The organism is Sphingomicrobium aestuariivivum, from assembly GCF_024721585.1.
Lineage (GTDB): Bacteria > Pseudomonadota > Alphaproteobacteria > Sphingomonadales > Sphingomonadaceae > Sphingomicrobium > Sphingomicrobium aestuariivivum.
The window spans coordinates 2,127,452-2,182,444 of sequence record NZ_CP102629.1; the positions used below are offsets into that span (position 1 = coordinate 2,127,452).

Sequence of the window (54,993 nt, forward strand, 5' to 3'; positions counted from 1 at the left end):
GCAGTGCGGGCTAGCTGAAATCGTTATGCCTGCGTCACCACCCCATTTCTCCTGCGAGCCCCGCTATGTCGGCGCGGACAATGAGGAAACGCGTCTCGAGCTGCTCGAAAGCTTCGATATCGACAGTCTTGAGGAGGATGGCGAACTCAACGCGGTGCGCCAGTTCGCCGCGGCGCTGTGCGAGACGCCGATCGCGTTGGTGACGGTGGTCGAGAGCGACCGGCAGCGCTTTCTTTCGCGTCAGGGGCTGCCGGTAGCCGAGACGCCGCGCGACGTCAGTTTTTGCCAGCATGCAATGGTTGAAGGCGCGATCTTCGAGATTCCCGATGCGCGGCTCGACGAGCGCTTCGTCAACAATGCGCTTGTAACCGGCGAGCCGTTCATCCGCTTCTATGCGGGCGCGCCATTGGTGAGCGTCGAGGGCGCACCACTCGGGGCGCTATGCGTAATCTCGTCGGAGCCGCGCGAGGGCTTGAGCCCGCTCCAGCGCGAGGGGTTGTCGGTGCTGGCGGCGGCCGTCATGCGCCGTCTCGAAGCGCGGCGGCGCGAACTCGAGACAAGCAAGGGGCGTGAAGAGGCCAAACGGCTGCTCGCGGCGAGCCAGCAGCAGTTCGACAATCTTGCCGATGCACTGCCGCAGATGGCCTGGTCGACCGACGGGGCGGGCAAGACCGACTATTTTAACGCGCGCTGGTACGAGTTTACCGGCGCGGCGCCCGGCGCCCACTATGGCGATGCGTGGATCGAGGCGCTTCATCCCGACGACCGGGACGAGGCGGTCAAGGTGTGGGCGAGCGCGGTGGAGAAAGGCGAACCGTACGAGACCGAATATCGGTTGCTTCGGCACGATGGCGAATATCGCTGGACACTGGCGCGCGGCCTGCCGGTTCGGGACGAAAGCGGGAAGGTCATCCGCTGGTTCGGGACCAACACGGACATTCACGAGAACCGGCAACTTGTCGAAAGCCATGCATTGCTGACGCGCGAGCTCAGCCACCGCATCAAGAATATCTTTTCGGTGGTTACCGGCCTCGTCAGTTTCGCGTCGCGCCGGCATCCCGAGATCCGCGACGTCGCGACCTCGATCGGGGACCGGATCAATGCGCTCGGGCGCGCTCACAATTATGTGCGTCCCCTGTCGACCAAGCCGGCCGAACAGGCGAGCCTGCGGGACGTCCTCAACGATCTTTTCGCGCCCTATGAGGATAGCGAAAACGAACGGGTGAAGGTCATCGGCGGCGGCTTCGAACTGCGCGAACAGGCGGTCACCCCGATCGCGCTGGTCTTCCATGAACTAGCAACCAATGCGGTTAAATATGGCGCGCTCTCCGTCGAGGACGGCCAAGTGGACCTTGTCATCGAGGAGGCTGGCGACGACGTCATGATGTGTTGGCGCGAGCGCGGAGGTCCGGTCGCCGAAGCCCCGGAACATAAGGGGTTCGGCAGCGACCTCCTGGTGACGGGGGTGGAGCGGCAGTTGCGGGGTGTCGTGGAGCGTCATTGGAAGGCCGAGGGGCTGGAGATCGATATCCGCATTCCTCGAGAACGTTTAACCAATTAGGCAAAAAGTGTTTGACATCGTCACGCTGTTCAGGTACCCATAAGGAACAGTCGACGAATCGGCCCCGCGGGGCCAGGGGGCGCCACCAAGGCGGCCTTTTCCGTTGATGCCCGAGGCGGGAGAGCGACCGGTGACGTGCGGACACTTTCCTGTCGTCTCGCTAACAAAGGGAGCGCTGGGGGAGCGTCTGATCGATCTCCTCTCCGAAATCGCCTGAAGCACTGCGGGCCTTGCTCGCGGCGCTGCCCGGCGAGGACTTGCAGGCTGTGGTGGATCGGCTCGATGATCGCGCCGTCATCGTCCTCGACGAGTGGTTCCGGTTCTGGGCGCGCGGGGCGCAGATGGCGCCAGAAGGTCAATGGCGAAACTGGCTCCTGCTGGCCGGACGCGGCTTTGGCAAGACGCGAGCCGGGGCCCAGTGGGTGCACGAACAGGCGTCGTGCCGGGCCGCTCGTCGCGTTGCGCTAGTCGGTGCGACCATCGAGCAAGCCCGCTCGGTCATGGTGGAAGGACGCAGCGGCCTCCTCGACGTCGCACGACTTGAAGGCATAAAGGTCAAGTGGGAGCCCGGTCGCGGCCGGCTCGTCTGGCCCAACGGAAGCGAGGCGCATCTTTTCTCGGGCGAGAATCCCGAAGCCCTGCGCGGGCCCGAACATCATCGGGCATGGGCCGACGAACTGGCAAAATGGCGTCATGTCGAGGCGAGCTGGGACAATCTGCAAATGGGTTTGCGGGCTGGCGCCGATCCGCAGCTCCTGATCACGACGACGCCGCGTCCGGTGAGACTGCTGGAGCGATTGCTGAATGATCCGGACACGGTCGTCACGAGGGGGAAGACCAAGGACAATCTGACCCTGCCGACCGCGTTCATCGAGCAGATGGCGCGAAGCTATGGCGATGGTCGCCTCGCGCGGCAGGAGCTGGACGGCGAGTTGCTCGGCGAGGTCGAAGGCACGCTCTTTCCGCGAGATTTGCTCGAACGGCAGCGCTGCGCGCCGGCGCCCGAATATGAGCGTATCGTCGTCGGGGTCGACCCCCCGGCGACATCGAGAGGCGATGCCTGCGGCATCGTCGTGGCGGGACGCGTTGGCATGAAAATGCACGTGCTCGCGGACATGAGCGTGGAAAAGCCAAGCCCCGAACAATGGGCACGGCGAGTGGCCGCTGCAGTGGAACTGCATGAAGCCGACCGCGTGATCGTGGAGGGCAACCAGGGCGGCGAGATGGTCGAAAGCGTGCTCCGCGCGGCAGTGGCCGACCTGCCATTGTCGCGCGTCCACGCGCGGCGCTCCAAGGGGGCGAGGGCCGAACCGGTGGCAGCGTTGTTCGAGGCCGGCCGCGCATATCTGGCGGGCACGTTCGCCGCGCTTGAAGACGAAATGACACGAATGACCTTGGACGGCGTGGTGGGCGCGATGCGTTCGCCCGATCGCGCCGATGCGATGGTGTGGGCGCTGTGGGCGCTCATGGAGGGCGGGGGTGGACGCGCCACTGTGCGCACGCTCTGACAGAAAGGGATCAGCATGAAATGGCTCGACAAGTGGCTCGGCGCGAAAAGCGCGCCGGGCGGAGGGACCGTGCTGCCAATCCGCGACATCGGACCGCTCCTGGGCGGCATGCGCACGGCGGCGCCGACGGCCTATGCCGACCAGCTCTGCGAAGTGTTCGAACGCAACCCCGTGGGGCACCGTGCGGTCCGGCTGGTGGCGGGGGCGGTCGGCTCGCTCGCCATCGATACGTCGGGCGAGGGTGCCGAGTTGGCGGCACCGCTGCTGCGCCGCAACGGGCTGCTCGAGACGGTCGCGCTGCATCTCCTCCTGCACGGCAATGCCTATGTGCGGCTGGCGGCCGACCCCGAGGGCATTCCGACGAGCTTGCATTGCCTGCGGCCCGAGCGGGTGGCGACGCTGACCGACCGGGAGGGCTGGCCGACCGGCTATGCCTATCGCGGACGGGAAGTCGTGCGCTATCCGGCGCGTGATGCGATGGAACGCCTTTCGGTGGTCCACATCCGGGCATTCCACCCGGGTAAGGATATCGAGGGTCAAGGTTGCCTCGAGGCCGCCATCGGGCCCGCGATGGTGCACAATGCCGCGAGCCGGTGGAACAAGGCGCTGCTCGACAATGCGGCGCGGCCTTCGGGCGCGTTGGTCCATGATCCCGGCGACGGGACGGCGCTGACAGACAAGCAGTTCGACCGGCTCAAGGCCGAGCTGGCGGAGCAATATGAGGGCAGCGGCAATGCCGGGCGGCCCCTCCTGCTGGATGGCGGGCTGCGGTGGCAGGCATTCAGCCTGTCGCCCGCCGACATGGACTTCATCAAGCTAAAGGAAGCGGCGGCGCGCGATATCGCGCTGGCCTTTGGCGTGCCCCCAGTCCTGCTCGGCCTTCCGGGCGATGCCACCTTTGCGAATGGCCGCGAGGCGGGACGGGCGCTCTATCGCCAGACGGTGCTGCCGCTCGCGCGCAAGATCCTCCGGGCGCTCGAGACGCAGCTGGCCGACTGGATCGAGCCGGTGCGCTTCGAGATCGACGAGGACCAGCTGTCCGAACTCTCCGAGGACCGGTCGCGGTTGTGGAGCGCGGTCAATGCGGCCGACTTCCTCAGCAGGAGCGAAAAGCGGGCCATGCTCGGCTTCCCCGACGGGGAGCTGGCCCAGTGAGCGAAGGAAGGATGCTGGGCGCGTTGATCGCGCAAGGCGAGGCGGGCGGCATCGACCGTATCACGCTGGAAGCGCTGGTCGAGGAGGCCAGTGCTCGCGGTGCACATCAAGCCATGTCGCGGCTCGGGCTCGAGGACCGTTCGGCGCGGCGAGACATGGACGATCTTCGCGAATTGCTTGCAGCCTGGCGAAGCGCCAAGCGCAGCGCGCTCAAGGCGCTGGTCGGCTGGGTGGTACGTCTCGGGCTCGCGATCCTGTGCGCTGGCATCGCCTTCCAGGCGGGGCTGCTGGCGATGGACATGGCCGCGTGACGCGCTTCGCGGGCTATGCGGCCATCTTCGACCGGCCCGATGACGGTGGCGACGTGATCGAGCGGGGGGCGTTCAGCCGCTCGCTGTCGGAACGATCGGCTACAGACATCCCGCTCCTGCTCCAGCATCGCAGCGACACGATCGCGGGGCGGATCGAACGGATCGAGGAAGACGAGAAGGGGCTACGCGTAATCGCGCGGCTGGGAACCGACCGTACCGGCAAGGCCGTGGGTTCGCTCGTCCGCAAGGGAAAATTGAAGGGCCTGAGTTTCGGTTACCGCGTGCGGCGGGCCGGGAGGAAGGGCGCGTATCGAAGGCTCGATGAAGTGGATCTCGTCGAAGTCAGCCTGGTGGCGCGTCCCATGCAGCCGGTCGCCCGGGTGCATGCAATCGAGGAGTGAGGAATGACGATGGAAACCAAGATGGCCGGCGCGTCCGGTGATGACCTGCTCGAGGCGAGCTTCGAGAATGACGGCAGCGAGCTGGCTGCGATGAAGGCCGATCTGGCGATGCTCAAGCGAAAGCTCGACAACCAGGCGATGCGCGACGGGCAGCCGATGCTCGACGGCGTGAAGTCGGCGGGCAGCAGCCGCCGTTTCGCCGACAGCTACCTGCGCCGCGGCGACATCGCGGGGCTCGAGGCGAAGTCGCTGGAATCGAACGATGCCCTCGGTGGCTATGCCATCCCGCAGGAGATCGACAGCGTGATCGACAGCACGCTGACGGCGGCCTCGCCGATCCGCCAGATCGCCAATGTCGTGAAGGTCGGCAGCGCCGGCTATCGAAAGCTCGTGGCCTCGGGCGGCACGCCCTCGGGCTGGGCCAGCTTCGAGGGCGCGCGCGCCGAGACCTCGACGCCGACCTTCCACGAAATCGTCCCCGCGACCGGCGAACTGTTCGCCAATCCGGCGGCGACCCAGCAGATGCTCGACGATGCGGCGTTCGACGTGGAAGCCTGGCTGGCGGGCGAGATCGCGACCGAATTCGCCCGCGCGGAAGGCGCGGCCTTCGTCAACGGCACGGGCACGAACCAGCCGCTCGGCTTCCTGTCCTCGCCGGTGTCGGCGAGTGGCGATGACGTCCGCGCCATGGGCACGCTCCAGACGGTCGGCACCGGCAGTGCGGGTGCCTTCCCGGCGAGCGATCCGGCCGATGTCCTGCTCGACCTCGTGCAGTCGCTCAAGCAACCCTATCGGCAGGGTGCCGTCTTCGTCATGAATTCGGCCACCGCGGCGGCCATCCGCAAGTTCAAGACCGCGGATGGCGCCTATATCTGGCAGCCGGGCCTTGCGGCAGGCACGCCTGCGAGCCTGCTCGGCTATCCGGTGGTCGAGGCCGAGGACATGCCCGACATGGCCAGCGGCAGCCTGTCGGTCGCCTTCGGCAACTTCAAGGCGGGCTATACCATCGCCGATCGCGGCGAGACCGTGGTGCTGCGCGATCCCTACACCAACAAACCGTTCGTCCATTTTTATGCGACGCGCCGGATCGGCGGCCAGGTGACCAATTCGGAAAGCATCAAGCTTCTCGAATTCGCCTGATCGCTGATGGGGGTGGGCCGGCAAGTCCCCGGCCGGCCCGCCCTTTTCACCTTGAGCAGCTAAGAAGGGAGGTCCGAGATGGCAGGATCGATCGTGTTTTCTGACCTCGTCCGTGAGACGAGTTCGACGACCGGAGGCGACAATTTCGTGCTCGACGGCGCCGCTGCGGGCTTCCGCCGGTTCATCGACAGCGTCGCGACGGGCGCGCAATTCCATTATTCGGCGGTTGGTGTCGACAAGCCGCAGGAGGTCGAGGTCGGCCTTGGTACGCTGGAGGCCGATGGCAGTATTGCACGAACGGTCGCAACAGGATCGCTGACCAATTTCACACCCGGTACCAAGACGATCGCACTGGTCGCGGGGGCAAGCTGGTTTGCCGAAGCGGACGCGGGGTTGGTCTCGATTGGCGCCGCGACCGATCGGCTCGACCTGCTCGAGCCGTCACAGCTGGCACAGGATCTGGCGATTGACGCGCTGGTTGCCGAACAGGCGGCGCAGGACGGCGCGATCGCAGGCAAGGCGGATATCGGCCACGGGCACGCCGTCGGCGAAGTCGATGGGCTCGAGGACGAGCTCGCGCGGCTAGTCGCCCGGGGAGACAAGATTTTCCGGCCCGAGGAATATGGTGCGATGCCTGGGGGCGATCCGGCTGCCAACCGGCTCGCAATCGCTCAGGCATTGACCGCAGCCGCGACGGCTGCCGGCGGAGGGACGCTGCTTCTCGGTGACCTTTACGAGGTCGATGTCGGAAATTCGCAGCAGAGCCTGTTTCGGGCGAGTAGTCCGTCACGGCTGCGCATCATCGGCCGCCATCCCGGCTGCGGCATCCGCCTCGTCGACGATGCGGGACCCTATCCCTCCATCTTCGAATTTGACGGATCGGCCGCTACGGTCGAATTCCATGGGTTCACGATCGACGAGAATGGCGCGGCAAACCTGTCTGCGGACCCTTTGCCGGGCAGTGCGACGAGCGCCTGCAGCGCGATCCGTATAAATACGGTGGCGACGGACGGCGTGCGGATCAGCGGCATGCAGTTCCTCGACTGTCCGGGCATCAATACGCTGACGATCAACTATAGCGAGACGACACGCGACTGCCTGGTCGATGGAAACTATTTCCGCTTCACGGCCGCTGGCGGGCAAGGGGGCTATGACAATAGCGCCATCTATATCAACGGACGCAGTTATGCGGTTCGCGACAATCGCTTCCGTGGGCCGCCCACGCCGGAGGGCGGACGCTGCGCGATCGAGGCGCACGGCTATGACATGATCGTGGCCAACAATCTGGTCGAAGGATATCGAACCGGTGTGAACCTCGTGTCAACGAACACGATCGATCCGGTCGCCACGAATTCGATCGTTTCGGCCAATATCGTCAGGGGCGCGGAAACAGGCGTCCAATTGTGGGCGATCTCGGGACATGCGCTCGAGAATTTCACGATCAGCGGGAATATCCTCGATATCGACCCGGGATTCGATCCTTCGAGTATCAACCGGTCGGGCGGGGTCGTCATTGCCGGTGGCGCCGGGCTCGACGGGACGATCGGGCCGGGGATGATCCACGGCAATTTCATCATCCACCGCCAGTTCGTCGGCAACGGGGTCAACCCGGACAATGACAGTGCCGGGATCTGCCTCGATCATTCCGCCGGCGACCTGGTCGACCTGATCGTGAGTGATAACGTGATCCGTGACGCACCGAATAACGGGATCAGCGTGTTTACGCGGTCGGGCACGAGCCGCCGGCTGCACGTGAGCCGAAATCGTATCATCGATGCGGGTCACAATGTCGCCAACGGTTTGCGCTTCTCGCTACTCTGGCGCGGGCTGGCGGAGCAATCGATGCTGGTCGGCAATGATGTGATCGACACCGCGACGACCGGTGCCAATGGCGCCTATGGCATTTACACCTATTTCGTGGCCGCGGGGTCGAGCCTGATCGAGCGCGACAATGTGACTTCCGGAAGCGGTGGTGACAATTTGTACAATCGCTCGAGCGCCAATTGCTCGGAACGACGTCACGCCGAGATGCAGTGGCCGTCACCACGTCTTGCCTTTGGTGGCGGCGCGCGAAGCTTCTCTGTGGATCTGACGACGCCTGTCAGCACGAGCTTCTCGAACGATGACAGCGCCCAACCGACAACAGCGCGAGAAAGCGAAATCAAGGTTCGTTTCAAGAACGTGTCAGGCGGCGCGGTCGACATCGTTCCGGCCGCGGCCTTCAAGCTTTCCGCGCCCTTCCAGAATCCAGTCGATGGCGAAACGGCGACCTATTGCTTTGTCTCTCCCGACGGCGGGGCGACCTGGCTCGAGACAGGGCGCTCGGTCGTGATGCATGGCTAGCTTGAAGGACGAGTCATGAGCATCGCAGCCCCTTGCATCGCCGAAGCTGCTCTGTCGCAGCAGGCAGGACTGACGGCACCCATATCGAAGCGACCGCCGAAGAAGCGGCAGAAGAGTGCCTATTCCGATCGACAGCTGCGCCCCGAAGCGCGCTGAACCACCAAGCCTAGCGGAGAAAATACATGACGCTGGTCCTGAAGGATCCCGGCGCCCAGCTCGACTATCTGGTCGACTGGGGCGCGGACTATCTTGCCGATGACACGGTCGCCGGAAGCGTGTGGGACGTCTCGCCCCGGGAGGAAGACGGCGTCGTGGTCACGGCCTCCACCTTCGATGACACTAGCGCCACGGTCACCGTCGCGGGCGGCAAGGAAGGGCATCGCTATCGCCTCAGCAATCGGGTGAGCACCACCAGCGGGCGCACCGACGAACGGTCGATCCTCCTGCGGGTGGAGCAACGATGATGGCCGTGAAGACCGAAGCGGGGCCGATGGTCGTGGCGCTCGGCGAGGCGCAAGCTTTTGTGCGCGTCGAAACCGGCGAGGAAGAGGCACTGCTGGCGGGTCTTGTGCGGACGGCAACATCGATCTGCGAACAATTTCTCGGCACTTGGCTTATGCGACGCTCGTTCGAAACGATCCTGTCGGCCGGGACGGGATGGCAGACACTGCCGATGCGGCCGGTAGCCTCCATCGACGATGTCGCAGCGCTTCGATCGGATGGTTCGAGCATGCCGCTCGCTGCCGGTGAATATGAGGTCGACCTTGACGTCGCGGGACGCGGGTTGATCCGCTGCCTCGCGGTCGCGAGCCAGCGGGTGGTTGTTTCAGGCACTGCGGGGGCAGCGATGTCCCCGAACGAGGTTCCAGAGCCTGTTCGCCAGGGGGTCCTGAGGCTGGTTGCCCACCTGTTTGCCCATCGCGACGGGGACGCTCGCCCGCCGGCGGCGGTCACGGCGCTGTGGCGGCCCTATCGGGAGGTGCGGCTGTGAGCCACGCGCCTGAATTTGCGGGACGCTTGCGCGAGCGGATCGTAATCCACGCACCGGTGACGGCGCGCGAGGCGACCGGTGTCAGGCTGTCCGGATGGCAGGAGGTGGCGCGCTGTCTGGCCGCAATCCGGCCGAAGGGCACGGGTGCCGAAGCCGAAGGCATGGCGCTGTCGCGCATGGGGCGCTTCGAGGTGCTGATCCGCTGGCGCGAAGGAATTGCAGTCGGGCAGCGCGTCAGCTGGCGCGGCAGGTACCTCCAGATCCGCGCGATCTCGGAGGATGCGCGCAAGCCCGATCGGCTCGACCTTACCTGCGAGGAAACGAGATCATGAAGGATTGGAGCCGGGTGGTGATCGCCCGCGGACGGCGGCTCGCCGAAATCGAGGCCTTGCGCATCGCGGCCGCGATCGAGCGGGCGGCGCCCGACCTCGCCATCGAACATAAGGGCGGTGACGTCATCGCGCGGGGTCGCGGTCTTTTTCGCCGCATGATGCACGCGCCTGCGCTCCGGATCGCGCGGAGGTGGGGGCGATGAGCGCTGGCAGTGCCTTACAGGCCGCGATCGTGTCGGCGCTGGAGGCGATCGAGCAGTTGCAGGGGATCTATGACGGCCCGCCAGCGAGGGCCGCCTATCCCTATGCCGCCATCGATGCGCGCACCGAGGCCGACTGGGGCCACAAGAGTGGTGTGGGACGCGAGGTCTTCGCAAGCGTGACCCTGTGGGACGACGAGCCAGCCCGCCTCGAAGCCGTGGGGGAGCTGGTCGAACCGGCACTCGCCGCAATCGATCACGTGGAAGGCTGGCAGCTCGTCACACTCGTGCCCGTGAAGCGCCGGGTGGCCCGCGATGTCGCCGGTCCCTGGGCTATGATCATGGATTTCAGGGCGCGCCTCCTGGCGAGCCAATAAGGGAGAAAAAGGCATGGCGGCAGAAAAAGGCAACCAGTTCCTCTTGAAGATCGGTGATGGCGGCATTCCGGTGACCTACGCCACGGTCGCCGGACTGAAGACGACCAACCTGACGATCAATGGCGATGCGGTTGCCATCACCAACAAGGACAGCGGCGGCTGGCGCGAATTGCTGTCGGGCGCGGGGGTGCGATCGGTGGCGGTCACCGCGAGCGGTATTTTTACCGGATCCTCGGCGGAGGCCCGGCTTCGGTCTCTCGCACTAGACGGCAGCATCGATGATTATGAGCTGAGCTTCGAAAGCGGTGAGAAGATGCAAGGCCGCTTTCTGATCGCCCGGCTCGACTATTCCGGCGATTACAATGGCGAGCGGACCTATTCGGTCTCGCTCGAAAGCTCCGGACCGATTTCCAGCCTGTGAGCCGGACAGCGAATGCCGCGCGGGGGGAGGCCTCTTTCCGCGTCGGGGACGCGACGCTCCTGCTACGCCCGAGCTTTGCCGCACTGGTCGCGGCGGAAGGGGAATTGGGCCCCTTGTTCGAACTGGCGGACCGGGCAGCCGAGGGGCGGATCTCGCTGTCGGAAATCGTCATACTATTCGACCATCTGAGCAGCGGGGGGCGTCCGTCTTCGGTCGACCGCGCGGCCATTGGCGAGGCGCTGGTGACCTCGGGCCTGGCCGCGGCCATGCCGCCGCTCCGAGCGGTGCTGGTGCAGCTGCTCCAAGGGCGATGAGCCAGTTCGCGGGGCGGGCGGGCGCGCTCTACGCGCTTGCTGCACAAATCCTGCACTGGCCGCCGGACGTTTTCTGGAACGCGACCCCCGAAGAGTTGGCGTCGGCGCTCGGTGTGGGCGCGGACACGCGGGGTATGGACGGCAGCTTGATCGCCGGGCTTCGCGACATGATCAACAAGGAGGAGGGCGACGATGGCCGAAGAGCTTGATGAGCTCGTTGTCCGCGTGCGCGCCGACACGGGCGCCGTGAAGCGCGAACTGGATGCGGTACGGCGCGATGTGGAAGGACCGTTCGCCTCGGGGCTCGATATGCTCGGCGGGCGGCTCGAGACCGTGCTGCTACGCGCGGTTCGCAAGGGCAAGTTCGGATTTGAGGATCTGAAGGCAGCAGCGATGTCGGCGATGAATTCTATTGCCGCGGCCAGCCTTCGGGCACTGCTTCCTGGTGGGAAGGCAGGCGGCCTCAACCTCGGCTCGATGCTGGGGGCGCTTCTCGGACTGCCGGGGCGGGCGACCGGGGGACCGGTGTCGGCCAACACTCCCTATCTTGTGGGTGAACGTGGGCCCGAGATGTTCGTGCCCGAAGGGGCAGGGCGGATCGTTCCCGGCGCGGCGACGGCAGGTCCGCTATCGGTCGCGATCAATCTCAACGCCCCGCGCGAACAGACCGCGCCTCTGGTTATGGGTAGTAGCAAGCGCCAGCTTGCCTCCGCACTCCGGCGAGCGGTGCGATCCGCATGATCAGGCACTGGTTTACGAGGCAGGGCGAGCATCTCGAACAGATGCCGCTGAAGCGGTTCGACCCAGATCACTGGACCGTGGATTTCCCGCTGGGGACCGCGGCTTGCCTGACCCGCGGGAGCGACGCGCATTCACTGGTCGTGGCAGCGGAATTCCTGCGGCGCGGCGACCTTGTCGGCCTGATCTGGAGTAGCGCCGACACTGTTTCGCACCCGGCTCATGCGCGCGAGACGAACCGTGACTACAGCGGAACCAAGCTTTCTTTCCGCTGGCAGAGCATGGGCCTCATCCCGTTGGACCAGCCTGATGGTCCGACCTTGACGGTCGAAGGCCGTGACGCGGCCGGGGTGGAGCGGAGCTGGTTCGTGCGGCTCTGGAACTATGCCGATGGCGATCCCGACGATGCGGTGGTCTCGCTCGATTTCGATGCGCTGTACGCAGGCTGGGCGGCGGACGAGAAGGTCGCGGTCAGCGACGTGGAGCGCCTTTTCATCAGCCTCGCACCGCCGGATTATTCGGCTCAGGACCAAGGCATCCGTCTGGTGCCCGCGGCGGCCGAAGTGCGACTGGAGGATATCGAATGTCGGGGCGCGGGAAGCGTGATCGACGTGGGCGCGTCATGGCAGCCGGCGCAGCCGTTCAATGCCTGCACCGCCTATGACGACCTTTATCACCTCCCGCCGTCGCGTGTCGCGGAGGCGATCGACAGGCTCGGCTATGGTGTGCTGGTGACCCATTATGTGGGCATGAGCCATTATATGGCGCTGGCCGGTGACGGACTCCTCGACAGTTCGCGCGGGATGGTCGGGCCGGCGCTGCGCTGGCATGCGGAGTTCGCGCGGGAACTGAAGGCGCGAGGGCGAACCCCGATCTGGTCGCTGAGCTATGAAATTCTCGACCGGTTCTGTCCCGAAAGCTGGAAACAGCGGCGGGCCGATGGTGGGCCCGCCCTGACGGCCTGGTCTCCGCCTTCGACCCTCGTCTCGCCTGCCAATGCTGATGCAATCGATTATCTCGGCGGGATCTTTGACGAACTCGTCGACCTGTCCGCGGCGGAAGGGCTGCCGCCGAAGGTACAGATCGGCGAGCCGTGGTGGTGGGTTGATGCCGACGGTCACCCCTGCCTTTACGATGCGGCTGCCGCGGCCGCCTACGGGGCCGAAATGCCGGTCATCGGGTCGGTCGGGGGAGTGCTTTCGACGGATGAAAAGGCGCTGCTCGACTGGGCGGGAGCTAAGCTCTCGGCCTCGACCGCGACGCTGGTAGCGCGCGCAAAAGCGAGACAGGCGGACACCGAAACGCATCTCCTCGTCTATCTGCCTTCCATCCTAGACCCGGGAGCGCCGGAAGCGCGGAGGGCGAACCTGCCGACCGGCTGGGCGTCGCCGGCATTCGATGTCTTGCAGTTGGAGGATTACGACTGGGTCACGCAGCCGGCACCGGCCGCGAGGCGGGTTTCAGCGCTGCGGGAAGTGGAAGCGCGGCTCCAATATGCGGTCGCATCGCAGCATTATCTCTCGGGCTTCGTTCTCGACGGCGCCAATGCGGCCGTCGAGTGGCCGCGGATCGTGACAGCGGCGGACGAGGCGCTCTCGCGCGGGACATCCGAGGTTTTTGTCTGGGCGCTGCCCCAAGTAATGCGCGACGGGATCACGATCTTCACCGTCGAGGAGAATGATATGCAGGATGTAGCGGACGTGGATTTCCCGATCTCGCTTGGTGCGGACGCGAGCGTCCGACCGAACTTCTCGACACAGGTCATCATTGGCGCCTCGGGGCATGAGCAACGCAATGTGGACTGGCAGCAGTCGCGCAACGAATATGACGCCGGGCCCGGGGTTCGGGGCGAGGAGGAACTGCAAACGCTTCTGGCCTTTTTTCGCGCCCGACGAGGGCAGGCGGAGGGTTTTCGCCTGCGCGATCCGTTCGATCATCGGTCAGGGAGTGGCGATCCGTCGGCACTCGACCAGTCGCTCGGCACGGGCGATGGCATGCGCACGCAATTTGCGCTGCAGAAGTCCTACGAGGGCGGGGAGGTCCGGCGAATTACGCGCCCCGTCGCGGGCACGGTGCGCGTCGCGCTGGACGGTGTCGAGCAAGCCTGGAATTGGACCCTCGCGAACGGAGGAATGGTGGAGTTTGACGCCGCGCCTGACGCTGGGGTCGAGGTCACCGCCGGGTTCCTGTTCGACGTTCCGGTTCGCTTTGCAAGCGACCAGTTGGAGATCAACCGCGCGACTTTTCTTGCAGGCGAGGCACCCAGCGTGCCGCTCATCGAGGTTCGCGAGGGCTGAAATGTCGATGCTGGATGCTGCGGTAACCAACCTCGCCATCTGCTGGTGTGTCGAGCGGAGCGATGGCGCAGGGCTCGGACTGACCGGCCATGACGCCATGCTGGTGCATGACGGACGACGCTTCGAGCCGGGCGGGGCAATCCTTCCGCACAGGGTGCGGCGATCAAATACCAAAGGGGCTGGGAGCGAAGATGTGGGCGGTGCCGTGAGCAACGCGGCCTTGTCGCGCGCCGACCTTTCGGCAGGGCGATGGGACGGCGCGTGCGTCGAACTCTTCACGCTCGACTGGGCCTCGCCTTCGGGGAAACTGACATTGGTGCAGGGCGCGATGGGGGCGGTCGAATGTGTCGGGCAAGAATTTGAAGCAAACCTCTCAACGACGTTCGCGAAACTCGAAGCGCCTGCGGGTCCACAGACCAGCCCGCTTTGTCGGGCGGCCCTGGGCGACCGAAAATGCCGTGTGAATCTTGCAGGGCGCAAGGTGGCGGCCGTTGTCGTGGATGCGCAGGATGTGGAGGTGACAGTCGACCGTGGCCAGCTGGAGGGCTTTGCATTCGGTCAGTTGCGCTGGCTTGACGGACCCAATCGCGGGCTCCGCTCGGCCATTCTCTCCGCCGCCGATGACAGGCTAGTGCTGCGAGAGCTGCCCGCGGTATCTCCGGTCGCAGGCGAGAGGGTCGAATTGGTCGAGGGTTGCGACAAGACCTTCGCGACCTGCAGTTCGCGGTTCTCGAATGCTGTGAATTTCAGGGGCGAACCGCATCTCCCCGGGGCCGACATCCTGAGCCGATATCCGGGCGCATGATCGATCCGGTGGCGCGGGCGCGCAGCGCGCTCGGCACGCCCTTCAAGTTGCAGGGGAGGGAGCCGGGTTCGGGGCTCGATTGTCTCGGCCTCGTCATCCACGCCTTCCGCCTGGACGGCGGCATCTTTCCGCAAGCTTATGGCTGGCGGCAGGCGGACGCCTGTGACTTTCTTGCTGCTGCGGCTCGGGACTTCTTCGTGATCGATGCGGTTTTCGCCAATTCCGGCGACGTCCTTCGTTTCAGCCAGGGGCTGCACCGGCATCATCTTGCCATCGCCACTTGCAACGGCGTGATCCATGCGGATGCACGTCACCGCCGCGTCATCGAGCGAAATGGTGATCCGGGGCTACCGCTCGTCGCCGTCCATCGCTTCCGCCCTCCGTTCCGAAGGAGCCTTTAATGGCAACGCTGGTTTTCAGCAGTGTAGGGCAGGCGGTCGCCGGCCCGCTAGGAAGTGCTATCGGTGCGCTGGTCGGACAACATATCGACCAGCGCCTGTTCGGCTCGGGAGCGAGCGAGGGGCCGAGACTGGGCGAACTGTCGGTGCAAGGCTCCCGTTATGGCGCCGTCGTGCCAGCCGTCTATGGCCGTATGCGGGTTGCGGGTACGATCATCTGGGCGACAGATCTTGTCGAATCCCAAGCCGTCACCGGCACCAAGGGGCAACCCCAACGCACGATCTACAGCTATTCTGCCAATTTCGCGGTAGCGCTGTCGTCGCGGCCCGGTGGGCGGGTCGGTCGTATCTGGGCCGATGGCAATCTCCTGCGTGGGGCCGACGGCCATTTGAAGGTTCCGGGCGAATTGCGCGTCCACGCAGCAGGGGAGTCGCAGGAGGTCGATCCGCTACTCGGTGCGCTCGAAACAGCCGTGCCAGCCTATCGGGACCTGATGATCGCCGTCTTCGAAGGCCTCGAGCTCGCCGATTTCGGAAACCGGATCCCGATGCTCACGTTCGAAATTGTCGCGGACGAGGCGCTCGATGCTGGCAAGGTCCTCGACGAAGCCAGCAACGGTTTGATCGCTGTACCGGATGTCTTGCCGATCGACGGATATGCGGTGCACGGTCAAAGTCTTGGAACAGCGCTCGCGCCACTGATCGAGCTTGCCGCGCTCGATCTTGTCGATGCCGGAAGTCGGCTCGAGACGGGTGAAGGCGTGCCGCGCATGCTGGATTTCGGTGATCTGGCATCCGGTAATGGAAAGCCTGGAGAGCTGCCCACGGACACGCTTTCCTCGGCGACGGACCTCCCGTTGGTCCTGCATCTCGATCACTTTGACCCCGACAGGGATTATCAGGTGTCGCGCAGCCAGGCGCGTGCGGGAAGCGGGGGGCGAGCGCTGAAGCTGGCGATGCCGGTTACATTGAGTGCCCTGCGGGCGCGCCTCCTTGCGGAAGACGTCCTATTGCGAACGTGGCGGGAGCGACGTTCCTTGCGGGTCGATCTGCCGATGCGTTACCTCGACCTGCAACCGGGAGACCTGATCGGACTCCCCGATCAAGACGGATATTGGCGGGTCGTCGATGTCGTTCTCGAGCGGCTCGTGGTGCGTGTCAGCGCGGTTGCGCATGTAGGGAAGGCCAAGGCCATCGAGCTACCAACCGACGGTGGACGGCACTTGCCTTCACGGGATTTGACCGCAGCGCCCACTGAGGCTGTGCTGGTCGAATTGCCGGACCTCGAGGGCGATGCACGGACGGCTGTCGTCGTGGCGACCGCGAATAGCAGCAGCGGCTGGCGTGCGGTGCCGCTCGAGGTGGCTGTGGGGTCCGGCGACTTGGTGATCTCAAGCGCGGCACGGGAAGGCGTGATCGGTCAGGTCAGCAACGTCATTGGCGCTGCACCCCGGGATCTCGTGGACATGGTCAATGTGATCGAGGTCGACCTCGTCGATGCCGATCACGACCTCCTTTCGATCACGCGTGACCGTATGTTGCAGGGTGGAAACCTTGCGATGGTCGGGGACGAGGTCATCCAGTTCGAGCGGGTCGAGGCGATCGCGCCGGGGCGTATACGCCTGAGTTCATTGCTACGCGGGCGCTTTGCCAGCGACGATGCGATCGATGGCCATCAGGCTGGCGAAGCTTTCGTGCTGCTGGATCGCGAAAGGCTGGCGCGCATCGACCTCGTCCCGGAGCAGCAGGGGACGCTTGTTTCGGTACGGCCTGCGGGGCTTGCCGATGAAGACGCGGCAGAAGTCTCGATCGGCTTTGCAGCGCGCGCCGCTCGACCCCCGTCGCCGACGCACCTGACGGGGCAGCGGGTCGGCGGCGGGCTCGAACTGAACTGGGTTCGCCGGAGCCGTCGCGGCTACGCTTGGCTCGATCATGTCGATGTCCCGCTCGGCGAAACCGCGGAGCGTTATCACATCGAGCTTTCTGGCACTGCTGGCGCCGTGACGCTGACCTCAGACCGGAGCGACATCAGTGTCGCCTCCGAGGCGCTGGCACCACTCGGCACGGGCCAAATCACGGTCGCATGCAGGATGCTGGGCGACACGGGCATGTCCACCGCCACCACGATAACCATCGATTGAGGATCGCAACCATGACCCAAACCGACCGTCTCGAACTCCCGACGCTTTCGACCGGGCAAGCCCAGAAGGAAATCACGCATAACGAGGCGCTGGTGCTGCTGGACATGCTGGTGCAGCCGGTGGTCGAGGGCGCGCCGTTGGAATCGCCGCCGGCTGCGGCCCAGGCGGGGGAATGCTACCTTGTCGCGGAAGCCCCCTCGGGTGAATTTGACGGGCAGGACGGCGCGATGGCCATCCTCACGGGAAGCGGCTGGCGCTTTGTGGCGGCCCGCGAAGGTTTTCGCTGCCTGCGACGCGATGGCGTGGGCGCTTTCGAATATCGCAGCGGTCAGTGGGTCGAGACCGGCGGTAGCTTGGCGTCGCCGGCGGCTGCGATCGAGGCGCCGGCTGGAGGTTCGGTCGTCGATGTGGAAGCGCGGTTCGCGATCGACGCCATTCTGTCCGTCCTGCGCGAACACAAGGTTATTGAAGAATGAATAATTCCTCTCGATCTATCAGTGACTTGATCGTGGCAAGGGGCGCGGGTGGTGCAGAATCGCAACAGTATGCCAAACGCTCGCTTGCACTCCCCTCGGTGGAGACCTAAAGTTCAGGGAGCGTTTTACCAAAAAATGCATATCTGAAAGGGGACTTCATATGCGGAAGCTAGCCATTTCGATGGTTCTCGCTTCTTCGATGCTGGCAACGCCTGCGCTTGCGCGCGACAAGGCGTGGTACGTCGGTATCGAAGGCGGGGTGATGAAGGTCGAAGACACCATGATCGACCTTGGCATCACCGATACGGATGCCGGCGCCACGCTCTTCATCGATAACGGTGTCGAGAACGACTACGGCACCGGTTTTGATGTCGATTTCGTTGCCGGCTATGATTTTGGTGCGATCCGTACCGAGGTCGAACTCGGCTACAAGTCGGCGGACGTCGATTCGACCACGATCGTCGATCTTGGCGCCGAATTCGCCGAACCCGGCGACATGTCGGTCTACTCGGCGATGGCGAACCTGCTGTTCGACTTCGGCGGTGAAGACGGCATCGGTGGTTACCTCGGTGGTGGTGTTGGCTTTGCCAGCGTCCAGCACGAGCTCGACCTTCCCGGCGTTACCAACTTCAGCGAAACCGACGGCACCTGGGCCTGGCAGGCTCTCGGTGGCGTTTACGTGCCGCTGAGCCGCACCATCGATCTCGGCGTGAAGTATCGCTACTTCAACACCGGCGAATTCGATTATGCGCCTGCCGTGCTGGCACCGTTTGCGGACGCGTCGCTGAGCGATGCTGAGCTTGAAAGCCACAGCCTCCTCGCGAGCCTGATCTTCAACTTCGCACCGCCGCCTCCCCCGCCGCCGCCCCCGCCGCCCCCGCCGCCGCCCCCGCCGCCGCCTCCGGCGACGGTGACGTGCCCGGACGGGACGGTGATCCTGGCGACGGAAGAGTGCCCGCCGCCGCCGCCGCCGCCGCCGCCCCCGCCGCCGCCGGAACCCGAGCGCGGCTAAGGCCCGGGAGGCTTCGGCCAACCACAAAGAAGGGAGTCTGCGAACAGCGGGCTCCCTTTTTTGCGTTGCACGACACCCCGATCCCTCCCTAGGCTGAGGGCGCAAGGGCAGAGGAGTGGTGGATGATCGGGTTGCTAATGTTTGGTGGGCTGTTGGTCTTTCAGGATGGCTCTGCAGGTGAGCCCACGCGCTGCGCCGACGACCGTATCGTCGCGAGCCCTGCCATTTGCGAGAACGAGGCGTCGCCCGGCCCCTATATGGTCTTCTTCCGCTGGGGCGGGAGCGTCATCGACCGTGATGGCGCCGACATCCTCGACAAGGTTGTCGAATCCGCCAGCGGTTCAGGCGCAACGTACCGCCTTGAAATTACCGGCTTTAGTGACCGGTCGGGGCCGGCAGCCGTAAATCGTCGCATTTCGCGAAGCCGTGCCGCCCTTGTCCGCGATGAACTGGTGAAGCGTGGCATCGGGCGCGACCGCGTGATCCTCGCCGAACCCGCTGGCGAGACCGACCTGCTGGTGCCGACCGCCGACGGCGTGCGCGAAGCACAGAACCGGCGTGTCGAAATCCATTTCCACCGGATCGACTGACAAGCTGCCTCGTTCTCGATGGCGAAAGGGGATTTGTGATGATGCGGACGATGTCGCTGTTGGGCTGCTGCCTGCTTGCCGGTTGTGGAGGGGAGACGGAACAAGCAACTCCGGCCGTCGGGGGCAGCAGTGCAGGCGTCGTCTATCCAGCACCGCAAAGTGCGGACCTACGTTCAGCGTCGGGAGACAGTGTCGGCACTGTCAGCATGAGCGAGGATGCCAATGGCATCACCGTGACGGTGGAGGTAGACGGGCTCGCCGCCGGAAGTCACGCGGTCCATCTCCATGAAACCGGCGTCTGCGAGGGACCCGATTTCAAAAGTGCCGGCGGTCACTGGAACCCGACTGGAGCTCAGCACGGACGCGACAACCCCATGGGCTCGCATCTTGGAGACCTCGCCAATATGGAGATCAGCGAGGAGCGCCAGGGACGCAGTATCTATCTCGTTCGCGAGGCCTCGCTCCGCGCGGGCCAGCGCAGCATCGCCGACGCCGACGGGACGGCGCTCGTCATTCACGAGGGTGCCGATGATTATCGAAGCGATCCTGCCGGTGATGCAGGGGCGCGTGTAGCTTGCGCGACGCTCAGCGGCCCCGCGGAAGGCTGAGGGAAACGTAGCGGGACGCCAGCGGACCGCTAGTCCGCGCTTTCCAACTCGCTGTTCTCCGCACCCGAGGGCCGGACCGACTTGAGCATCGGCCCGAGATAGCGGCCGGTGTAGCTTGCAGGTTCCTTCGCCACGACCTCGGGCGTTCCATGCGCCACGATCGTCCCGCCATTGACGCCGCCACCGGGTCCCAGGTCGAGGATATGGTCTGCTGTCTTGATGACGTCGAGATTATGCTCGATCACGACAACGGTGTTTCCTTGCTCGACGAGGGCGTGGAGCACTTCCAGAAGCTTGCGGACATCCTCGAAGTGAAGACCCGTGGTGGGCTCGTCGAGGATATAGAGCGTTCGCCCCGTCGCGCGCTTCGAGAGTTCCTTCGCCAGTTTCACGCGCTGCGCTTCGCCGCCTGAAAGGGTCGTCGCCTGCTGGCCGACCTTCACATAGCCGAGCCCGACCCGCTGGAGCATCTCCATCTTGTCCCGGATCGACGGCACCGCCTTGAAGAATTCGACAGCGTCCTCGACCGTCATGTCGAGGACGTCGGCGATCGACTTGCCCTTGAAAGTGACCTCGAGCGTCTCGCGATTATAGCGTTGGCCATGGCAGACGTCACAAGTGACATAGACGTCGGGCAGGAAGTGCATTTCGATCTTGAGGAGGCCATCGCCCTTGCAAGCCTCGCAGCGACCGCCCTTGACGTTGAAGCTGAACCGTCCCGGCTTGTAGCCGCGTGCCTTGGACTCCGGAAGGCCGGCGAACCAGTCGCGGATCTGTGTGAAGGCACCGGTATAGGTCGCGGGGTTCGACCGCGGCGTGCGCCCGATCGGCGACTGGTCGATATCGATGACCTTGTCGAGGTGTTGCAGTCCGTCCAGCCGGTCGTGCTTGCCCGAAAGGATACGAGCGCCATTGAGCGCGCGCGCCGAGGCAGCATAGAGCGTGTCGATGGTGAAGCTCGACTTGCCCGACCCCGAAACACCGGTCACACAGGTGAAAGTGCCGAGCGGGATCGAGGCGGTGACGTCCTTGAGATTGTTGGCTCGCGCGCCCTTCAGGGTGAGTTTCTTGCCGTTCCCCTCGCGCCGCTTTTCCGGCACCGCGATCTCGCGGCGGCCCGACAGATAGTCGGCGGTGAGGCTGTCCTCGCAGGCCATGATTTCCTCGAGCGTTCCCGAGCAGACAACTTCGCCCCCGCGCACGCCGGCACCCGGCCCCATGTCGATGACATGGTCGGCCGTGCGGATGGCGTCCTCGTCATGCTCCACCACCAGCACGGTATTGCCCAGCTCGCGAAGCCGCTTGAGCGTTTCGAGCAGGCGGTCGTTGTCACGCTGGTGGAGGCCGATCGAGGGCTCGTCGAGAACGTAGAGCACGCCCGACAGGCCCGACCCGATCTGGCTGGCGAGGCGGATCCGCTGGCTCTCGCCGCCCGAGAGGGTACCCGAGGTGCGGTCGAGGTTGAGATAGTCGAGCCCGACATTGTGGAGGAAGCCGAGGCGCTCGTTGATCTCCTTGAGGATCGGGCCGGCAATCTGTTTCTGCTGGTCGGTGAGACTGCCTTCAACACTGCCGAACCATTCGACCGCATCGACGACCGAGCGTCGTGCGGACAGCGAGATGTCCTCGCCCGCGATCTTGACCGCGAGCGCTTCGGGCTTCAGGCGCGCGCCGCCGCAGGTCTCGCAGGCATGGGCGGCCTGGTATTTCGACAGTTCCTCGCGCATCCAGGCGCTTTCGGTCGTGCGCATACGGCGCTCGAGATTGCCGATGACTCCCTCGAAAGGCTTCTTGACCTCATAGCTCTTCTTGCCGTCGACGAAGCGGAGCGTGACCGGCTTGCCGCGCGTACCGCGCAGGATCACCCGCCGGGCCTCTTCCGGCAAGTCCGCCCACGGCGTCTCGAGGTCGAAATCGAAGGCGCGCGCGAGGCTGCCCAGCACCTGCATGTAATAAGGCGAGGGGGGCTGCGACTTCGCCCAGGGGACAACGGCGCCCTTCTTCAGCGACAGGCCGTGGTTGGGAACGACGAGATCCTCGTCGAATTCCATCATTTCGCCGAGGCCGTCACAGGCCGGACAGGCGCCCTGCGGCGCGTTGAAGCTGAAAAGGCGGGGTTCGATCTCGCTGATCGTGAAGCCGGATACGGGGCAGGCGAAGCGCTGTGAAAAGACGACACGGCCGGGCACCCCGTGGTCGAGCTTCATGCCCGACTTGGTGACCGTCTCGTCTTCGGTGACCGGCGCATCAACGGGGTCGAGAAAGGCGAGCCCGTCGGCGAGCTCGAGCGCAGTCTCGAAACTGTCGGCAAGCCGCGCTTCGATGCCCGGCTTGATGACGATCCGGTCGACCACGACCTCGATGTCATGCTTGTATTTCTTGTCGAGCGCGGGGGCTTCCTCGATCGGATAGACCTCGCCGTCGATGCGCACGCGGGTGAAGCCTGCCTTCTGCCACTCGGCCAGTTCCTTCTTATATTCGCCTTTCCGGCCGCGGACGACGGGAGCGAGCAGGAGGTGGCGCGACTTTTCGGGCAGCTTCATCGTGCGGTCGACCATCTGGCTGACCTGTTGCGCCTCGATCGGCAGCCCCGTGGCGGGCGAATAGGGCACCCCGACCCGCGCCCACAGGAGGCGCATGTAATCGTAGATCTCGGTCACCGTCGCCACGGTCGAGCGCGGGTTTCGGCTGGTCGTCTTCTGTTCAATCGAGATCGCGGGCGACAGGCCGTCGATATGCTCGACATCGGGCTTCTGCATCATCTCGAGGAACTGGCGCGCATAGGCGCTCAGGCTCTCGACGTAGCGGCGCTGGCCCTCGGCGTAGATGGTGTCGAAGGCAAGGCTCGACTTGCCCGAGCCCGACAGGCCGGTGATGACGGTCAGGCTCTCGCGCGGGATGTCGACATCGACGCCCTTGAGATTATGTTCGCGCGCGCCGCGCACGCTGATGTTGGTGAGCGCCATTGGATATTCTCGTTTTGTTCTTTCGCATCTGCTAGCCTATCAAGGCTAACGGGCCAAGCCCCGATGTGGGTTCCGGGTGACGAGATGCAAGCAAGGGCTTTCGGGCAGGTCGCCTGCTTGGCATAGGGGAAGGCGATGCGTCGCGAAACCTTCTCGATGCCGCCAAGATGGCGTGACCTGCTGGTTGTCGGCGGGCTGTTCGGCCTCGGTTATTGCGTCGTCTTCCAGATCACCGGAGCATCCTCCGGGTGGCGTTTCCCTGCCGATGTTTTTGCGAATATCCTGCCGCTCCTGCTTGTCGGGGCCGCGACCATGCATTTCTGGGCCGGGCGGGGGCGCTCGCTGCGCGGCCTAAAGCGCATCGGCGCCCATATCGTCGGCGCAATCCTGTTCACCTTCTTCTGGTTCTGGTTGCTGATGATCGCGCTGGGCATCGTGGCGGGCGGGGACTTGCTCCTTTTTTCGGTTGAGCCCTTCCTCGGCCCTGCAGCGACCTGGCAGCTCTACCAAGGCCTGCTTGCCTATGCGGTCTTCTCCTTGCTGGGGGAGCGGCAACCGGTGCCGCAGGCAGCGCTCGAAACTCACGACCCGCCGGCCGCCCCGTTCATCAAGGATGAGGACGGCATCCGTCCGCTCGACCTCGATCGCGTTGTGAGCCTGCAGGGGGCAGGTGATTATGTCGAGGCGAGGACGCTGTCGGGCAGTCACCTCATCCGCACGACCCTCGGCGCGCTCGAGAGCCAGCTCGGGCCGCGGTTCCTGCGCATCCATCGCTCGACGCTGGTTGCCATCGACAAGGTCGAGCAAATCGAACCCGCAGGCGGCGGCAAGTTCAGCCTGCGCATGCGCGACGGCTCCGTCCTGACCGCGAGCCGGAGCGGCGCCAAGGCTATCCGCGAGCGCCTTCTCTGACGGCGACCCGTGTCGGTTGGGCGATGGCGCCTGTCGATTGGCCGCAACTTTCGTGGTTGCCGGGGAGAACTCCTTAGCCTTTGTGCATGACCCGCTACTTCCTTGCCGCGCTGCTCGCGCTCGTCGCCGCTCCTGCCGATGCGCAGAAGTTCCTCGTCCGCAACGTCACCGTCATCGACCTCGAAGGCGATCGCGGGCTTGCCGGGCAGGATGTTCGCATAAGTGACGGCAAGGTGGTCTCGATCTCTCCGCATGACGATGCCGAGCTTGCCGACGAGAGCCACGTCATCGATGGCACGGGCCGTTATCTCATGCCCGCGCTCATCGATTCCCATGTCCACGTCCTGTCCGCCTTTAACGATGGCCCCGTGTCGAGCACCGACGTGACCGGGCAGCTCCTGCCGCGCTATCTTGGCTATGGCATTGTCGGCCTGCGCGACACCGGCACGGCGCTTAGCGAACTGCCGCGCCTGCGCTCGCTCATCGAGCGAGCCCCGCACGCGCCGGCCCTCATCGCCGCCGGCCCCGTGATCGACGGGGCGCGCAACCAGTGGACGAAGGACGTGGCAGTCAATGCCCCCGACGCGGCCACCGCGACCGCCGTGGCCAACCAGCTGGCGGACGCGGGTGTCGACTTCCTCAAAGTCTATGACAACCTTCCTCCTGATGCGCATGCCGCCATTGGCGCCGTCGCCAGGGAGCGCGGCCTGCCGCTTGCCGGCCACATGATTTTCGGCCTCACCCCCGATGCCGCGATCGCCAACGGCCAGCGCTTTTTCGAACATGTCTACGTCAACATTGTCGACGATTGCTCGGACAATCCCGCGGATGCGCGGCTGCAGGTGCTGCAGGCCTGGTTCTCGGGCTGGGGCGCGAAGCTCGACAAGAACCGGCAATTCCTCGCTGCCCGGGACACAAAGGCTTGCGACGTCCTCTTCGGACGTTGGGCGGAGGCAGGGGTCGCCATCACACCCATGCTGACGATGGAATTGCCGACCAACCGCGTCGCGCTCCCGACCGGACGGCTCGCCGTGCACCGCCGCGCGATGGACGGATGCAGCCGCAGTCTCGCCGGTGCCAATGCCATCGACCCGGTCGTGGCCGAAGCCGCGACCGGTGAACTGTTCGAAGTCGTTCGCCAGTTGCACGACGCAGGCGTTGCCATCCTTGCCGGTTCCGACAATGGCGGCGACTGCCGCGCCGACGGCTATGCCCTGCACCGCGAGCTCCAGTTGCTCGTCGAGGCCGGCCTGTCGCCGCGAGACGCGCTCGCCTCCGCAACTCGAGTTCCCGCACAGCGGCTCGGTTTCGAGGATCTCGGCCATCTCGCGCCGGGCGCGGCCGCCGAACTTCTGCTGCTCGACGGGAACCCGCTCGTCGATGTCGCCAACACGCTGCTAATCGCGGGCCTGTTCCACGATGGCGCTTTCCACGACGCCGCCACGCTCGCCGGCTGGCGCCACGGCGATCCCGCAGCCCCTCAGCCGAGCGAATAGCTCTCCACAACCTCGTAATGCGGTCCCATCCGGGTCAGCTCGCTCTCGAACAGCGTAAAGCGCTCGATCGTCACCGTCCGGCTGGCCAGTCCCGCCCAGCGCCCGGCCCATTGCCGCGCATCCACCGCGCCGCCCGACCAGCGGGCCAGCGTGACATGGGGGAGGTAGGCGCGGCGTTCGGGCGGCAGTCCGCAGCGCTGCACGGCGCGATCCACCTTCTCGTGCAGCGCGTCGAGCGGCGCCTTGGGCACCAGCCTTGCCCACAGCGCGCCGCGCCGCCGGTGGTCGAAGATACCGACACCGTCGACCCGAACCTCGAGTGGCGGCGCGCGCAGGTCGCCGAGGGCCTCTACCACGTCTGCCGCCACCGGACGCTCGACCTCGCCGATGAAACGCACGGTGCAGTGGAGCTGCTCTTCGGGTAGCCAGCGCAAGCCTTCGGGCCCGCCTTCCAAGGCCGGGGCAAGCGCATCGACCAGCGCTTCGGGCAGGGGCAAGGCGACGAACAGCCGGTGCATGCCTCCTCTCCTAGTCGAAAAGACGGGCCGCGCGTATCCGGTTTCGCTTGAAATCGGAGCGATCAGGCCCGATATTCCCCCTCGTAACGTCATCGTGTTCGGCCTTCCCGGGGGGAGGCGGAGAGGAGAAAAAATGGCTAATCAGTTCGACGAGCGCACGCGCATGGGGTTCGACCCCGCCGCGACGACCAGCGTTCCGCGCGCCGCGCGTGATGCGGGCCTGCGCAAATATATGCTCAGCGTCTACAATTACATGGCGTCGGGCGTGCTCCTGACCGGCATCGTCGCGATGCTCTTCTACAGCTCGGGCATGGCCGCGAGCGTCTTCATGGGCGGCGGCCTGCTGCCGTGGGTCATCATCCTCTCGCCGCTCGCCATCGTCTTCGCGATGAGCTTCGGCCAGAACCGCATGTCGACCGGCACGCTCCACCTGCTCTTCTGGTCCTTCGCGACCCTGATGGGCCTGTCGATGAGCACCATCTTCCTGCGCTACACGGGCATCTCGATCGCGCAGACCTTCTTCGCCGTGACCGCCGCCTTCGCGGGCCTGTCGCTTTACGGCTACACCACCAAGAAGGACCTGTCGGGCTGGGGCACCTTCCTCATCATGGGTGTCGTCGGCATCCTCGTGGCGATGCTGCTCAACGCCTTCATCTTCCAGTCGGGTGCGATGAACATGGCGATCAGCGCCATCGGCGTCCTGATCTTCGCCGGCCTCACTGCCTATGACACGCAGAAGATCAAGTCGATGTACGCCTATGTCGCGCACAATTCGGACCTGATGAGCCGCGTGGTCATCATGGGCGCGCTCAACCTCTATCTCGACTTCATCAACATGTTCCAGTTCCTGCTCAGCTTCATGGGCAGCCAGGAATAGAGATCGAAGTTTCGAATTATCGAAGGCCCGGCGAGCGATTGCCGGGCCTTTTTCGTTAGAGTAACGTTCAGCGAATGCGCCCTAGCCTCGGCGCGCTGGGATTTCAGGGAGACGACCGTGCTGCTGACCGCTATCGCCCTTGCCACCTCGCCGACGCCGACAGGTGTGACCGATGAACCCTTCAACTTGGTGGTCTCGGTACGGGACGAGGAATGGCGCGATACGATCACCACTTTCTCGCGGCCTGTTTTCGCCGAAAGGGTTCACCGCACCGATCTTCGCTGTGATCTGAAGCGCACCTTTTGCGAGCGCTCGATGGACGCCTACGTAAGCGGCAGCGAGCTGGTGCGCCGCGTCCATATCAATGTGCGCGAGTGGGACGGCGAGGTATGGCGCATCATTGCCACGCCCGTGGTGACGCTGCCCAAGGGCGAAAGCGAAGCGCGCATCGAAGTTGAAGGCATGAGCATGTTCGTCAGGCTGAGCGACCGCGCACTCGAGCCGCAGACGATCTAGTCTTCCTGCGCTTCGGCGATCAGCTTCATGTCGATCGCCCGTGCCTGCCTCGCCGCCTCGCGGTCGGTCGAGCGTTCGGCGTAGGCGCGCAGGGCGGGACGGTCCTCGACCGTGCCGAACTGCAAACCCCAGGCGACCTGGCTGCCAAGATAGACATCGGCCATCGTGAAGCGCTCGCCCGCGGCAAAATCGCTGTCCGAGAAATGCTGTTCGATCACGTCCATGACGAGACCATAGTGGCCATAGCCGACCATGCCGCGCTTTTGCGGATCGTCGGGCACCTCAAAGCCCATCGACCGGTTTACGACCGCCTGTTCGAGCGGGCCCGCCGCAAAGAATAGCCAGCGATAATAAGCCGCGCGCTCGGCGTCGGTCGGCAACAGGCCGGCATCGGGATGCGTCTCGGCGAGATAGTGGCAGATTGCCGCGCATTCGGTGACGATCCTTCCGTCATGCGTGATCGCCGGCACTTTTCCCATCGGGTTGATGCTGGCCAAATAGTCGCCCTTCATCTCCTCGCCATAGGAGATGATGCTGGTTTCATAGTCCGCGCCGACCTCGTGCAGCGCCCAACGAACGATGCCGCCGCGCGACATGGGATTGGTGTAGAAGGTGATGGCCATGCTGCTCTCCTATTATGCCTTCCCATGCGCGCGGCGACAGTTGCGGGCGACCTAGTCGCGCTCGGCGGCGCTGGCGTCGCGAATGGCCTTGAATTCGCTGCCTTCGGCCCAGTTGGGCCAGTCCTCGCCATTGGCCAGCGTGGTCGCGACGCGGTGGATGAAGAGCATGTCCGACGTGATGCCGTCGAAGCGCCAGTCGGCCGACCATTCGTCGCTCGCCTGATGGTAATGGTTGGCGACATAGTCGCGCGCCAGCTCGGTCGCGCGCTCGGCGCCACCCTCGGTGAGCTGCTGGCCCGAGCGATAGCTTACCGCGGGCACGCCGACCTGCGCGAAGGGGAAGTGGTCGGAGCGGAAGAAGCCGCCTGCCTCGGGGCGCGGATCGGGCGCGAAGGTGCGACCCAGCGCCTCGCCTTCCTCGATCATCAGGTCGAGAAGGCCGAGCCGCGCCGTCCCGCTGATCGAGAAATCGCTCGCCGGGCCGAACACGCCGAGGCTGTCGGTGTTGATCACCCCGACGGTGCGGCTCAGCGGATAGAGCGGGTTTGCGGCATAATATTTGGAGCCGAGCAGCCCGCGCTCCTCCGCGCCGACAGCGAGGAAGACGAGGCTGCGTTTCGCGCCACCCTTCTCGGCAAAGGCCCGTGCCTGCTCGATCAGCGCGGCGGTGCCGGTCGCATTGTCGAGCGCGCCGTTATAGACCGCATCGCCTTCCTCTGCGGGATCCTCGACCATGCCGAGATGGTCGTGGTGCGCGGTGAAGACGACATATTCGTCCGCGCGCTCCGAACCCGGCAGGACGCCGACGACATTCTTGGCCGCGATCTGCTCCTGCCGCGCCAGCAGCGTGGCGTCGATGGTGGTGCCGAGCGGCATCGGCTGGAAGTCCTTGCGCCGTGCTGCCGCCTTCACCGCCTCGAGGCTGGTGCCATTGGCCGCGAAGATACGCTCGGCAAGGTCGCTGTGCATCCAGCCCTCGAGCCCGGCATGCGCGGCCTTGGGGTCCTCGCGGACGATGTCGAAGGTCTGCTCGTTGCCATTGGCGACGACGCCCCACGGGTAGCTCGCCGGGACGGTCTCGTGGATCACCAGGACGCCCGCCGCGCCGCGCCGCGCGGCTTCCTCATATTTGTAGGTCCAGCGACCGTAATAGGTCATTTCCGGCCCACCGAAATCGCCTTCGCCGCCCTCGAAATCGGGGTCGTTGACGAGCATCACCAGCACCTTGCCGCTAAGGTCCTGGTCCTTGTAGTCCGACCAGCCGCGCTCGGGCGCATGGGTGCCGTAGCCGACGAAGACCAGTTCGACGTCCTGCAGCTCGACCTGTGCCTCGCCGTTGATCGGCGCGCGCACCGCCACGTCCTCGTTCTGGACGAGCATCACGTCCTCGCCGCCGATGTTCATCTCGACGAGCGGGGTGTCGACCATCGTCGAGCGGGCGAGCACCACGTCCTGCGTCCATTCGCGGCTGCCATCGGCGCGAAGGTCGCCGCCCGGCTGGAGACCGGCGGCGGCGAAGGCACCCATCAGATAGGCGACCGTCTTGTCCTCGCCCGCCGTGCCCGGCGCGCGGCCCTCGAACCAGTCGGCGGACATGGTCCGCACATGGGTCGACAGTCGTGCTTCCGAAAATTCGGGATCGTGGGCAAGGGCAGGGGTCGCGATCAGGGCCAGCGCCGAGGCGCCGAGAAAGAGGCGGGTCATGGGTCGGGTCTCTCCGTGAAATGGTTCGACCCGACCTTAGTGACTGACGCCGGAAAGGGAAGGCGAGCCCTTAGTCCCGCGTCCGATATTTCTCGAACCAGGCGATGACCGCCGCCGTCTTGGCCGCCTGCTGCGACGGGCTCATCGTGAGGTCGCTGTGGCTGGCTCCCGGCGTCACCATCAGCGCCGTATCGACGCCCCGCAATTTGAGCGCGCCGTAGAATTGCTCGGCCTCGCTGCGCGGGGTGCGATAATCCTCGTCCGACACGATCATCAGCGTCGGCGTGGTGACATTCTCCATGTTCACCAGCGGCGAGCGGTTCCAATAGTCCATCGGCCGCTCCCACGGCTGGCCCTTCATCCAATAGGGGCCGAAGAAAGCGATGGCGTCGCTCATCAAAGCCATGCTGGTCCAGTTGATCACGGGCTTGTAGCTCGCCGCCGCGGCAAAGCGGTCGGTCTTGCCCACCATCCACGCGGTAAGGATGCCGCCGCCCGACCCGCCGGTGACAAAAAGATTGTCGGGATCGGCATAGCCTGCGGCGACGGCGGCATCGACCGCGGCCATCAGCTCGTCATGGTTGGAGATGGGATAATTTCCCTCGATCCGCTGGGCAAAGGCATCGCCATAGCCGGTCGAGCCGCCGGGATTGGCAAAGACGGTGGCATAGCCCGCCGCGGCATATTGCTGGTAATCGGAAGAGAACCACGGGCCGTAGGCCGCATAGGGGCCGCCGTGAATCTCGAGGATCGTCGGCACCGGCGTGCCCGGCGGGGTGCCGGGCGGCAGCACGATCCACGTCGGGATGGGCGTGCCGTCGGCCGCGCGGACGGTCAGTTCCTTCGTTTCGCCGAGCGTCTTGCCGGCAAGGAACATGTCGTTGAGCGCAGTCAGTCGCCGCACCCGATCGCCGTCGTAGAGCGCGATATCGCTCGGCCGCATGGTCGAACCGGTGGTGAAGGCGATCCGCCCCTTGTCCGAGACCGACCACTGCCCGCCCGCATAGGGGCGCGAATAATAGGCATCGGCCAGCGTCATCCCGAGCGGCTTCAGGCGCCCGTCGCCGCGGGGGTCGACCTCGGCCAGCCGGTAGCCGCCATCTTCCTGATAGCCGACAACCATCCCGTCACGGGTCCATTCGAGACTCGTGAAATCGCGGTCCTCGGTCGCCAGCAAGCGCCGCTTTCCCGACCCGTCCGCGCCCATGAGCCACAGCCCCGATGGCTGGTAGGCGCGCTTGTCGTCGTCATGGCCGAGATAGGCGATGTGGCGCCCGTCGGGCGAGACCTGCGGGCTGCCGTCGGGACCGTCGCGGTCGGTCAGCGCCGTAATCGTCCCGTAATCCAGCCCCACCGCATAGATTTCGCTGTCGAGCGGATCGAGCTCCCAGTCATCCTCGCGATTGCCCGAGATGAGGATGGTGCGCCCGTCAGGCATCCATTCGAGCGCGCCGCCATGATGCTTGTCGCCAAAGGTCATCTGGCGCGGTGCCCCGCCGTCGGCATCGATCACGAACAGCTGGGTGTAGCCGGTCTTGAGATAGCCGGCCCCGTCGAAGCGATACATCACCCTGTCGGTGATCCTCGCGGGCTCGGCCCATTCGGCGCCCTCGGGCTTGGAAAGCGGCTTGCCAAGCGTCACGCCTTCACCCGGCACATGGGCGGTGAAGGCGATACGGCTGCCGTCGGGCGACCAGGCCATGCTCTGCGGCGGCTCGGCCATCCTTGTCAGCGCGCTCGACAGGCCGGTGCCGAGCCAATGCACCATCAACGTGGGCGGGCCGTCGCCGTCGCTCGCGACATAGGCGAGTCGCTCGCCATCGGGCGACCAGCGCGGGCTCGAACCTCCGGCCAGCGCCACTTCGCGCCCGTTCGCCGTATCGATCATCCAGATGTGGCTCTTCACCCCGTCCGACATGATGTCATTGGCGCGGCGAACATAGGCGATGCGGCTGCCGTCGGGACTGATCTGCGGGCTGGTCCCGATGGTCAGCTTGAACAAGTCGGCGCCGGTGAAGCGCGGATCGGGCGCGGCGGCGTCCTGAGCGCCAAGCGGCTGGACCGCGACCAGCGCGGCGGCGAGGGTGAGCGAAAGACGGGTAAAATGCATATGTCGGCCCCCTGATTGTCAGGGGACCGACACAAGCATGGATCAATGAAGATGACTAGGGGAGGGGCTAGCCCTCGCTCTTGCCCTCTTCCGCCTTGCCCTCGGGCTTGGCCTTGGCCGCGGGCTTCTTCTTGGCCGGCGCCTTCTTCTTCTTGGGCTTGGGCGGGGTCGGCACGATCTCGAAGGACGGCGCGCCGTCCTTGAGGTGCACCTTCACCTCGCCGCCATCGACGAGCTTGCCGAACAACAGCTCCTCGGCGAGCGGCTGCTTGATCTTCTCCTGGATGAGACGCGCCATCGGGCGGGCGCCATAGAGCTTGTCATAGCCCTTCTCGGTGAGCCACTCGCGCGCATCCTTGTCGAGCTCGATGGTGACGCCGCGATCCTCGAGCTGCATCTCGAGCTGGAGGATGAACTTGTCGACCACGCGCGCCACGACGGCGGGCGGCAGGTAGCCAAAGGGCACGACCGCATCGAGGCGGTTGCGGAATTCAGGCGTGAACATCTTCTTCACCGCCTCGTCCTGCGCGTCCTCGCGGGAAAGGTTGCCGAAGCCGATCGATTCCTTGGCCATGTCGGCCGCGCCCGCATTGGTCGTCATGATGAGGATCGTGTTGCGGAAATCGACGGTCTTGCCGTGGTGGTCGGTGAGCTTGCCGTTGTCCATTACCTGGAGGAGGATGTTGAACAGGTCGGGATGCGCCTTCTCGATCTCGTCGAGCAGCAGCACGCTGTGCGGGTTCTGGTCGACCGCGTCGGTCAGGAGCCCGCCCTGGTCGTAGCCGACATAGCCCGGGGGCGCGCCGATGAGGCGGCTGACCGCGTGGCGCTCCATATATTCGGACATGTCGAACCGCTGCAGCGGGATGCCGAGGATGCTCGCCAACTGGCGCGCCACCTCGGTCTTGCCGACGCCGGTCGGGCCGCTGAACAGATAGTTGCCGATCGGCTTGTCGGGATCGCGCAGGCCGGCACGGCTCAGCTTGATCGCAGAGGACAGCTTCTCGATGGCGAGATCCTGCCCGAAGACGACGCGCTTGAGGTCCTGCTCGAGATTCTCGAGCACGCGCTTGTCGTCCGACGACACGCTCTTCGGCGGGATGCGCGCCATGGTCGCGACCACCGCCTCGATATCGGCGACATTGATCGTCTTCTTGCGCTTGTTCTCGGGCTTGAGCATCTGCATCGCGCCCACCTCGTCGACCACGTCGATCGCCTTGTCGGGCAGCTTGCGGTCATTGATGTAGCGATTCGACAGCTCGACCGCGGTCTTGATCGCATCGGCGGTATATTTGACGCCGTGATGCTCCTCGAAATTCTCCTTGAGGCCCATCAGGATCTGGATCGTCTCGTCGACCGTCGGCTCGTTGACGTCGATCTTCTGGAAACGGCGCAACAGCGCGCGGTCCTTCTCGAAATGGTTGCGGAATTCCTTGTAGGTAGTCGAGCCGATGCAGCGGATCGCACCGCTCGACAGCGCCGGCTTCAGGAGGTTCGAGGCGTCCATCGCCCCGCCGCTCGTCGCGCCAGCGCCGATCACCGTATGGATCTCGTCGATGAAGAGCACGGCATGCGGCATCTTCTCGAGCTCGGTCACGACCTGCTTGAGCCGCTCCTCGAAGTCACCGCGGTAGCGCGTACCCGCGAGCAGCGCGCCCATGTCGAGCGCATAGATGACGGCTTCCTTGAGGACCTCGGGCACCTCGCCCTCGACGATCTTGCGCGCGAGGCCTTCGGCGATCGCGGTCTTGCCGACGCCCGGATCGCCGACATAGAGCGGGTTGTTCTTCGAGCGGCGACAAAGGATCTGGATCGTCCGGTCGACTTCCTCGCCGCGGCCGATCAGCGGGTCGATCTTCCCGTCGCGCGCCTTCTGGTTGAGGTTGACCGTGAACTGCTGGAGCGCGCTTTCCTTCTTGTCGCCAGCTGCCTTGGCTTCGGTCGGCCCGTCATTGCCCTCGTCCTCGGGCTCGATGCTCGAGGACGGCTCGCCCTTGCCGACGCCGTGGCTGATATAGGTCACCGCATCGAGACGGCTCATGTCCTGCTGCTGGAGGAAATAGACGGCATAGCTCTCGCGCTCGGAGAAGAGCGCGACGAGCAGGTTCGCCCCCGTCACCTCGTCGCGGCCCGAGGACTGCACATGCAGGATGGCGCGCTGCACCACCCGCTGGAAGCCGCTCGTGGGATTGGGATCGGTCGCGCTGTCCGAGACGAGCGCACCCAGTTCGGCGTCGAGATACTGCTTCACCGTGGCGCGCAATTCGTCGCGGTCCACCCCGCAGGCGGTCATCACCTGCGCGGCATGATTGTCGTCGATGAGTGCGATCAGCAGGTGCTCGAGCGTGGCATATTCGTGGCGACGCTTGCTCGCCTCGCCCAGCGCATTGTGCAGCGTCTGTTCGAGTTCGCGGGCGAAACTGGGCATGAAATAATCTCCTTACCCGTTCAACATCGGGTGGCGGTGGCGGGTTTCAAGGGCGGGCGAAGGGACAGGGGCTCAGCCCTTCCTGAACAGCGCGTCGGCGGCCGACATGTGGCTCGTCTTGCCTGACTTGTGGGCCTTCACCCGCTCGATCTCGGCCTCGAGCCGGCGCACCCTTGCATCCAGTTCCTCGACGCTCAGGGGATCGAGATCCTCTTTGCCGAGCTCCACGATCGGCTCGCCCGGCTTGAAATCGTCTTCATCGTCCATGGCCCCAGCGTTGACCCGCCGCCGCGCGCTGTCAATAAGGCGACTCCGGCCATTTAGGGGGTGAGACGATGGCGAGTGACCTGCCCGAGACGATGCGTTGCGTGACCAGCCCCGAACCGGGCCGGCTGGAGCTCGTCGAGCGCCCGCTGCCGCAGCCCGGCCCCGGCGAGTTGCTCGTTCGCGTCGCCGCCGCGGGCGTCAACCGCCCCGATCTTCTCCAGGTGAAAGGCGTCTATCCCCCGCCCGAAGGCGCGAGCGACGTGCTCGGCCTCGAACTGGCGGGCGAAGTCGTCGCTGCCGGCGAGGGCTGCGACACGCCGCTCGGCGCGCGCGTCTGCGGCCTCGTCGCCGGCGGCGCCTATGCCGAATATTGCCTCCTGCCCGAGGGCACCGCGCTGCCCGTTCCCGAGACGCTGCGGATGGAAGAGGCCGCGGCCATGCCCGAGACGCTCTTCACCGTCTGGACCAACCTCTTTGAACGCGGCTTCGCCGCCGAGGGCGACATCGCGCTCGTCCATGGCGGGACCAGCGGCATCGGCACCATGGCGATCAAGCTATGCCGCCTGTTCGGCGTGACCATCATCGTCACCTGCGGCTCGGAGGAAAAGGTCGAGGCCGCGCTCGACGCGGGCGCCCATGCCGCGATCAATTACAACACCGAAGATTTCGTCGACCGCGTGAAGGACATCACCGAGGGTCGCGGCGTCGACATCGTCCTCGACATGGTCGGCGGCGATTATGTCGCGCGCAACATCAGCTGCATGGCCGACGAGGGGCGCCACGTCTCCATCGCTTTCCAACGCGGCGCAGAGGCAAGCATCTCCATCGTCCAGATCATGCGCCGCCGCCTGACCCTCACCGGCTCCACGCTGCGTGCCCGCAGCTTGCGCTTCAAGACGATGGTCGCCGACGAATTGCGCGCCCATGTGTGGAATTTCGTCGAGGGCGGGCGCCTGCGCCCCGTCATGGACGAGCGCTTCCCGCTCTCGGACGTCGAGGCCGCGCATGCCCGCATGGCGGCGGGCGAACATGTCGGCAAGATCGTCCTCGAGCCCTGAGTCGTGGCGACTTGAATAAGGCGCAATAAAGGCGTAAATCGCTCCCCAACATAACCGGCCGCTCCGAAAAGGGGCGGCCCTTTCTATTTCTGAGGAGCCGATCATGGCCGAACAGCCCAAACCCCTGATGCCCAGCGCCACCGCCAGCTGGCTGGTCGACAACTCGTCGCTGAGCTTCCGCCAGATCGCCGATTTCTGCGGCCTTCACGTCCTCGAGGTCCAGGCCATCGCCGACGAGACCGCCTCGACCAAGCTGACCGGCCGCGACCCCATCCGCGCGGGCGAGCTGACCCACGAGGAAATCGAGAAGGGCCAGGCCGACGAGAATTACGATCTCAAGATGCACAAGGCGCCCGATCCCATGACCCGCACCAAGGGGCCGCGCTACACGCCCGTCTCCAAGCGGCAGGACAAGCCCGACGGCATCGCCTGGATCATCAAGAACCACCCCGAAGTTTCGGACGGCGCCATCTCCAAGCTCATCGGCACCACCCGCAACACCATCGGCAATATCCGTGACCGCACCCACTGGAACATGGCCAACATCCAGCCCAAGGATCCGGTCACGCTCGGCCTGACGACCCAGCGCGAACTCGACGCCGCCGTTGCCAAGGCGCAGAAGGAAGCCGGCACCACCGCCGAGGTCACCGATGCAAATCTCGCCCATGACCGCGATGCGCTGATCAACGAGCTGCGCAAGGAACGCGAGCAGGCTGCCGCCGACGCCGAAGCCGCGCTCAAGGCCGAGGAAGAGGGCGAGGACACCCGTCCCGAGATCGTCCCCGGCATCAAGGATCCTTTCGCCCGTTGATTGCGGCCCGCTGAAGCGCCATGGTCGGCCCCATGAACGACACGACCGACACGCCGGTGGCCGACATGGCCTTCGAGGATGCCCTCGATGAACTCGAGAAGATCGTTCGGCGCCTCGAAAGCGGCGACGAGAAGCTCGACGAATCGATCAAGCTGTTCCAGCGCGGCGAAGCGCTGAAGAAGCATTGCGAGGCGCGCCTCGCCGATGCGCGCGAACGGATCGAGAAGATCACCGGCGGGGAGGGCGGCAAGCCTTCCGGCACCGAGCCCTTCGATGCCGGCTGAGCCGATGCCCGGGCCGACCGCCAACCTGTTCGAGGAGGCCGGCCAGACCGCCGCCGCGATCGACCGGCTCTTCGCCGAGATCCTCGCCAGCCCCGGCGACAGTCGCGATCCTCTCTATGCGGCGATGCGGCACAGCGCGATCGACGGAGGCAAGCGCATGCGCCCGCTGCTCGTGCGCGCCGCCGCGCGCCTGTTCGACATGGACGAGACCCGCGCCCTGCGCGTCGGTGCCGCCATCGAGGCGATCCACGTCTATTCGCTCATCCACGACGACCTGCCGTGCATGGACGATGACGATTTGCGCCGCGGCAAGCCGACACTGCACAAGGCCTATGACGAGGCCATCGCCGTGCTCGCGGGCGACAGCCTCCACGATCTCGCCTTCGCCATCCTCGCCGACGAGGCGACGCACCCCGACGCCAATGTCCGCTGCGACCTCATCGCCGAGCTCGCCCGCGCCGCCGGTCCTGCCGGCATGGCAGGCGGGCAGGTCATGGACCTCGAGGCCGAGAAGGTCGGCCAGCTCGACCTCGACGACATCACCCGCCTCCAGCAGCTCAAGACCGGCGCCCTGATCGAATATTGCGTCGAGGCCGCCTGCATCATGGCCAAGAAGGACGTCGCCGCGCGCACGCCCTATCGCGGTTATGCCCGCAATGTCGGCCTCGCCTTCCAGATCGCGGACGATCTCCTCGACGTCGGCGGCGACGAGGAAAAGGCCGGAAAGCGGCTGCAAAAGGACGAGGATGCTGGCAAGGCCACCTTTGTCAGCCTGATGGGCGAGGACCGCGCCCGCGAACAGGCGCAGGTGCTTGTCGACCAGGCCATCGAACATCTCGCGCACCACGGCGAGGAAGCCGATCTCTTGCGCGCCATCGCCCGCTTCGCCGTCGAAAGGGACCGTTAGTCATGCGCATCGGCGTTTACCCCGGCACTTTCGATCCCGTGACGCTCGGGCATCTCGACATCATCAAGCGCGGCTCACGGCTGGTCGACAAGCTCGTCATCGGTGTCACCACCAACCCAGCCAAGAGCCCGATGTTCGACCTAAACGAGCGCGTCGCCATGGTCGAGGAAGCCATCTCGGACATCGAGGGTGCGTCCGTCGTCACCTTCAATTCGCTCCTCATGGATTTCGCTGCCGAGCAGGGTGCCTCGATGATCCTGCGCGGACTGCGGGCCGTCGCCGATTTTGAGTATGAATATCAGATGGCGGGCATGAACCAGCAACTGAACGACGAGATCGAGACCGTCTTCCTCATGGCCGACGTCTCGCTCCAGCCCATCGCCTCGCGGCTGGTCAAGGAGATCGCCCGCTATGGCGGTCCCATCGACAAGTTCGTCACGCCCGCAGTCGCCGCGCGCGTGACCGAGCGGGTGGCCCGCGAAAACGGCCGCTAAGCCGCCGTTCACGCTCACCCTTTTAACAGGCTTCCCAAATTGACGGACGCTCGCTAGACCAGCGAGGTTTCCGTGGGGAGGAAGGATTAAGATGTTCAAAAGTCTTGGTAAAGTTTCGCTCGGCCTGACCGCGATCGCGCTCGCCGCCAGTCCGGCCGCCGCTCAGGACCGCTCCAAGATCGAGAGCGAGCTGCCCGCGCTCAGCCATGGCCGCGTGCCCGCCGAGATCGCGCAGGATCCCGCCAATACGCTGACCTTCACGCTCGACAATGGCGGCATCATCGACATCCAGCTGCGTCCCGACGCCGCGCCGCTCCACGTCCACCGCATCCAGACGCTCGCCACCCAGGGTTTCTACGACGGCCAGATCTTCCACCGCGTCATTCCCGGCTTCATGGCGCAGGGCGGTGACCCGCAGGGCACCGGCATGGGCGGCTCGGACCTGCCCGACCTGCCGGCCGAATTCTCGACCCTGCCGCACCTTCGCGGCGTCTTCGCCATGGCCCGCGCCGAGGATGTGAACAGCGCCAACAGCCAGTTCTACATCATGCTCGCGCCCAAGTTCGCGCTCGACGAGAATTACACCGTCGTCGGCCGCGTGAAGCGCGGCATGAACACCGTCGACACCATCAACACCGGCGAACCGCCCGCCAACCCGACGAAGATCATGTCGGCGCGCATTGGCGGCCCGCTGCCCGCCGCGCCCGCCGTTGCAGCGACCGTCGAAGCCGCCGCCGAAGAGCAGCCCGAGGGCTGATGAAGGTCGACGCCTTCGATTTCGAACTGCCGCAGGACCGTATCGCGCTGCGCCCCGTGCGCCCGCGCGATGCGGCGCGCATGCTGTTCGTCAATGGCGAGGACATCAGCGACCGGAAGGTCCTCGACCTCCCCGACCTCCTGAACCCCGAAGACTGTCTCGTCTTCAACGACACCAAGGTCATCCCCGCGCAGCTCGAGGGCAGGCGCGGCGAAGCGAAGGTCGGTGCCACCCTCCACAAGCGCGAGGGACCGCGCGACTGGCGCGCCTTCGTCCGCAACGCCAAGCGCGTCCGCGACGGCGACCGCATCGACTTCGGCCAGGGCGTCACCGCCATCGCGGGGGAGCGCGGCAAGGACGGTTCGATCCTTCTCAGCTTCGAGGGCGAGGAGCCGGTCGAGATCCTCCTCACCCGCGCCGGCACCATGCCGCTGCCGCCCTATATCGCCTCCAAGCGCGGCGTCGACGAGGCCGATGTCGACGATTACCAGACCATGTTCGCGCGGGAGGAAGGCGCGGTTGCCGCACCCACCGCCTCGCTCCACTTCACCGATCGGCTGATCGAGGCGGTGGACGCGAAGGGCATCCAGCGCGAGACGCTCACGCTTCACGTGGGCGCGGGCACCTTCCTTCCGGTCAAGGTCGACGATACCGAGGACCACCAGATGCATGCCGAGTTCGGCCGCATCGACGAGGCTACCGCCGCCCGGCTCAACGCGGTTCGCGAACGCGGCGGGAGGCTGATCGCCGTCGGCACCACCGCGCTACGCCTGCTCGAAAGCGCTGCCGACGAGGAGGGCGTCGTACATCCCTTCGCCGCCGACACCGACATCTTCATCACGCCGGGCTATCGCTTCCGCGCGGTCGGCGGCCTGATGACCAACTTCCACCTGCCGCGCTCGACCCTCTTCATGCTGGTCTCGGCGCTGATGGGGTTGCCTGTCATGAAAGCCGCCTACGACCATGCGATCGCAGGCGGCTATCGTTTCTACTCATATGGCGACAGTTCGCTGCTCCTGCCGCGCCGCTAGGCGTCAGCCGACATAGCCCTCGCGCACCACCTCGCCCTTGGGCGAGCGCGACAGCACGATCAGCGCGATGCCGGAGGAGACGAGGTCGATCCCGAGGATGATGCCGAGGAGCACCGTCGAGGCGCCCGCGATATTGCCGAGGATCATGATCCCCAGCGCGACCGACACGAAGCCCGACAGGATCAGGAGCCCGCGAGCGCGCACGCCTTCTGCGAACACCCCCCACAACAGCTTCGAGATGCCGCCGATGAGGATGCTCACGCCAACCACGATCGTCAGCGCGACGATCCCGGCAAGCGGATGGCCGAGCAGGCTCCAGCCGAGCCAGATGAGGATGAGGCCAAACAGGATCGGCCAGATCTTCTTGCCCGGAATCTTGCCCGCGAAGGCGGCGATGACCTGCAGGATCCCGCTGATCAGGAAGACCCAGGCCGCGAAGATTTCGGCAGCCAGTGTCGCGGCAAAGGGGTTGAAGAGCGCCAGGATGCCACCGATGAGCATCACGATGCCGGTAACCAGAAGTACCGTCTTGTTTTCCATGACCAAGTCCCCACAGCTGTTGAAGCTGCAGGGACTTAGCCGTTTTTAACCAAAAAAATCAATCTTAACCGGTTCAGGCGAGGGCGCCTTCCTCCTGCGGGATGCGCAGCACCTGCCCCGGATAAATCTTGTCGGGATCCTCGAGCATCGGCCTGTTCGCCTCGAAGATACGCATATAGGCATTGGCATCGCCATATTCTTCCTTGGCAATCTTCGACAGCGTGTCGCCGCTCTCGACGCGGTGCCACTTGGCCGCGGTCCCGGCGCGCGTGGCGGCAAGTTCGCCATCGTCGACGCCCGAGATATGTTTTGTATTGCCCGCGATCGCCATCAGCTTTTCCTTGGTGGCCTGGTCGGGCACCTTGCCCGAAATCTTCACCTTGTCGCCCTCGACGCGCACCTTGATGTCGCCCTCTAGGCCCATGCGGTCGATCTCGCGGCGGATCGATTCGGCCTTCACCTCGGCATCCGAGGCCTCGTCGAACAGCTCCTTGCCATCATCCTTCTTGAAAATATCGAACAGTCCCATGTACTTACTCCTCCTGGGGTCGGTATGGGGGTGAAACGAGCCTCTCGAGCCTGCCGTTCCGGGTGACGCGCCGAACCGCCCTTGCTAGGGGACCGCGCGAAAGGGAACATCATGCACCGCCGAACTCTCGCGCTGGCGCTCGCCGGCATCGCCACCACCACGCCGCTCGGCGCCGCGCCGCCCGAAGGCGTGGCCACCCTCGTCGAGCGCGCCGCCGAGAGCGGCGACAAGGCCAAGCTCGACACCGTGATCGCGCTCGCCCGCGAGGCCTATCCCGATGAAAGGCTTGCGCTCGACAGCCTCGAGGCCGAAGCCCGCGCCCGCCTCGCGGAGATTACCGCCGCGAAGGAAAGCGAACGGCTTGCCACGCTGCGTAACGGTTCCTTCCTCGACCATTGGTCGGGCCGCGGCGAGCTTGGCGGCTACCATGCCACCGGCTCGAGCGAGGAGAGCGGCCTGTCCGCCGGTTTGAAGCTCCAGCGCGAGGGCGTCGACTGGCGCCACCGCTTTCGCCTTCATGTCGACTGGCGCACCGCCAATGACGAGACGACGCGCGAACAGCTGATCGCCGGGTACGAGCCGCAATATGACGTCACTGATCGCCTCTTCACCTATGGCCTCGTCGAGGCCGAGCGCGACCGCACGCAGGGCATCGACAGCCGCATCTCGCTGTCGGGCGGGGCGGGCTACCGCCTGTTCGACCGCAAGGGCCTCAACTGGTCGTTCAAGGCCGGCCCCGCGTGGCGCCGCACCGACTGGCTCGAGCAGGAGGATACGCAGCGTCTCGCCGGCCTCGCCGCCACCACGCTCACCGCCGCCATCGGCCCGCGGCTCTCCTTCACGCAGGACGCCGACGCCTTCCTGCAGGCCGACGGCAGTACCTTCCGCAGCGAAACCGGCCTCGAGGCCGACCTCGGCGGCAACCTCCTCGCGCGTCTTGCCTTCCGCGTCGACCACGAGAGCGACCCGCCCTTGGATCGCCCCGGCACCGACACGCTCAGCCGCATCACCATCGTCTACGATTTCGAATAGTGGAAAAGGCGCGCCCGAGCCGCTAAGGGCGCGCCATGTCACGATTTTCCTTTACTGTTTCCGCGACCGACGGGGCCGCGCGGCGCGGCGCGATCACCATGCAGCGCGGGGTCATCCAGACCCCCGCCTTCATGCCCGTCGGTACCGCTGCCACCGTCAAGGCGATGCGCCCGTCCGAGGTCGCCGCCACCGGCGCCGACATCCTGCTCGGTAACACCTACCACCTCATGCTGCGCCCCGGCGCCGACCGGATGGAGCGCCTTGGCGGCCTCCACAAGTTCATGAACTGGGACAAGCCGATCCTCACCGACAGCGGCGGCTATCAGGTGATGAGCCTCGGCGACCTCAGGAAGATCACCGAGGAGGGCGTCGCCTTCAAGTCGCACCTCGACGGCTCTCGCCACATGATCACCCCGGAGGAATCAATGGCGATCCAGCGCAAGCTGGGGTCCGACATCGTCATGGCCTTCGACGAATGCACGCCTTACCCCGCCACCCACGAGGTCGCGGAAAAGTCGATGCTCATGTCGATGCGCTGGGCAAGGCGCAGCCGCGACGGCTTTGACAGCGGCGAGGAACATGCCAGCCGCTCGGCGCTGTTCGGCATCCAGCAGGGCTCGATGTATGAGGACCTGCGCCGCATCTCGACCGACAAGCTGCTCGAGATCGGCTTCGACGGCTATGCCGTCGGCGGGCTCGCGGTGGGCGAGGGGCATGAGAAGATGTGCGCCACCCTCGACTTCGCTGCCCCCATGCTGCCGCATGACAAGCCGCGCTACCTCATGGGCGTCGGCAAGCCCGACGACCTCGTCGAGGCGGTGCGCCGCGGCATCGACATGTTCGATTGCGTGCTGCCCTCGCGCTCGGGGCGTACGGGGCAGGCCTTCACCCGCGACGGGCCGATCAACATCCGCAACGCCAAATTCGCCGAGGACGAGGCACCGCTCGATGCGGAATGCGCTTGCCCGACCTGTTCGGACTTCAGCCGCGCCTATGTCCATCACCTCGTCCGCTCGGGCGAGATCCTTGGCGCGCAGCTGATGACCGGTCACAACCTGCACTTCTACCAGGACTGGATGCGGGCCATGCGCGAGGCGATTGCCGAAGGGCGGTTCGAGGCCCATGCCGACGCCGCGCTCGCCCGCTATCGCGCACGCGGATCTTAACGCGGATTTTACCATCTTCGGGCCAGATGACCGGCAATGAAGATGGAGCGCATCACGGCCCCCGCTGACGAAAGGCGGATGATGTCCGTCGCCTTTTTGGCGGCGAGCCTGTTCGCGCTCTTCTGCCTGTGGCTCAACCCCGTCGGCTATGTCGGTGCGGGCGCCGATGACGAACGCTATCTCGCCGTTGCGCGCTGCTGGGTCGAGGCGGGGACACCCTGCCTCCCGGACGACCATTGGGGCACGCGCTGGCCGGTGATCGCTCCTGCCGCCGCCGCGCTCGCGCTCCTTGGCGACAGCCGCGCGGCGCTCGGGATCGGTGCGAGCCTCTCTTGGGGGCTCGCTTTATTCGGCATTGCCGCGCTCGCCACGCGCTGGTTCGGCTGGCGTGCCGGTGTGGCAGCGCTCCTCGCGCTTGCCGCAACGCCCGTGTTCACGACCTTCGCGCTCACCCCCAATCCCAACGTCACCGAGCTGGCCTTCCAACTCCTCGCGCTGACCGCCGTCACCATCGCCTGGCGCGACGGCTCGGCGCGCTGGGCATTTGCCGGCGGCCTGCTCGCCGCGCTTGCCATGGCCACCCGCAACACCTCGATCCTCGTCCTCGGCGCGGGCGCGCTCGCCTGGCTGTTCCTCGACCCCACCCGCCGCCGCCCGCTCCTCTGGGCGGTCCCCGGCCTCGCCCTGGGCCTCGGCGCGGAGATGCTCGTCTATGCGCTGGCGACCGGCGACCCCTTCTACCGATACGCGCTGGCGCTGTCGCACACCGGTATCCCGTCGGCCGAATTGCCCGAGGGCTTCGACACCAGCCAGTCGCCGCTCTTCAACCCCGCCTATATCGCCGCATGGCGCCGCGAGGCAGGGGTGGAGATCTGGTGGCCGATCGACGGCTGGCTCAACCTCATTGCAGGCGGCCGCCTCGGCCCGCTCCTCCTCACCGCCGCCCTCGGAGGACTGCTCCTGCGCCGCACGCTGGCGCCCGAGGCGCGGGCGACCCTCGCTCGCGCAATGGCAGCCACGCTGCTCGTCGTCCTCCTCCTTACCTGGGGGCTCGCGGTGGATCCCAAGGCGCGCATGTTCCTTGGCCTTGCCGCGCTCGCCGCCCTCGCGCATGGCGCCTTCGTCGCGGCGCGGGGCAGGGGGCGGATCGAACCGCTCGCCATCGGCCTGCTCGGCCTCCACCTGCTGCTCGGGCTCGGTACGATCCTCAATTTCCCGCACAGCCGAGATGGCGAAGCCGCAGCGCGCTCGTGGATCGCGGCGCATGGCGATGACATCGAAATGGCCGAGAGCGCGAAAAGCTATCTCACCTTCGTCCCTTCCGCACGGGACCTGCCGCTACAGGGGGCAGGGCGCCCGATGCTCGTCGCCCTTACCGCAAACGCCTGCGCGGAAGTAATTTATGACGATCCGCGCTACGGCCCGACGGCGAGCGTCGTCGCCGACGCACGCCAAAGCGCGACGAGCACGGCGCGCCTGTGCCTGTTCCGCTATGCCGATGATTACTGGACCCGCGCGCGCGGGTCCGAAGGCGGCTAGCCCTTCGTCCCGACGTGCAGGAAGTCGGGCAGCGGCCCGTTCCAGTCGTTATTGTAGGACGGAATGACGCTGGGCGAAGTCAACGGCGCTTCGTCCTTTTCGGCCACGGCCTCGACCTTCTTAGCCCGCGGCTTGCGCTCGCGCTTCTCGCGCTGCTTGCCCTCGGGCGCCTCGTCCTTCTCGGCCTTCTTGCGACGCGAGCGCTTGGGCGCTTCGGCGTCCCCGGCATCGTCCTGCGGCTTGGCTTCGGGCTTGGGCTTGTCCGACTTGACCTTCGCCGCCGCGGCCGAGCCGCCGACGCGCTTGATCTTGTGCTTGGTCAGCTTCTCGATCGTCTCGATGAGCTCCTCGTCCGCCGGCGTCACCAGCGAATAAGCGGTGCCAGTCGCACCCGCGCGGCCGGTGCGGCCAATGCGGTGGACATAATCGTCGGGATGGAAGGGCACGTCATAATTGACGACCGTCGAGACACCCTTCACGTCGAGCCCGCGCGCGGCGACATCGCTTGCCACGAGGACATTGATCTCGCCCGCCTTGAAACGGTCGAGCTCGGCAATGCGGTTGGCCTGGTCCATGTCGCCCTGGATCTGGCCGACGTTGAACCCCGAACGCCTCAGGCTCGTCGCCAGGTCGCGAACCGTGGTCTTGCGGTTGCAGAAGACGATCGCCGTTTCGCTCTGCGGCAGGCGCAGGATCTCGCGCAGCGCGGCGATCTTGTCCTTGGGCACCACCGGCACGACGATCTGCTCGATATTCTTGTTGGTCGTCGCCGCGCGCGCCACCTCGACCGTCTTGGGGTCATTGAGAAAGCGATCCGCGAGCTTTTTGATGGGCGGCGGCATGGTGGCCGAGAAGAGCAAGGTCTGGCGCTGCGTCGGCAGCTTCATGCAGATGCTCTCGATGTCGGGGATGAAGCCCATGTCGAGCATGCGGTCGGCTTCGTCGATGACGAGAAGGTCGCAGGCGGTGAGCAGGATCTTGCCGCGCTCGAACAGGTCGAGCAGTCGGCCCGGGGTGGCGATCAGCACGTCGACGCCGCCGTCCAATGCCTTGACCTGGTCGCCCATCTGGACGCCGCCGATCAGCAGCACCATCGAGAGATTGTGATACTTGCCGTACTTCTCGAAATTCTCAGAGACCTGCTGCGCCAGTTCGCGGGTCGGGCAGAGGATGAGGCTGCGCGGCATTCGGGCGCGGCTGCGGCCCTGCGCAAGGACGTCGATCATGGGGAGCACGAAGCTCGCCGTCTTGCCCGTGCCGGTCTGCGCGATCCCGATGAGGTCCTTGCCCATCAGCGTCGGCGGGATCGCCTTGGCCTGGATCGGGGTCGGCTCGGTATAGCCGCTGTCATCGACAGCACGCAGGAGTTCGTCAGAAAGGCCGAGTTCGGCAAAACCCATGAAAATATCCGGAAAAAATTATAAAAATGACGGGCGAAAACCCGCCCGCGCGCCTTGCCCGTTTATATGGCCAAGGTCAAGATTCGCGCCGCCACCGGCGCCTTCAATCAGCGCGCCGCGCCGTCCGCCAGCGGGCGAAGGCGCTGGAAGCTGTCGATACGGCACGAACCGCCCATCCGCGTGCGGATGACATCGCGGCGTGCGCACAGCCGGTCGTCGTCGGGCTGGACGTAGAAACCGCCATAGAAATCGAGGCTCGGACAGCGGTTGTCCATCGCCACGCGAATACGGCTGTTGTCGTCGAGCAGGAAGTCGATGCTGCGCGGGCCGGCGAGCCGGGCCCCCGCGATCTTCTCGCTGGCGAAGCAGCGCGGGCCGCGTTCGAGCGCGAACTGGCTCTGCTCGGAGCGCTTGGGGCGGATCGGCACGCGGATGACGAGCTGGTTGCGGATGATCACGCGGCGCACCTCCGGCGCGGCTTCGGGCGCCGAGCGCATCACGCGCGTCGGCTGCTCGGCTCCCGCCAGAAGGAAGGCGCTTAGCGCGGTCAGGATCATCTGCTCGTTCCCATCAGGTCCAGCCGATTGCCATCCGGCGATTGAACCGTAAATGAATTTTTGCTCGGGCCTGTGGCTTCCGTGCGCTTGCGCGGGGTTATGAAAATTCCTAGATGGCTCACCGAGTTCAATCCCGAGACGGACCCGGGGGGCAGTGATGCCGAGGGCCGTCGACAATTATCTCCAGGAGACAATGGAAATGGCGACTGAAGCGCCCAAGGGTGTTCTGCCGGTCATGTACAATGACCTCGAACCCATCACGAAGGAAAAGCACGGCAAGCTGACGATCAAGAATTTCGCCAAGCTGCCCTTCGCCTCGAAGATGCACGCGGTGCCGGTCACCGTCGAGGAAATCCCGCTTCTCCAGCGCTACTTCCCCGTCGTCTTCACCACCGGCGAGAACATGCTCCCGATCGCCCTCATGGGCCTCAACGAGGGCGCCAACGCCTTCATCGACGACGAGGGCAACCTCATCGACGAGCGCATCTACCTGCCGGCCTACCTGCGCCGCTACCCCTTCATGCTTGCCCGCCTCAAGCAGGATTCGGAAGAGCTGTCGCTGTGCGTCGACCCGACCGCCGACGTCATCGGTGATCACAAGGACGGCGACCCGCTGTTCGACGGCGACGCGCCCTCGCAGCGCACCCAGGACATCCTCAAGTTCTGCGAACAGTTCGAAACCTCGGCGCAGCGCACCGCCGCCTTCGTTGAAGAACTGAAGAAGCTCGACATCCTGATGGACGGCGAAGTCGCCATCCAGCCCGACGGCATGGAAAAGCCCTATCTCTATCGCGGTTTCCGCATGGTCGACGAAGCCAAGTTCCGCGAACTGTCGGGCGACAAGCTGCGCAAGATGAACCAGAGCGGCATGCTCTCGGTCGTCATCGCGCACCTCTTCTCGCTCGGCCAGATCCGCGACGTGTTCGCCCGTCAGGTCCGCGCCGGCAAGGGCCCGGTCACGGTCGAGGAACTCGAAGGCAAGAAGGCGTAGCGACGCCCTTCCAGCCTCGAAGAAAGAAGGCCTCGCTCCCTGACGGAGCGGGGCCTTTTTTCATTCCGCCGCGCGCGCCCGCCCTTCGAGCACCGCAGCTTCCAGCGACGCTGCTACCGCCGATACCAGCCGCGTGATGCGCGCCATCCCGCTGCCCGGTACGCGCAGCGCGCGGTCGAGATAGAGCGAGCGGTCGATCTCCAGCTGGAGCGCGTGCACGTCCATCCCCGGCTGCCCGTGCCGCCGCACGATCTCGCCGCCCGCATAAGGGTGGTTCAATCCCGCCTCGAGCCCGGCCGCCTCGATCACCCGTGTCGCGGCCGCCGCCACGAACGGCGCCGCGCTCGCGCCGTCGCGGTCACCGAGCACGATCCGCGGCAGCCCGCGCCGGCGTGGCGGCATCGAATGGCAATCGAGCAGGACCGCCGCGCCGAAGCGCGCGCGGGCCTCTTCGATCATCGCCGACAATGCCTCGTGATAGGCGCGCCAACCCACGGCGACGCGCCGCTCGAACGCTTCTGTTGCCAGTGGCGTCTTCCACAAGGGCTTGCCCGCCGCATTCCTAGCAATGACGATGCCGAGCCCGCGCGCCGCCTTGCTCATCGGCGGCGGGGCAGGGGCCTCGGGGTGCAGCGCGGGCACCTTCTCCGCCGGATCGCGATTGGGATCGAGCGCGGCGCGCGGCGCCTGCGCCACGACTGCGCCATGCCCCGCCTCGACAAGCGGCGCCACCAGCCGGTCGACATAGGGATCGGCGAGCGCGAGAATCGCTCGTGTGCCGCCTGCCGCCTGCCGCGCCAGCCAGGGCGGACAGTCGCGTCCCGAATGCGGCACCGACAGGACCAGCGGGCTGGCCCTGGCGGGCGTGAAAATGCGCGGGGCGGGAAGATCGGGCTCGGGAAGCATCTTGTCGTTTCCCGTACCACTTTGCGACAGTGGCGTCGCGATTGTCCTTAACGGCTGGAAAATTTCGCCCGACAGGCGCATAGGGACATCATGTCGAGGATCCTGCTAGCCGAAGACGATACGTCGATGCGCGAATATCTCGCCCGCGCCCTCGAGCGCGTCGGCTATGATGTCGTCGCGGTCGACTGCGGGACCAAGGCGCTGCCGCTGCTCGAAGCCGAGAAGTTCGACCTCCTCCTCACCGACATCGTGATGCCCGAGATGGACGGAATCGAGCTGGCGCAGAAGGCGAGCAGCCTCGATGCCGACATCCGCGTGATGTTCATCACCGGCTTTGCCGCCGTCGCGTTGCAGGCGGGGCGCACCGCGCCCGAGGCCAAGCTCCTGTCCAAGCCCTTCCACCTCAAGGACCTCGTCGCCGAGGTCGATCGCATGTTCCAGACCGAGGACCAGCACGGCAGGTTGTAAACCCGCCGCAGCTTTTCCGAGCTTTTTCGGCTCATCTTGAAAAAGCTGCAAAAAAGGGGTTGGCAAGGCGGCGATCCTCTCCTAGATGCCGCTTCCGTCATGGGCGTGTAGCTCAGTGGTAGAGCACTATGTTGACATCGTAGGGGTCGCAAGTTCAATCCTTGCCACGCCCACCATGACCTCCCTTCCAAAGGGAAATCCAAAAGGCGGTTCCGACCTCGGTCGGGCCGCCTTTTTGCTTGTCCGCCAGCCTTGACGTCCGGCTCTATGTAACTATGTATCATGGAGAAATTCGAACAACGACCGCGTTTGGGGATTATGGAAACCATCACTGACAAGGCGCTCGGCGAGGCGCGCTCGATCATCGAGGCGGCCCGCGACGATGAAGAAAAGCGCCCGACCATCGCCGGCTTCTTCGACGAGGCCACCAATACCGTCAGCTACGTCGTCCACGATGCCGCGACGGGCAAGGCCGCGATCATCGACAGCGTGCTCGACTATGACGCCGCCTCGGGCCGCACCGCGACCCGCTCGGCCGGCCTCGTCGCGGATTATGTCGAGAAAAAGGGGCTCGAGGTCGAATGGGTCATGGAGACCCATGCTCATGCCGACCATATCTCGGCCGCGCCGTGGTTGCAGGGCAAGCTCGGCGGCAAGCTCGCCATCGGCAAGGACATCATCCGCGTGCAGGACGTGTTCGGCAAGATCTTCAACGCCGGCACCGACTTCGAGCGTGACGGCTCGCAGTTCGACCATCTCTTCGTCGATGGCGAGCGCTTCCGTATCGGCAATCTCGAGGCCATCGCGCTCCACGTGCCCGGCCACACGCCCGCCGACATGGCCTATGTCATCGGCGACACGGCCTTTGTCGGCGACACCATCTTCATGCCCGACTTCGGCACCGCGCGGACCGACTTTCCGGGTGGCAGCGCCAACGAGCTCTATCGCTCGATCCGTCGCCTCCTCGACCTGCCGCGCGAGACGCGCATCTTCCTGTGTCACGATTACAAGGCGCCGGGGCGCGACGATTACGCCTGGGAAACCACCGTCGGCCAGCAGCGCGACGAGAATGTCCATGTCCGCGACGGCGTGACCGAGGAAGAGTTCGTCGAGATGCGCACCACGCGCGACAAGAACCTCGCCATGCCCGAGCTCATCATGCCCTCGGTGCAGGTCAACATCCGCGGCGGGCGCCTGCCCGACCCCGAGGACAATGGCGTCTCCTACATCAAGATTCCCATCAACACCCTCTGAGAAAGTCTCTCATGACCATCCCTGGCTTTGAACATGCCCAGCCCCTCGAGGGGTTGGTGGGCGGCCTCATGATCGGCCTTGCCGCCGCCATCATGCTGCTCGGCATCGGCCGCATCGCCGGTGTCAGCGGGCTGACCGCGCGCGCCGCCGGCATCGCCGACAGCGGCCCGCCGCGCAGCCTTGCCATCACCTTCATCATCGCCCTCGTGCTGGGCGCGGTGATCGTCCAGTTCGTGACCGGCACCATCGAGGCGCGCTTCCCGCCCGAGATGTGGATGCTGATCGCCGCTGGCCTGTTCGTCGGCTTCGGCACGCGCATGGGCTCGGGCTGCACCTCGGGCCATGGCGTGTGCGGCATGAGCCGCCTGTCGCAGCGCTCGATCAGCGCCACGCTGACCTTCATGGGCGCGGGCATCGCCACCGTCGCCCTCATGAACGCGCTCGGAAAGGGCTGGTAATGCGCCAACATCTCCTCACCCTTCTCGCCGGCAGCCTGTTCGGCGGCGGCCTTGCCATCTCGGGCATGATGGACCCCGCGCGCGTGCGCGGCTTCCTTGACCTGTTCGGCAACTGGGATCCCACGCTCGCCTTCGTCATGGGCGGCGCGCTCGCCGTCATGGCGGTCGCCTGGTTCCTCCAGAAGGGCATGACCCATCCTTTCGCCGACGCCGAATGGCACCTGCCTGGCACCAAGAAGCTCGACGGCAAGCTGCTCGGCGGCAGCGCGCTGTTCGGCATCGGCTGGGGCCTCGGCGGCCTGTGCCCGGGCCCCGCGATCGCCTCGCTCGGGGTGAACTTCGGGCAGGTCGCGGGTTTCGTCATCGCGATGCTCGTCGGCATGGTCGGCCACCGCTTCATCCTCGAACGCGACTAGGCCCCGATGGATCTCGTCTACCTCTTCACCGGCGCCTTCTCGGGCGCGCTCGTCGGCTTCAGCCTCGGCCTCATCGGCGGCGGGGGTTCGATCCTCGCCGTGCCGCTGATGGTCTATCTCGTCGGCGTTTCCGAACCGCACGTCGCCATCGGCACGAGCGCGCTGGCGGTTGCAGCAAACGCTGCATTGGGGCTCGGCGGCCACGCCCGCGCGGGCACGGTGAAGTGGAAGATCGGGCTCCTCTATGCAGGCGCCGGCATCATCGGCGCCTTCTTCGGCTCGACCGCGGGCAAGGCGTTCGATGGCCAGAAGCTCCTGTTCCTCTTCGCGCTCGTGATGATCCTCGTCGGCATCCTGATGCTCAAGGGCCGCAAGGCGGTCGGCGACAGCGAGGCGCGTCTCCACCGCGGCAATGCCCCAAAGGTCGGCGCCTACGGCCTCGGCAGCGGCGTCTTCTCGGGCTTCTTCGGCATCGGCGGCGGCTTCCTCATCGTGCCGGGCCTCGTCGCCTCGACGCGCATGGCAATGATCAACGCGGTCGGCACGAGCCTCGTCGCGGTCACCGCCTTCGGGCTGACCACTGCGCTCAACTATGCGCGCAGCGGCCTCGTCGACTGGGGCCTTGCGGGCATCTTCGTCGCCGGCGGCTTCCTCGGCAGCCTCGCCGGCACGCGCACGGCCCGCCACCTGTCGAGCAAGGGACAGCTCACGACCGTCTTTGCCGGCCTCATCTTCGTGGTCGCCGCCTACATGCTCTACAAGTCGGGCAGTGCGGCCTTCTGATCAGCCCGCTTTCTCGCGGACCAGCTTCTCGACCTTCTTTAGCAGCGCTTCCTCGTCGAAGGGCTTCTGGAGGCGCGGGCGTTCCATCCACTCCTCGGGCATGGTCCAGTCGGCATAGCCCGAGGTCAGGACGAAGGGTATGTCGCGCTTTTCGAGGATCTCGAGCACCTGGAAGCATTTCTCGCCGCGGATGTTGAGATCCACGATTGCGGCGTCGATCTGCTCGCGGCTCGACAGGTCGAGCGCGGCGGCCATGTCATAGGCCGGTCCGACCACGAAGAAGCCGCGATCACGCAGTGCGTCCTCGGTGCTCAGCGACACCACCGGACTGTCCTCAACGAGCAGGATACGCGCCCCGTTGGCGGCCTTGTCGTCACTCATGCAAATTTCACCCCTATCTTCGCGCCTTGCCGATCACGGGCCGACGCCGTTTTGCATTCAATGGGGGAGGGGGCCTCCTAGTTCCTTTTCAGGAGGCGCATTTGATGCAGTGCGGCACGCTGGGATCGTGCGCCAGCCGTGCCGGCGCGATCTCGTCGCCGCAGGCGAGGCAGTAGCCCCATTCGCCGACCTCGATCCGCTCGAGCGCCGCGTCGATGCGCGCGCGCTCGTCCTTGCGCCGCTGTTCGAGCGCCTTGGCCATTTCCTGCACCTGCATGGCGTCCATGCGGGACAGGCGGCCGACGCTTTCCTGGTCGAGCTCGACAGGCGCGCGACCGCCTTCGTCGAGCTTGTCCTCGGCGAGGAGGGCAGCGCGGCGCCCGACGAGCGCCGCGCGTGCTTCCTCTTCCTTCATGGCCCTACAGCGGCTTGCGGAATTTCAGCGTCATGCGATCGCTTTCGCCGATGGCGAGGTAGCGGTCGCGATCCACATCGCCGAGACGCAGCGTCGGCGGCAGCGTCCACACCCCCTCGGGCCAGTCGGCCGTGTCCTTGGGATTGGCATTGATCTCGCTCGCCCCGACATATTCGAAGCCAGCGGCCTGCGCCATCGCGATGACCGTCGAGGTCTTCATGTAACCCGAACCGCCCTCGCGTTCGGCGGGGGCATTCTCGGGCAGGCGATGCTCGACCACGCCGAGCAGGCCGCCCGGCTTCAGCATGTCGAACATCTGCGCGAAGGCATCGGCTCCATAAGGCTCGTCGCCCATCTCCCAATTGTGCACGTTGCGGAAGGTCAGCACCTTGTCGGCCGAGCCCGACGGCACCATCACTTCGCCCGCTTCCCACGGGAAGTCGGCATAGCGGACTGTGCTGCCATAGGCAGGATTGGCCGCGACGAACTCGCGCACGCGGCTCAGGCCCCGCTCGCTCGCCACCGAGTAAAGCGTGCCGCCATCGCCCAGATAGGGCGCGAGGATCTGCGTGTAATAGCCGCCGCCCGGCCAGATCTCGACCACGGTGTCGCTCGGCTGCACTTCGAAGAAGGCCAGCGTCTCTACCGGATGGCGATAGGGATCGCGCGCCACGAAGGCCTCGTCGCGAAAGCCCATGCCGACCGCATCGCGGATGAGGTCCTCGAGCACCGCGGTGCCGATCGCCTGGCCGATATCTTCCGCGCCGTAGTTGGCACAGGCCCCGAGTCCCATGGCGGCAAGCCCCGCCGCACCGGCCATCAAAATCCGCATGATCCGTCTCCCTGTTCTAATCGATACGCATGCCTAACGATTACGCGACGCGCTTCGTTGCGCAACAGTAAAGGCCGCACCTGTCGGGGGACAAGCGCGGCCTGCTGGTCGTCTGTAGGAGCGGAAAAGGTGTCTAGAGGCAGGCCTCGAGATAGGGCTGGTCGAAGCCGAACTGCTTGGCCTTTTCCATCGTATAGGGACGCAGGCCCATCGAGCGATATTCGCCGATGATTTTCCCGTCGGGCGTCTCGTCGTGATATTCGAACTTGAACAGTTCCTGCGTCACGATGACATCGCCTTCCATCCCGATCACCTCGGTGATGTTGGTGGTGCGGCGCGAACCGTCGCGAAGGCGCTTCACCTGCACGATGAGGTCGACCGAATCCGCGATCTGGCGCGAAATCGCGTCCTTCGGGATCTTGATGTCGCCCATCATGACCATGTTCTCCATACGCGCGAGACATTCGCGCGGGCTGTTGGAGTGGAGCGTCGCCATCGAGCCGTCGTGGCCCGTGTTCATCGCGGCCAGGAGGTCGAAACATTCCTGGCCACGGATTTCGCCGAGGATGATGCGGTCGGGACGCATACGCAGGGCGTTGATGACGAGGTCGCGAATGGAGATCGCGCCCTGGCCTTCGAGGTTGGCGGGACGGGTTTCGAGCGGCAGCCAGTGCGGCTGCTGCAGCCGCAGTTCGGCGGCGTCTTCGATGGTGATCACGCGTTCGCCCGGGTCGATCATCTTCGACAGGGCGTTGAGCATGGTCGTCTTACCCGAACCCGTACCGCCCGAGATGACGATGTTCATGCGGCTCGCGCCAGCGATCTTGAGGCAGGTCGCCATTTTCTCCGACATGGAGCCGAAACCGCGCATCATGTCGATGGTAATCGGCTTGTCGGAGAACTTACGAATCGAGATCGCCGTGCCCTTGAGCGACAGCGGCGGGATGATCACGTTCACACGCGAACCATCCTTCAAGCGGGCGTCGGCCAGCGGGGTGGTCTGGTCGACGCGGCGGCCGACCTGGTTCACGATGCGCTGCGCGATCTGGAACAGATGCTCCTCGTCGCGGAACTGGATCTTGGCGAGCGTGAGTTTGCCCTTGCGCTCGATGAAGGTCTGGTCGGGACCGTTGACCATGATGTCCGAGACGGCCGGATCGGCGAGAAGCTCTTCAAGCGGGCCGAGGCCGAGCAGTTCGTCGACCAGCACCTTTTCCAGCGCGAACTGTTCGCGGCGGTTCAGCGTGATCTTCAGCTCGCCCAGCACTTCGGAAATGATCGGGCGGAATTCCTCGGCCAGCTCGTCCTTGCCGAGGGTGGCAGCGGCCTCGGGATCGACGCGCTCGAGCAGGCGGGGAAGGACCTGGTCCTTGATCTTGTTGACGCTGGCCTCGAAGCCTTCGCCGCTATTGTCTTCCTTGTGATCGGAATTCATGCGGTCGTTGAGC

At 65.5% G+C, this 54,993-nt stretch carries 61 protein-coding genes and 1 tRNA gene (1 of these 62 running past the window's edge); 46 read left to right on the plus strand and 16 right to left on the minus strand.

Going from position 1 to position 54,993, the window contains the following annotated elements:
- Positions 1-25 precede the first annotated feature (25 nt).
- From NUW81_RS10925 to NUW81_RS11045, 25 genes are all read left to right on the plus strand, one after another.
- The gene (locus tag NUW81_RS10925) at positions 26-1,561 is read left to right on the plus strand and encodes a PAS domain-containing protein (protein ID WP_245113199.1); all 1,536 of its coding nucleotides are present in this window, start codon (positions 26-28) and stop codon (positions 1,559-1,561) included.
- Between the two features lie 230 nt (positions 1,562-1,791).
- A complete protein-coding gene (locus NUW81_RS10930) occupies positions 1,792-3,069 on the plus strand; it encodes a DNA-packaging protein (protein ID WP_245113203.1) in 1,278 nt (425 codons plus the stop codon).
- Positions 3,070-3,084: 15 nt separating this feature from the next.
- Complete coding sequence (locus NUW81_RS10935; protein ID WP_245113206.1) at positions 3,085-4,224, plus strand: phage portal protein; 1,140 nt, start codon at positions 3,085-3,087, stop codon at positions 4,222-4,224.
- Complete coding sequence (locus NUW81_RS10940) at positions 4,221-4,535, plus strand: DUF6127 family protein (RefSeq protein WP_245113209.1); 315 nt, start codon at positions 4,221-4,223, stop codon at positions 4,533-4,535. The genes NUW81_RS10935 and NUW81_RS10940 overlap by 4 nt, the downstream gene beginning before the upstream one ends.
- Entirely contained in the window at positions 4,532-4,936 is a 405-nt protein-coding gene (locus NUW81_RS10945; protein WP_245113213.1) for an HK97 family phage prohead protease, read from the plus strand. The genes NUW81_RS10940 and NUW81_RS10945 overlap by 4 nt, the downstream gene beginning before the upstream one ends.
- Positions 4,937-4,939: 3 nt before the next feature.
- The gene (locus NUW81_RS10950; RefSeq protein WP_376741948.1) at positions 4,940-6,076 is read left to right on the plus strand and encodes a phage major capsid protein; all 1,137 of its coding nucleotides are present in this window, start codon (positions 4,940-4,942) and stop codon (positions 6,074-6,076) included.
- 78 nt (positions 6,077-6,154) lie between these two features.
- On the plus strand, positions 6,155-8,419 hold the full coding sequence (locus tag NUW81_RS10955; RefSeq protein ID WP_245113215.1) for a hypothetical protein: 2,265 nt from the start codon (positions 6,155-6,157) through the stop codon (positions 8,417-8,419).
- 15 nt (positions 8,420-8,434) lie between these two features.
- Positions 8,435-8,575 (plus strand): hypothetical protein, encoded by a 141-nt coding sequence (locus tag NUW81_RS10960; RefSeq protein WP_245113218.1) that lies wholly within the window; start codon positions 8,435-8,437, stop codon positions 8,573-8,575.
- Between the two features lie 26 nt (positions 8,576-8,601).
- Complete coding sequence (locus NUW81_RS10965) at positions 8,602-8,883, plus strand: phage fiber-tail adaptor protein (RefSeq protein ID WP_245113220.1); 282 nt, start codon at positions 8,602-8,604, stop codon at positions 8,881-8,883.
- Entirely contained in the window at positions 8,880-9,410 is a 531-nt protein-coding gene (locus NUW81_RS10970; protein WP_245113222.1) for a head-tail connector protein, read from the plus strand. Before NUW81_RS10965 ends, NUW81_RS10970 begins: the two co-directional genes overlap by 4 nt.
- Complete coding sequence (locus tag NUW81_RS10975; protein WP_245113225.1) at positions 9,407-9,742, plus strand: phage head closure protein; 336 nt, start codon at positions 9,407-9,409, stop codon at positions 9,740-9,742. The genes NUW81_RS10970 and NUW81_RS10975 overlap by 4 nt, the downstream gene beginning before the upstream one ends.
- Entirely contained in the window at positions 9,739-9,945 is a 207-nt protein-coding gene (locus tag NUW81_RS10980) for a hypothetical protein (protein WP_245113227.1), read from the plus strand. The genes NUW81_RS10975 and NUW81_RS10980 overlap by 4 nt, the downstream gene beginning before the upstream one ends.
- Positions 9,942-10,319, plus strand: coding sequence for a tail completion protein gp17 (gp17, locus tag NUW81_RS10985; protein ID WP_245113229.1), 378 nt, complete (start codon positions 9,942-9,944; stop codon positions 10,317-10,319). Before NUW81_RS10980 ends, gp17 begins: the two co-directional genes overlap by 4 nt.
- A gap of 13 nt (positions 10,320-10,332) precedes the next feature.
- Positions 10,333-10,740, plus strand: a complete 408-nt coding sequence (locus NUW81_RS10990) for a phage major tail protein, TP901-1 family (RefSeq protein ID WP_245113230.1) — start codon at positions 10,333-10,335, stop codon at positions 10,738-10,740.
- Entirely contained in the window at positions 10,737-11,054 is a 318-nt protein-coding gene (locus NUW81_RS10995) for a GTA-gp10 family protein (protein WP_245113231.1), read from the plus strand. Before NUW81_RS10990 ends, NUW81_RS10995 begins: the two co-directional genes overlap by 4 nt.
- A complete protein-coding gene (locus NUW81_RS11000; RefSeq protein ID WP_245113232.1) occupies positions 11,051-11,263 on the plus strand; it encodes a phage tail assembly chaperone in 213 nt (70 codons plus the stop codon). The genes NUW81_RS10995 and NUW81_RS11000 overlap by 4 nt, the downstream gene beginning before the upstream one ends.
- Positions 11,247-11,795 (plus strand): tail tape measure protein, encoded by a 549-nt coding sequence (locus tag NUW81_RS11005; RefSeq protein WP_245113233.1) that lies wholly within the window; start codon positions 11,247-11,249, stop codon positions 11,793-11,795. The genes NUW81_RS11000 and NUW81_RS11005 overlap by 17 nt, the downstream gene beginning before the upstream one ends.
- Positions 11,792-14,089: a DUF2460 domain-containing protein gene (locus NUW81_RS11010; RefSeq protein ID WP_245113236.1), complete on the plus strand. Its 2,298-nt coding sequence runs from the start codon at positions 11,792-11,794 to the stop codon at positions 14,087-14,089. The genes NUW81_RS11005 and NUW81_RS11010 overlap by 4 nt, the downstream gene beginning before the upstream one ends.
- A gap of 1 nt (position 14,090) precedes the next feature.
- Positions 14,091-14,894: a phage/gene transfer agent baseplate hub protein gene (locus NUW81_RS11015; protein WP_245113239.1), complete on the plus strand. Its 804-nt coding sequence runs from the start codon at positions 14,091-14,093 to the stop codon at positions 14,892-14,894.
- Entirely contained in the window at positions 14,891-15,295 is a 405-nt protein-coding gene (locus NUW81_RS11020) for a C40 family peptidase (RefSeq protein ID WP_245113251.1), read from the plus strand. Before NUW81_RS11015 ends, NUW81_RS11020 begins: the two co-directional genes overlap by 4 nt.
- Entirely contained in the window at positions 15,295-17,433 is a 2,139-nt protein-coding gene (locus tag NUW81_RS11025) for a phage tail protein (protein ID WP_245113253.1), read from the plus strand. Before NUW81_RS11020 ends, NUW81_RS11025 begins: the two co-directional genes overlap by 1 nt.
- An 11-nt stretch (positions 17,434-17,444) precedes the next feature.
- The gene (locus tag NUW81_RS11030) at positions 17,445-17,909 is read left to right on the plus strand and encodes a DUF2793 domain-containing protein (RefSeq protein ID WP_245113255.1); all 465 of its coding nucleotides are present in this window, start codon (positions 17,445-17,447) and stop codon (positions 17,907-17,909) included.
- Between the two features lie 160 nt (positions 17,910-18,069).
- On the plus strand, positions 18,070-18,921 hold the full coding sequence (locus tag NUW81_RS11035) for an outer membrane protein (protein ID WP_260508502.1): 852 nt from the start codon (positions 18,070-18,072) through the stop codon (positions 18,919-18,921).
- 122 nt (positions 18,922-19,043) lie between these two features.
- The gene (locus NUW81_RS11040) at positions 19,044-19,511 is read left to right on the plus strand and encodes an OmpA family protein (RefSeq protein ID WP_245113257.1); all 468 of its coding nucleotides are present in this window, start codon (positions 19,044-19,046) and stop codon (positions 19,509-19,511) included.
- 206 nt (positions 19,512-19,717) lie between these two features.
- Positions 19,718-20,119, plus strand: coding sequence for a superoxide dismutase family protein (locus NUW81_RS11045; RefSeq protein WP_245113259.1), 402 nt, complete (start codon positions 19,718-19,720; stop codon positions 20,117-20,119).
- Positions 20,120-20,148: 29 nt separating this feature from the next.
- On the opposite strand, the gene uvrA is transcribed toward NUW81_RS11045, so the two are convergent.
- The gene (gene uvrA / locus NUW81_RS11050) at positions 20,149-23,085 is read right to left on the minus strand and encodes an excinuclease ABC subunit UvrA (RefSeq protein ID WP_245113262.1); all 2,937 of its coding nucleotides are present in this window, start codon (positions 23,083-23,085) and stop codon (positions 20,149-20,151) included.
- A 135-nt stretch (positions 23,086-23,220) separates the two neighbouring features.
- Here uvrA and NUW81_RS11055 point away from each other — a divergent pair, with 135 nt between their 5' ends.
- Together NUW81_RS11055 and NUW81_RS11060 are read left to right on the plus strand one after the other, a co-directional pair.
- A complete protein-coding gene (locus NUW81_RS11055) occupies positions 23,221-23,997 on the plus strand; it encodes a LytTR family DNA-binding domain-containing protein (protein WP_245113264.1) in 777 nt (258 codons plus the stop codon).
- Between the two features lie 86 nt (positions 23,998-24,083).
- Complete coding sequence (locus NUW81_RS11060; protein ID WP_245113266.1) at positions 24,084-25,493, plus strand: amidohydrolase family protein; 1,410 nt, start codon at positions 24,084-24,086, stop codon at positions 25,491-25,493.
- Here NUW81_RS11060 and thpR read toward each other — a convergent pair.
- Positions 25,478-26,011 (minus strand): RNA 2',3'-cyclic phosphodiesterase, encoded by a 534-nt coding sequence (thpR, locus tag NUW81_RS11065; RefSeq protein ID WP_245113268.1) that lies wholly within the window; start codon positions 26,009-26,011, stop codon positions 25,478-25,480. The two genes, NUW81_RS11060 and thpR, sit on opposite strands and share 16 nt — an antisense overlap.
- Before the next feature lie 133 nt (positions 26,012-26,144).
- Between thpR and NUW81_RS11070 the strand changes: the two genes are divergently transcribed.
- Both NUW81_RS11070 and NUW81_RS11075 read left to right on the plus strand, forming a co-directional pair.
- Entirely contained in the window at positions 26,145-26,888 is a 744-nt protein-coding gene (locus NUW81_RS11070; protein WP_245113269.1) for a Bax inhibitor-1/YccA family protein, read from the plus strand.
- A 117-nt stretch (positions 26,889-27,005) separates the two neighbouring features.
- The gene (locus tag NUW81_RS11075; RefSeq protein ID WP_245113270.1) at positions 27,006-27,404 is read left to right on the plus strand and encodes a hypothetical protein; all 399 of its coding nucleotides are present in this window, start codon (positions 27,006-27,008) and stop codon (positions 27,402-27,404) included.
- Here NUW81_RS11075 and NUW81_RS11080 read toward each other — a convergent pair.
- From NUW81_RS11080 to NUW81_RS11100, 5 genes are all read right to left on the minus strand, one after another.
- Positions 27,401-28,027 carry a glutathione S-transferase family protein gene (locus NUW81_RS11080; protein WP_245113271.1) on the minus strand — a complete coding sequence of 209 codons (627 nt, stop codon included), beginning with the start codon at positions 28,025-28,027 and terminating at the stop codon, positions 27,401-27,403. The genes NUW81_RS11075 and NUW81_RS11080 overlap by 4 nt on opposite strands.
- Positions 28,028-28,078: 51 nt before the next feature.
- Positions 28,079-29,731 (minus strand): M28 family peptidase, encoded by a 1,653-nt coding sequence (locus tag NUW81_RS11085; RefSeq protein ID WP_245113272.1) that lies wholly within the window; start codon positions 29,729-29,731, stop codon positions 28,079-28,081.
- Positions 29,732-29,801: 70 nt separating this feature from the next.
- A complete protein-coding gene (locus NUW81_RS11090; protein WP_245113273.1) occupies positions 29,802-31,841 on the minus strand; it encodes an alpha/beta hydrolase family protein in 2,040 nt (679 codons plus the stop codon).
- 67 nt (positions 31,842-31,908) lie between these two features.
- Positions 31,909-34,269 (minus strand): ATP-dependent Clp protease ATP-binding subunit ClpA, encoded by a 2,361-nt coding sequence (gene clpA, locus NUW81_RS11095; RefSeq protein WP_245113274.1) that lies wholly within the window; start codon positions 34,267-34,269, stop codon positions 31,909-31,911.
- A 72-nt stretch (positions 34,270-34,341) separates the two neighbouring features.
- Complete coding sequence (locus tag NUW81_RS11100; protein ID WP_245113276.1) at positions 34,342-34,536, minus strand: DUF1192 domain-containing protein; 195 nt, start codon at positions 34,534-34,536, stop codon at positions 34,342-34,344.
- Positions 34,537-34,604: 68 nt separating this feature from the next.
- On the opposite strand from NUW81_RS11100, the gene NUW81_RS11105 reads away from it, so the two are divergent.
- The 7 genes from NUW81_RS11105 to queA all read left to right on the plus strand — a co-directional run bounded on the left by NUW81_RS11105 (position 34,605) and on the right by queA (position 39,878).
- Positions 34,605-35,594 carry an NAD(P)H-quinone oxidoreductase gene (locus tag NUW81_RS11105; RefSeq protein ID WP_245113278.1) on the plus strand — a complete coding sequence of 330 codons (990 nt, stop codon included), beginning with the start codon at positions 34,605-34,607 and terminating at the stop codon, positions 35,592-35,594.
- Positions 35,595-35,721: 127 nt separating this feature from the next.
- On the plus strand, positions 35,722-36,405 hold the full coding sequence (locus NUW81_RS11110) for a cell cycle transcriptional regulator TrcR (protein WP_376741969.1): 684 nt from the start codon (positions 35,722-35,724) through the stop codon (positions 36,403-36,405).
- A 32-nt stretch (positions 36,406-36,437) separates the two neighbouring features.
- Positions 36,438-36,689 carry an exodeoxyribonuclease VII small subunit gene (locus NUW81_RS11115; protein WP_245113282.1) on the plus strand — a complete coding sequence of 84 codons (252 nt, stop codon included), beginning with the start codon at positions 36,438-36,440 and terminating at the stop codon, positions 36,687-36,689.
- A gap of 4 nt (positions 36,690-36,693) precedes the next feature.
- Positions 36,694-37,596: a polyprenyl synthetase family protein gene (locus tag NUW81_RS11120; RefSeq protein ID WP_245113284.1), complete on the plus strand. Its 903-nt coding sequence runs from the start codon at positions 36,694-36,696 to the stop codon at positions 37,594-37,596.
- A 2-nt stretch (positions 37,597-37,598) separates the two neighbouring features.
- A complete protein-coding gene (coaD, locus tag NUW81_RS11125) occupies positions 37,599-38,090 on the plus strand; it encodes a pantetheine-phosphate adenylyltransferase (protein ID WP_245113287.1) in 492 nt (163 codons plus the stop codon).
- A 91-nt stretch (positions 38,091-38,181) separates the two neighbouring features.
- Positions 38,182-38,847 carry a peptidylprolyl isomerase gene (locus tag NUW81_RS11130; RefSeq protein WP_280638889.1) on the plus strand — a complete coding sequence of 222 codons (666 nt, stop codon included), beginning with the start codon at positions 38,182-38,184 and terminating at the stop codon, positions 38,845-38,847.
- On the plus strand, positions 38,847-39,878 hold the full coding sequence (queA, locus tag NUW81_RS11135; protein WP_245113289.1) for a tRNA preQ1(34) S-adenosylmethionine ribosyltransferase-isomerase QueA: 1,032 nt from the start codon (positions 38,847-38,849) through the stop codon (positions 39,876-39,878). The genes NUW81_RS11130 and queA overlap by 1 nt, the downstream gene beginning before the upstream one ends.
- 3 nt (positions 39,879-39,881) lie before the next feature.
- Here queA and NUW81_RS11140 read toward each other — a convergent pair whose 3' ends face one another.
- Together NUW81_RS11140 and lysM are read right to left on the minus strand one after the other, a co-directional pair.
- Positions 39,882-40,418: an HdeD family acid-resistance protein gene (locus NUW81_RS11140; protein ID WP_245113291.1), complete on the minus strand. Its 537-nt coding sequence runs from the start codon at positions 40,416-40,418 to the stop codon at positions 39,882-39,884.
- Positions 40,419-40,491: 73 nt separating this feature from the next.
- On the minus strand, positions 40,492-40,947 hold the full coding sequence (gene lysM / locus NUW81_RS11145; RefSeq protein WP_245113294.1) for a peptidoglycan-binding protein LysM: 456 nt from the start codon (positions 40,945-40,947) through the stop codon (positions 40,492-40,494).
- A 111-nt stretch (positions 40,948-41,058) separates the two neighbouring features.
- Between lysM and NUW81_RS11150 the strand changes: the two genes are divergently transcribed.
- The 3 genes from NUW81_RS11150 (at position 41,059) to NUW81_RS11160 (ending at position 44,684) form a co-directional block, all read left to right on the plus strand.
- The gene (locus NUW81_RS11150) at positions 41,059-41,979 is read left to right on the plus strand and encodes a DUF481 domain-containing protein (protein WP_245113296.1); all 921 of its coding nucleotides are present in this window, start codon (positions 41,059-41,061) and stop codon (positions 41,977-41,979) included.
- A gap of 35 nt (positions 41,980-42,014) precedes the next feature.
- Entirely contained in the window at positions 42,015-43,145 is a 1,131-nt protein-coding gene (gene tgt / locus NUW81_RS11155; protein ID WP_245113300.1) for a tRNA guanosine(34) transglycosylase Tgt, read from the plus strand.
- Positions 43,146-43,223: 78 nt separating this feature from the next.
- Positions 43,224-44,684: an ArnT family glycosyltransferase gene (locus tag NUW81_RS11160; RefSeq protein ID WP_260508503.1), complete on the plus strand. Its 1,461-nt coding sequence runs from the start codon at positions 43,224-43,226 to the stop codon at positions 44,682-44,684.
- On the opposite strand, the gene NUW81_RS11165 is transcribed toward NUW81_RS11160, so the two are convergent.
- On the minus strand, positions 44,681-46,084 hold the full coding sequence (locus NUW81_RS11165) for a DEAD/DEAH box helicase (protein WP_245113304.1): 1,404 nt from the start codon (positions 46,082-46,084) through the stop codon (positions 44,681-44,683). The two genes, NUW81_RS11160 and NUW81_RS11165, sit on opposite strands and share 4 nt — an antisense overlap.
- Before the next feature lie 107 nt (positions 46,085-46,191).
- On the minus strand, positions 46,192-46,641 hold the full coding sequence (locus NUW81_RS11170) for a hypothetical protein (RefSeq protein WP_245113306.1): 450 nt from the start codon (positions 46,639-46,641) through the stop codon (positions 46,192-46,194).
- A gap of 157 nt (positions 46,642-46,798) precedes the next feature.
- On the opposite strand from NUW81_RS11170, the gene NUW81_RS11175 reads away from it, so the two are divergent.
- On the plus strand, positions 46,799-47,632 hold the full coding sequence (locus NUW81_RS11175) for a SapC family protein (protein WP_245113308.1): 834 nt from the start codon (positions 46,799-46,801) through the stop codon (positions 47,630-47,632).
- A gap of 60 nt (positions 47,633-47,692) precedes the next feature.
- On the opposite strand, the gene NUW81_RS11180 is transcribed toward NUW81_RS11175, so the two are convergent.
- A complete protein-coding gene (locus NUW81_RS11180; RefSeq protein ID WP_245113311.1) occupies positions 47,693-48,538 on the minus strand; it encodes an N-formylglutamate amidohydrolase in 846 nt (281 codons plus the stop codon).
- 90 nt (positions 48,539-48,628) lie between these two features.
- Between NUW81_RS11180 and cpdR the strand changes: the two genes are divergently transcribed.
- The 6 genes from cpdR (at position 48,629) to NUW81_RS11210 (ending at position 51,917) form a co-directional block, all read left to right on the plus strand.
- Positions 48,629-49,006: a cell cycle two-component system response regulator CpdR gene (cpdR, locus tag NUW81_RS11185; protein ID WP_245113313.1), complete on the plus strand. Its 378-nt coding sequence runs from the start codon at positions 48,629-48,631 to the stop codon at positions 49,004-49,006.
- 101 nt (positions 49,007-49,107) lie between these two features.
- A tRNA-Val gene (locus NUW81_RS11190) sits at positions 49,108-49,182 on the plus strand.
- A 142-nt stretch (positions 49,183-49,324) separates the two neighbouring features.
- Entirely contained in the window at positions 49,325-50,260 is a 936-nt protein-coding gene (locus NUW81_RS11195) for an MBL fold metallo-hydrolase (protein WP_280638890.1), read from the plus strand.
- Between the two features lie 11 nt (positions 50,261-50,271).
- A complete protein-coding gene (locus tag NUW81_RS11200; RefSeq protein ID WP_245113315.1) occupies positions 50,272-50,718 on the plus strand; it encodes a YeeE/YedE family protein in 447 nt (148 codons plus the stop codon).
- The gene (locus NUW81_RS11205) at positions 50,718-51,134 is read left to right on the plus strand and encodes a DUF6691 family protein (RefSeq protein WP_245113318.1); all 417 of its coding nucleotides are present in this window, start codon (positions 50,718-50,720) and stop codon (positions 51,132-51,134) included. The genes NUW81_RS11200 and NUW81_RS11205 overlap by 1 nt, the downstream gene beginning before the upstream one ends.
- Positions 51,135-51,140: 6 nt before the next feature.
- The gene (locus NUW81_RS11210) at positions 51,141-51,917 is read left to right on the plus strand and encodes a sulfite exporter TauE/SafE family protein (RefSeq protein ID WP_245113320.1); all 777 of its coding nucleotides are present in this window, start codon (positions 51,141-51,143) and stop codon (positions 51,915-51,917) included.
- Here NUW81_RS11210 and NUW81_RS11215 read toward each other — a convergent pair whose 3' ends face one another.
- The 4 genes from NUW81_RS11215 to NUW81_RS11230 all read right to left on the minus strand — a co-directional run.
- Positions 51,918-52,298 carry a response regulator gene (locus tag NUW81_RS11215; RefSeq protein ID WP_245113323.1) on the minus strand — a complete coding sequence of 127 codons (381 nt, stop codon included), beginning with the start codon at positions 52,296-52,298 and terminating at the stop codon, positions 51,918-51,920. It abuts the gene before it with no gap.
- Positions 52,299-52,386: 88 nt separating this feature from the next.
- Positions 52,387-52,713, minus strand: coding sequence for a TraR/DksA family transcriptional regulator (locus tag NUW81_RS11220; protein WP_245113325.1), 327 nt, complete (start codon positions 52,711-52,713; stop codon positions 52,387-52,389).
- 4 nt (positions 52,714-52,717) lie between these two features.
- Positions 52,718-53,545 carry a class I SAM-dependent methyltransferase gene (locus tag NUW81_RS11225; protein WP_245113328.1) on the minus strand — a complete coding sequence of 276 codons (828 nt, stop codon included), beginning with the start codon at positions 53,543-53,545 and terminating at the stop codon, positions 52,718-52,720.
- 133 nt (positions 53,546-53,678) lie between these two features.
- Positions 53,679-54,993, minus strand: the 3' portion of a protein-coding gene (locus tag NUW81_RS11230; RefSeq protein ID WP_245113329.1) for a TadA family conjugal transfer-associated ATPase. The gene runs 182 nt beyond the window's last position; 1,315 of the gene's 1,497 nt are visible here — the last part of the coding sequence; its start codon lies off the right edge, out of view; its stop codon occupies positions 53,679-53,681.

Coding starts and splice junctions, on each gene's coding strand:
- NUW81_RS11220 (WP_245113325.1), bottom strand. CDS start 52,713: ATGAAGGAAGAGGAAGCACGCGCGGCGCTCGTCGGGCGCCGCGCTGCC.
- cpdR (WP_245113313.1), top strand. CDS start 48,629: ATGTCGAGGATCCTGCTAGCCGAAGACGATACGTCGATGCGCGAATAT.
- NUW81_RS11005 (WP_245113233.1), top strand. CDS start 11,247: ATGGCCGAAGAGCTTGATGAGCTCGTTGTCCGCGTGCGCGCCGACACG.
- NUW81_RS11180 (WP_245113311.1), bottom strand. CDS start 48,538: ATGCTTCCCGAGCCCGATCTTCCCGCCCCGCGCATTTTCACGCCCGCC.
- queA (WP_245113289.1), top strand. CDS start 38,847: ATGAAGGTCGACGCCTTCGATTTCGAACTGCCGCAGGACCGTATCGCG.
- NUW81_RS11140 (WP_245113291.1), bottom strand. CDS start 40,418: ATGGAAAACAAGACGGTACTTCTGGTTACCGGCATCGTGATGCTCATC.
- NUW81_RS10950 (WP_376741948.1), top strand. CDS start 4,940: ATGACGATGGAAACCAAGATGGCCGGCGCGTCCGGTGATGACCTGCTC.
- NUW81_RS10955 (WP_245113215.1), top strand. CDS start 6,155: ATGGCAGGATCGATCGTGTTTTCTGACCTCGTCCGTGAGACGAGTTCG.
- thpR (WP_245113268.1), bottom strand. CDS start 26,011: ATGCACCGGCTGTTCGTCGCCTTGCCCCTGCCCGAAGCGCTGGTCGAT.
- NUW81_RS11115 (WP_245113282.1), top strand. CDS start 36,438: ATGAACGACACGACCGACACGCCGGTGGCCGACATGGCCTTCGAGGAT.
- NUW81_RS11200 (WP_245113315.1), top strand. CDS start 50,272: ATGACCATCCCTGGCTTTGAACATGCCCAGCCCCTCGAGGGGTTGGTG.
- NUW81_RS11165 (WP_245113304.1), bottom strand. CDS start 46,084: ATGGGTTTTGCCGAACTCGGCCTTTCTGACGAACTCCTGCGTGCTGTC.
- NUW81_RS11150 (WP_245113296.1), top strand. CDS start 41,059: ATGCACCGCCGAACTCTCGCGCTGGCGCTCGCCGGCATCGCCACCACC.
- NUW81_RS11170 (WP_245113306.1), bottom strand. CDS start 46,641: ATGATCCTGACCGCGCTAAGCGCCTTCCTTCTGGCGGGAGCCGAGCAG.
- uvrA (WP_245113262.1), bottom strand. CDS start 23,085: ATGGCGCTCACCAACATCAGCGTGCGCGGCGCGCGCGAACATAATCTC.
- NUW81_RS11130 (WP_280638889.1), top strand. CDS start 38,182: ATGTTCAAAAGTCTTGGTAAAGTTTCGCTCGGCCTGACCGCGATCGCG.
- NUW81_RS11070 (WP_245113269.1), top strand. CDS start 26,145: ATGGCTAATCAGTTCGACGAGCGCACGCGCATGGGGTTCGACCCCGCC.
- NUW81_RS10970 (WP_245113222.1), top strand. CDS start 8,880: ATGATGGCCGTGAAGACCGAAGCGGGGCCGATGGTCGTGGCGCTCGGC.
- NUW81_RS11100 (WP_245113276.1), bottom strand. CDS start 34,536: ATGGACGATGAAGACGATTTCAAGCCGGGCGAGCCGATCGTGGAGCTC.
- NUW81_RS11055 (WP_245113264.1), top strand. CDS start 23,221: ATGCGTCGCGAAACCTTCTCGATGCCGCCAAGATGGCGTGACCTGCTG.
- NUW81_RS11025 (WP_245113253.1), top strand. CDS start 15,295: ATGGCAACGCTGGTTTTCAGCAGTGTAGGGCAGGCGGTCGCCGGCCCG.
- NUW81_RS11110 (WP_376741969.1), top strand. CDS start 35,722: ATGCCCAGCGCCACCGCCAGCTGGCTGGTCGACAACTCGTCGCTGAGC.
- NUW81_RS11060 (WP_245113266.1), top strand. CDS start 24,084: ATGACCCGCTACTTCCTTGCCGCGCTGCTCGCGCTCGTCGCCGCTCCT.
- NUW81_RS11090 (WP_245113273.1), bottom strand. CDS start 31,841: ATGCATTTTACCCGTCTTTCGCTCACCCTCGCCGCCGCGCTGGTCGCG.
- NUW81_RS10965 (WP_245113220.1), top strand. CDS start 8,602: ATGACGCTGGTCCTGAAGGATCCCGGCGCCCAGCTCGACTATCTGGTC.
- NUW81_RS11120 (WP_245113284.1), top strand. CDS start 36,694: ATGCCCGGGCCGACCGCCAACCTGTTCGAGGAGGCCGGCCAGACCGCC.
- NUW81_RS11045 (WP_245113259.1), top strand. CDS start 19,718: ATGAGCGAGGATGCCAATGGCATCACCGTGACGGTGGAGGTAGACGGG.
- NUW81_RS10935 (WP_245113206.1), top strand. CDS start 3,085: ATGAAATGGCTCGACAAGTGGCTCGGCGCGAAAAGCGCGCCGGGCGGA.
- lysM (WP_245113294.1), bottom strand. CDS start 40,947: ATGGGACTGTTCGATATTTTCAAGAAGGATGATGGCAAGGAGCTGTTC.
- NUW81_RS11080 (WP_245113271.1), bottom strand. CDS start 28,027: ATGGCCATCACCTTCTACACCAATCCCATGTCGCGCGGCGGCATCGTT.
- NUW81_RS11205 (WP_245113318.1), top strand. CDS start 50,718: ATGCGCCAACATCTCCTCACCCTTCTCGCCGGCAGCCTGTTCGGCGGC.
- NUW81_RS11195 (WP_280638890.1), top strand. CDS start 49,325: ATGGAAACCATCACTGACAAGGCGCTCGGCGAGGCGCGCTCGATCATC.
- NUW81_RS11030 (WP_245113255.1), top strand. CDS start 17,445: ATGACCCAAACCGACCGTCTCGAACTCCCGACGCTTTCGACCGGGCAA.
- NUW81_RS10990 (WP_245113230.1), top strand. CDS start 10,333: ATGGCGGCAGAAAAAGGCAACCAGTTCCTCTTGAAGATCGGTGATGGC.
- tgt (WP_245113300.1), top strand. CDS start 42,015: ATGTCACGATTTTCCTTTACTGTTTCCGCGACCGACGGGGCCGCGCGG.
- NUW81_RS11020 (WP_245113251.1), top strand. CDS start 14,891: ATGATCGATCCGGTGGCGCGGGCGCGCAGCGCGCTCGGCACGCCCTTC.
- NUW81_RS10925 (WP_245113199.1), top strand. CDS start 26: ATGCCTGCGTCACCACCCCATTTCTCCTGCGAGCCCCGCTATGTCGGC.
- NUW81_RS11210 (WP_245113320.1), top strand. CDS start 51,141: ATGGATCTCGTCTACCTCTTCACCGGCGCCTTCTCGGGCGCGCTCGTC.
- coaD (WP_245113287.1), top strand. CDS start 37,599: ATGCGCATCGGCGTTTACCCCGGCACTTTCGATCCCGTGACGCTCGGG.
- NUW81_RS10960 (WP_245113218.1), top strand. CDS start 8,435: ATGAGCATCGCAGCCCCTTGCATCGCCGAAGCTGCTCTGTCGCAGCAG.
- clpA (WP_245113274.1), bottom strand. CDS start 34,269: ATGCCCAGTTTCGCCCGCGAACTCGAACAGACGCTGCACAATGCGCTG.
- NUW81_RS11010 (WP_245113236.1), top strand. CDS start 11,792: ATGATCAGGCACTGGTTTACGAGGCAGGGCGAGCATCTCGAACAGATG.
- NUW81_RS11160 (WP_260508503.1), top strand. CDS start 43,224: ATGATGTCCGTCGCCTTTTTGGCGGCGAGCCTGTTCGCGCTCTTCTGC.
- gp17 (WP_245113229.1), top strand. CDS start 9,942: ATGAGCGCTGGCAGTGCCTTACAGGCCGCGATCGTGTCGGCGCTGGAG.
- NUW81_RS11215 (WP_245113323.1), bottom strand. CDS start 52,298: ATGAGTGACGACAAGGCCGCCAACGGGGCGCGTATCCTGCTCGTTGAG.
- NUW81_RS10980 (WP_245113227.1), top strand. CDS start 9,739: ATGAAGGATTGGAGCCGGGTGGTGATCGCCCGCGGACGGCGGCTCGCC.
- NUW81_RS11105 (WP_245113278.1), top strand. CDS start 34,605: ATGGCGAGTGACCTGCCCGAGACGATGCGTTGCGTGACCAGCCCCGAA.
- NUW81_RS11000 (WP_245113232.1), top strand. CDS start 11,051: ATGAGCCAGTTCGCGGGGCGGGCGGGCGCGCTCTACGCGCTTGCTGCA.
- NUW81_RS11175 (WP_245113308.1), top strand. CDS start 46,799: ATGCCGAGGGCCGTCGACAATTATCTCCAGGAGACAATGGAAATGGCG.
- NUW81_RS11085 (WP_245113272.1), bottom strand. CDS start 29,731: ATGACCCGCCTCTTTCTCGGCGCCTCGGCGCTGGCCCTGATCGCGACC.
- NUW81_RS11035 (WP_260508502.1), top strand. CDS start 18,070: ATGCGGAAGCTAGCCATTTCGATGGTTCTCGCTTCTTCGATGCTGGCA.
- NUW81_RS11225 (WP_245113328.1), bottom strand. CDS start 53,545: ATGCGGATTTTGATGGCCGGTGCGGCGGGGCTTGCCGCCATGGGACTC.
- NUW81_RS11015 (WP_245113239.1), top strand. CDS start 14,091: ATGTCGATGCTGGATGCTGCGGTAACCAACCTCGCCATCTGCTGGTGT.
- NUW81_RS11040 (WP_245113257.1), top strand. CDS start 19,044: ATGATCGGGTTGCTAATGTTTGGTGGGCTGTTGGTCTTTCAGGATGGC.